Here is a 57352-nt window from a genome sequence, read left to right as displayed (position 1 = left end):
GCACCTTCACCGCGCGGGCCGGCGGTCCGGTGGACATCGTCACCGGCGACCGCGACCTCTACCAGCTGGTGGACGATGCGCGCGGGGTGCGGGTGCTGTACCCGCTGAAGGGTGTCGGGACGCTGCAGACGACCGACGAGGCGTGGCTGCGCGAGAAGTACGGGGTGGACGGAGGCGGGTACGCGGATCTGGCGCTGCTGCGCGGGGACCCGAGCGACGGTCTGCCGGGGGTGCCGGGCATCGGTGAGAAGACGGCCGCGAAGCTCCTCGCCGAGTTCGGCGACCTGGCCGGGATCATGGCCGCGGTCGACGATCCGAAGGCGAAGCTCACGCCGTCGCAGCGCAAGCGGCTGGACGAGGCCCGGCCGTACGTCGCCGTGGCGCCGAAGGTGGTCCGGGTCGCCGGTGACGTACCCCTGCCGGACGTCGACACCGCGCTGCCGAAGGCTCCCCGGGACCCGGCGCGGCTGAACACCCTGGCCGCCCGCTGGGGTCTGGGCGGCTCGCTGAACCGCCTGCTGGTGACGCTGGAAGCCTGACCCCCGAAGGAATGTTCCGGTAAAACACGCTCATCGAGTGTTCATGGAAGAGGTGTTAACTGGACGGAGATGCTAACTTAGGTAAACCTAACCAATGGAGCAGGGAGGCCGGTCATGGCGGAGCGCCCGGGACGTAAACCGCGTAAGCCCCATTCCGCCCAGGTGGTGCGCACCGAGCGGCTGAGCCCGCACATGCAGCGCGTGGTCCTCGGCGGTGACGGACTGGCCGGCTTCACCGCGGACACCTGCACCGATCATTACGTGAAACTCCTCTTCGGGCCGGCGGGCGTCACCTACCCGGAACCCTTCGACCTGGAACAGATCCGCGCCGAGTTCCCCCGCGAGCACTGGCCGGTGACCCGGACCTACACCGTGCGCTCCTGGAACGCCGAACACCGGGAGCTGACCCTGGACTTCGTGGTGCACGGCGACGAGGGCCTGGCCGGGCCGTGGGCCTGCCGGGTCCAGCCCGGCGAGACGGTGCGCTTCATGGGTCCCGGCGGCGCCTACGCCCCCGACACGGACGCCGACTGGCATCTGCTCGTCGGTGACGAGAGCGCGCTGCCCGCGATCGCCCGCGCCCTGGAGTCCCTGCCCTCCGGGGCGAAGGCGTTCGCCTTCGTCGAGGTCTCCGGCCCCGAGGAGGAGCAGAAGGTCGACTCCGACGTGGAGGTCGTCTGGCTGCACCGGGGCGAGCGGCCGGTCGGCGAGGCGCTGGTCGCGGCCGTACGGGAGCTGGAGTTCCCCGAAGGCCGGGTGCACGCCTTCGTGCACGGCGAGGCGAGCTTCGTGAAGGAGCTGCGGGCGCTGCTGCGCGTCGAGCGCCAGATCCCGCGCGAGGACCTCTCCATCTCCGGCTACTGGCGTCTTGGGCACAACGAGGACGGCTGGCAGGCCTCCAAGCGCGAGTGGAACGCCCGGATCGAGGCGGAGCAGGAGGCCGGCGGCGCGGCCGCGGCCTGAGCGGACCGGCGGCATCTCACGAGAGGATGCCGCCGCCCCGCGTCGGTCACACCGACCGCTGATACGACCTGAAGGTCCTGATCGAGAGCCACACGGCCGCGACCGCCAGCGCCAGCAGCGCCCCGCCGCGGCCGAGCACCGCACCCCAGTCGGGGTCCGCCGACATCGCCGAACGGCCCGCCACCATCGCCCAGTTGACCGGGTTGAAGTCGGCGATGTGCCGCATCCAGCCGGGCATCTGGGACGGCGCCATGAAGGCGCTGGACAGGAACGTCAGCGGCAGCAGCAGGAAGGTGTTGATCCCGATGATCGACTCCCGCTCCCGCACCAGCATGCCGAGGGCGTTGGACAGCGCGCCGAAGATCGTGCCGAGCAGTACGGCGGCCACCACCAGGATCGCTGTGCCGCCGATCCCGCCCGGGTAGTCGGCGCCGCCCAGCAGGCCGAGCAGCACGATGATCAGTGACTGGCCGGCGGTGACCAGGCCGTTGTTCACCACGTTGCCGTTCATCAGCGCGGCCCTGCTGACCGGAGTGGTCAGGAAGCGGTTGAGGGTGCCGCGCTGGATCTCCTCCAACGTGCCCATGCCCGCCCACATGTTGGAGCTGAGGGCGCTCATCACCACCACGCCCGGCACCAGGTAGTCGAGGTAGGAGGCGGTGCCGAAGCCGCCCAGCTCGACGACCTTCTTGAAGAGGTTGCCGAACAGGAACAGCCAGATCACCGGCTGGATCAGGGTGATGACGGCGAACGCGGGCTGGCGGGCGAACACCAGCAGCTGACGCTGGGTCATGTACCAGGTCTGGGAAACGGCGTTGCTCATCGCGCACCTCCGGCCAGGGCGAGGGAGTCGGCGGTGTCGGCCTCCGCGTAACGGCGGCCCGCGTAGCGCAGATAGACGTCGTCGAGGGAGGGCCGGGCGACGGTCGCGGCCGTCACGGTCACCCCGGCCCGCTCCAGGGCGGCGAGCAGCGCCGGCATCGCGGCGGCCCCGTCGTCGGCGCGGGCGCTGATCCGGCGCCCGTCGAACAGCGCCTCGTGCACGCCCGGCACTCCGGTCAGGGCGCCCGCGAGCAGGGTGCGGCCGGCTTCACCGGGCGCCTCGCGCAGCTCCACGTGGACGGCGTCGCCGCGCAGTTCGCCCTTGAGGGAGTCGGGGGTGCCCTCGACCACGACCCGGCCGCGGTCCACGATCGCGATCCGCTCGGCGAGCCGGTCGGCCTCCTCCAGGTAGTGCGTGGTGAGCAGGATGGTCAGGCCCTCCTCGCCGGCCAGCCGGCCGATCTCGTCCCACATCGCGGTGCGGGCCTCGGGGTCGAGACCGGTGGTGGGCTCGTCGAGGAAGAGCACCTCGGGGCAGTGGACCAGGCCGAGCGCCACGTCGAGGCGGCGCCGCATGCCGCCGGAGTACCCCTTGACCGGGCGGCCCGCGGCCTCGGTGAGGGTGAAGCGGTCCAGCAGTTCGTCGACCCGGCGGTTCAGCCCGGCCCCGCGCAGGCCGTAGAGCCTGCCCTGGAGTCGGAGGTTCTCCCGGCCGGTGGCGACCGGGTCGGCGCCGGAGTTCTGGGCGACCACGCCGATCGCGCGGCGCACCCGGTCGGGGTGGCGCAGCACGTCGTGGCCGGCCACGGTGGCGGTGCCCGAGTCGGGCCGGGCCAGGGTGGTGAGGATCTTGACGGTGGTGGACTTGCCGACGCCGTTGGGCCCGAGGAGCCCGAAGACGGTGCCGGGTGCGACGGTGACGTCCACGCCGTTCAGCGCGGTGACGTCACCGGGGTAGGTCTTGATCAGCTGGCGCGCCTGCACTGCGGGCGCACGGGTGCTCATGTCGGCTGCTCTCCTGAGGAAAACGCGAGTGATCGCGGATGATCGACGGTTGGTCGCGAATGATCCGCGCGATGAGCACCGGGCTATCCTGGGTGTGCCGCACCTCGATGGCCCGGAGCCGCCGCACGGCGGGTTCGGTTCGGGGTTCGAGACCCCGGCCGGGCTGCTGCAACAGCTCTGCCGGGGTCTGTTCGTCATTGCTTCTGCTCGAACTCGGCCTCCAGCTTCAGGTACTCCTCGGGTATCTCACCCGTCTCATGGAAGTGCCGCCAGTCCACGACGCCCGGGAAGCCGCCGTCCGTCAGCTCCGCCAGGAAGCCGCGGACCCACCCGGCCTGTGCCTCGACCATGTGCAACTGGTACTCGGCCTCGATCACGAAGAGCCGGGGCAGCGTCTCACGCAGCTTGTCCAGCCCCCCGCGCAGGCTCGCCGCCTGCACGTCGAGCGAGTTGAGCCGCTCCCCCAGCAGCCGGGCGACCTCGTCGGGATGGAGCGCCCCCAGCAGCGACAGCGCCGCCTCGAAGATGGGGTACTCCTTCACGGGCACGGCGACCAGGTCCGAGAGCCATTCGGTCGCCTCCTCGCGCCCGGCGTCGGTGATGCCGTACAGCGTGCGCTCCGGGCGGTTGCCCTGCCGCTCCACGTCGGTGACCTCGACGAAGCCGTGCTTCTCCAGGTTCTGCACGACGGTGTAGAGCGAGCCGTAGTTGATCTTCAGACTGGTGTCCTTGCCGCGCCTGCGCAGGGTCTGGGCGATCTCGTACGGGTGCATCGGGCGCTCGGCGAGCAGCACCATCACGGCGAGCGCCAGGGGGTTGCCCAGCTTGCGGCGCCTGGTCGCCATCGACACCCACCTCGCCCTCTCCAGCAGTCTCCTCGGCACCGAATATCCGTGACCGAACATATCGCGAGTCAAGTACGGACGTCAATACACACGATGTATCGCGTCTGAAGCCGCTCCGCAAGAACGTGAGGACTTGGGCCCGCACCGGACACGCCCACGTGACGCGTCCGAAACAGCGCGTCCCTAATTTCTGTCGCCCGACAGGAAATCCGCCCTGACAGGCAGGTACCGCCGTGACGACCACCGACGACCGCTCCCTGAAGGAGTCCGACGACCGCTCCCTGGAGGAGTTCGGCTACCGCCAGGAGCTGCATCGCAGCCTCGGCCGGTACGCCTCGTTCGCCGCCGGGTTCTCCTTCATCTCCGTACTGACGACCGTCTTCCAGTTCTTCGCCTTCGGGTACGCGTTCGGCGGCCCGGTCTTCTTCTGGGCCTGGCCGGCCGTGCTGATCGGCCAGCTGCTGGTGGCCGCGTGCTTCGCCGAGCTGGCCGGGCGCTACCCGATCTCCGGCGCCATCTACCAGTGGTCCTCACGCCTGTCGAACCCGTCCTTCGGCTGGTTCGCCGGCTGGATCATGGTGATCGGGCAGATCGTGGTGGTCGCGGCCGCCGCGCTCGCCCTCCAGATGGTGCTGCCCGCGCTGTGGTCCGGCTTCCAGCTGATCGGCACGGACACGGCGGTGACTTCGGCCGACGGGGCCGCCAACGCCGCTGTGCTGGGCGTCGTCCTGCTGGTGCTGACCACCCTCGTGAACGTCCTGGACAACCGGGTGATGTCCGTGATCAACCGGGTCGGGGTGACCGCCGAGATCATCGGCGCGGTACTGATCATCGTGCTGCTGCTCACCCACTCCAAGCGCTCCCCGGGCATCACGTTCCACACCGGTACGGCCGCCGAGGGCGGTCTGCTGGGCGCCCTGCTGGTCGGTTCGTTCACGGCCGCGTACGTGATGATCGGCTTCGACAGCGCGGGGGAGATGAGCGAGGAGACGCACCAGCCGCGGCGGACGGCCCCTCGCACGATCCTCACGGCGCTGTCCGCCGCGGGCCTGCTCGGCGGCCTGGTCATCCTGGGCGGCCTGCTGGCCGCGCCCAGCCTGACCGACGGGCACCTGGGGGTCGACGGGCTGAGCTACGTCCTGACCAGCAGCCTCGGGGACGGCGTGGGCCGGGCGCTGCTGGCGGACGTGGTGGTGGCCATCGCGGTGGCGACGCTCGCGATCCAGACCGCGGCCTCCCGGATGCTGTTCTCCATGGCGCGGGACGGGCAGCTGCCGTTCGCCGAGCGGCTGGCGCGGGTGAATCCCCGTACCGGCATGCCGGGTGCGCCGGCCGTGGTGGTGGGGGTGCTGGCCGGTGTGCTGCTGCTGCTCAACTTCGCCTCGCCGGACGCGTTCCTGGCGATCGGGACCACGTGCATCGTGATGCTGTATCTCGCCTACGCGATGGTGACCGGGCCGCTGCTGGTGCGGCGGCTGCGGGGCGAGTTCCGGGTCGAGGGGACGGACGAGACCGGGGCGCCGCTGTTCTCGCTGGGGCGGTGGGGGGTGCCGGTGAACGTGGTCGCGCTGCTGTACGGGCTGGTGATGACCGTGAATCTGGCGTGGCCTCGGGGGGCGGTGTACGACCCGGCGGGGGGTCACTGGTACTTCCGGTGGTTCACCGTGTTGTTCCTGGTCGGGACTGTTGTGGTGGGCGGGGTTTGGCGGCTTGCGCGGGCGGAGTCCAGGAGTGCGGTCGCTTTGCCGGAACCTGTGGCGTAGTCGGTCGGGTGCGGGTGCGTGGGGGGCTGGTCGCGCCCACGCGGCGGATCCGCATATCGATACAGCCCCGCGCCCCTAGAGGGGCGCATCCCCGTACCCTTGGCTGCAAATGAGACGTAAGACCTCTGTACCGCCCTCCCCCCTCCCCCAGCGGCAAGGGGTGGACCCCGTTCGGGTGCGGTTGCCCTTCTCCGAGGAGTGGGAGACCGTCGGCGAATACCTCGTGGCGCGGCTCTCCGGAGCCGCGCCCGGCGTCGTCGCCGAGATGCTGGACTCAGGGTCGGTCGTGGGCGTCGACGGACACCCCGTCGCCACCGACACGCCCTACACCCCCGGCCGCTACCTCTTCTTCCACCGCGACCTGCCCCCCGAGGTCCCCGTCCCCTTCCCCCTTGAAGTCGTCCACCGCGACGACCACCTCGTCGTCGCCGACAAGCCGCACTTCCTGGCCACCACCCCGCGCGGCAGTCACGTCACCGAGACCGTCCTCGCCCGGCTGCGGCGGGAGCTGGGGATTCCCGCGCTCGGGGCCGCGCACCGGCTGGACCGGCTCACGGCAGGGCTCGTGCTGTTCGTCGTGCGGCCCACGGAGCGGGGCGCGTATCAGAAGCTGTTCAGCGAGCGGCGGGTGCGCAAGGAGTACGAGGCGATCGCGCCGTACGACCCGTCGCTCGCCGTTTCCCGGACCGTACGCAGCCGGATCCTCAAGGAGCGTGGGGTGATGGCGGCTCGGGAGATCGAAGGGGAGCCCAACGCGGAGACCCGCGTCGAGCTGGTCGAACGCAGCGGAGACCTGGGCCGGTACCGGCTCACCCCGCACACCGGGCAGACCCATCAACTGCGCGTCCACATGAACGCGTTGGGCGTGCCGATTCTCGGCGATCCGCTGTATCCGGTCGTGACCGGCCCCGTGCCGGACGGTGACTTCCGGCGTCCGCTGCAACTGCTGGCGCGGCGGCTGGAGTTCACCGATCCGGTCACGGGGGTGGCGCACCGGCTGTGCAGCAGGCGGACGCTGCAGGCCTGGGAGTCGTACGAGGCGTGGGCCGGTCACCAGGTCCTTTAGCGGCCCAGCCACCAGCGGCGCAGCCTGGGCCAGATGCCACGCGGCCTGGCCGGTTCGGGGGCGGACACGGCCACAGGCGCGGCCGGCTGGGGCTCGGCGACCGGTGCGGGCGCCGCCGGGCCGGTCGTGCCGACCTGCCAGTCGGTGCGCTGCGGGGGGACGAGGGCCGGGCTCGGCATGAGGGTGACGTCCTGCTTCGGCTTGGGGTCGAAGCGCACCGGGAGATCCACCAGGTGCCGGGAGGCGATCGAGGCGCGCCAGCGCAGCTCCTCCTCGTCGCAGTCGAGCTGGATGTCGGACAGCCGGGTCAGCAGCTGGTCGACGCCGACGTCCGCGATGGCACGGCCGATGTCCTGGCCCGGGCACTCGTGCGGGCCGCCGCCGAAGGCGAGGTGGGAGCGGTTGCCCTGCATGTTGGCGCTGAGGTCGGGGCGGACGCGCGGGTCGACGTTGCCCGGCGCGGGCGCGTAGAGCAGTCCGTCGCCCTTGCGGATGCGCTGGCCGCCGAGTTCCGTGTCCTGCTTGGCGAAGTAGGCGAAGACGGTGCTGAACGGCGGCTCGTCCCACAGGGACTGCTCGATCGCCTCGGGCACGGTCATCTGGCCGCCGTTGAGCTGGGCGCGGAAGCCGGGCTCGGTGAGGACCATGCGCAGCGCGTTGGCGAGGAGGTTGGCGGTGGTCTCGTAGGCGGCGTAGAGAACGACCCGCAGGTGCTGGGCGACCTCGTCGTCGTTGAGACCGGCCGGGTGGTTGACGAGGTGGCTGGTGAAGTCGTCCTCGGGGCGGGCCCGGCGGCGGGCGGTGAGCCGGGTCAGGCAGCCCATGACGTACTCGTTGCTGGCGATCGCGGTCTCGGTGCCCTTGAGCGCGTCCCGGGTGGCCTCCACGATCCGGTCGTTGTACTCCTCGGGCATGCCGAGGAGTTCGCACATGACCGCCATCGGCAGGTGCTCGGAGTACTGGGAGACCAGTTCGGCGCGGCCCTTCTCGCAGAACTCGTTGACCAGCAGCTGGGTGTAGCGGCCGATGAGGCGGCGGATGCTGCGGTGGTCGATGGTGGTCATGGCGCCCTGGACCGCCGCCCGCAGCCGCAGGTGCTCGTCGCCCTCGGCGTGCGAGCAGATGGGCTGCCAGGCGATGTGCGGCATGAGGGGGTGGTCGGGCTTGACCATGCCCTCGCGCAGCGGGGTCCAGATGCGGCTGTCCCGGGTGTAGACGGCGGGGGTGCGGACCATCTGGAGGTTCTCGGTGAGCCCGAGGACCACCCAGACCGGTACGTCGTCGTGGAGCAGGACGGGTGCCACGGAGCCGTGTTCCTCGCGCAGTTTCTCGTACAGCTCGCCCAGGTGGTCCGCGTCGGCGCCGTAGAGCCGCTGGAGTCCGCCGGGGCCGCGGTCGTGCGCCGGACAGCCGGGCGGCGGAACGGGGTCCGTGCCGGTGCCGGCCGGGAAGGGGGATTCAGGCGTCACAGTGATCGCTCCGAAGAGATCCGAAAGATTCTTATACGAGTCCGGAAGAGTCCGAACGAGGTGTCAGGTGAGCGCGCCGGACATGGCGAGCGAGTGCAGGAAGCGCATCAGGGTCATCAGGACGTCACGGCTGGAGGCCCGGCGGCGGGCGTCGCACTCGATGATGGGGATCTCGGGCGACAGGTCCAGCGCGGTGCGCAGTTCCTCGATGGGGTAACGGGGCGCGTCCGGGAAGGAGTTGACGGCGACGACGAACGGCACCCCGCGCTCCTCCAGGCGTCCCATGACGTCGAAGCTGACCTCCAGGCGCCGGGTGTCGATGAGGACGACCGCACCGAGGGCGCCTTCGAACAGGCCGTTCCACAGGAACCAGAAGCGTTCCTGGCCGGGGGTGCCGAAGAGGTAGAGGACCAGTTGGTCGGTGATGCTGATGCGGCCGAAGTCCATGGCCACGGTGGTGGCGGTCTTCGATTCGGAGCCGTAGTTGTCGTCGACCCCGATGCCGGCCTGGGTCATGGTCTCCTCGGTGGTCAGCGGCCTGATCTCGCTGACGGAACCGACCATGGTGGTCTTGCCGACCCCGAAGCCGCCCACGATCACGATCTTCACCGCGGCCTGGGCGGTGTGCGGCAGATGGTCCTCGGTGCGGGGGCCGGGGATCGTGTCAGAGTTTTTGAAGTCCATGCATCACCGCTTCGAGAAGTGACCGGTCGGGGAGCGCCTGGCGGACGATCGGGGCGCGCGCCTGCACCAGTTCGGCCGTGATCAGCTCGGTGATCAGTGCCGTCATCGCGCTGAACGGCAGGTTGAGGTAGGCCGAGAGCTCAGCCACGGACAGGGGGGCGAGACAGAGCCGGAGCAGCGCCGCCTGCTCGGGGGTGACGGAGGGCGGTGGGGCGGCGCGCGCCACGATTAAGGTGACCAGGTCGAGTTCGGCCCGGGCCCCGTCGGCACCGCTGATGACGTAGAGCCGTTCGGGGTTCTTGTTGTCGCCGTCCTCGCCGCCGCTCTCGGGGGTCGGCGGCACGGACGGGAGCGGGGGCGGAGCGAGTTCCGGCCTGGGCCGGCGCCGTTTGCGTTGCGGAGGAGTCATACGGTCTGCCCGTTCCGCCGGGGCGGACTGGTGAGATGGGCACCGATGCGGACGACGAGGTCGCGCATCATCTCGCTCATCCGGCCCGGTTCGCAGGTCACGTCGGCGAGCACCGCGAGGTAGGCGTTGGCGCCGGCGGACATGAGGTAGAAGTACCCTCTGTCGATCTCGATCAGGACGAGGTTCATGTCGCCGTTGCTGATGGGGAGTTCCTGGGCGACGGCGCTGGCCAGGCTCTGCACGCCCGCGCAGGCCGCGGCGAGCCGGTCGGCGGCGTCGGGGTCGCCGCCGTGCCGGGCGATGCGCAGTCCGTCGGCGGAGAGCACGACGATCATCTCGACGCCCGGTACCCCGTCGGCGAGTTGCTTGAGCATCCAGTCGAAGTTGCCTCGCTGCTGGATCACTTGAGGTCCCCCTCGTCTTCGGCCTCGGTGCCGGCCGGATCGTTGATCAGATGCAGGTACTTGGTGGGGTTCCGGGTGAAGTCGGTGGGGTGGACACCCGGGTTGTTCTTCTTGAGCCCCTCCCAGAACGCCTCGACCCAGAGGCCGGGCTCGCGGCGCTCCGGCTCCGGCTCCGGCTCGGGCTCCTTGTGCTGCGACCAGATGGTCGGGTTGCCCTCGCGTTCGGCACGCTCGATGGCGGCCTGCTCGGCGATCCGCTGGCTGAGCGGCGTCTTCATCCGGCTGCGCCGCTGCGGCAGCCCGCCGGCGGTCCATTCGGTGACCTCGGGGACGTCGTCCTCCATGGAGATCCCGGCGGGGATGCGGGGGCTGGTGGGCCGGCGCTTCTTGGGCGGCCGCTTGGGGCCTTCGAGGGCGCCGAGTTCGGGCTTCGGGATGCCGGTGGCGCCGATGCCGTGGGCGATGCCGGGGGCGGGGTCGGTGGTCATCATGTCGCTGGGCACGATGAGGACGGCCCGGACGCCGCCGTAGGCGGAGGCGCGCAGCGAGACGTCCATGTTGTACGTCTTGCACAGGCGGCCCACGACCGAGAGGCCGAGGCGCGGGTTCTCGCCGAGAACCTGGATGTCCTTGCCCTGCTTGGCCTTCTCCAGCAGGCCCTCCAGGCGGGCGCGGGCCTCCTCGTTGAGGATGACTCCGGCGTCCTCGATCTCGATGCACACGCCGGACTGCACCTCGACGGCCGTGACGTGCACCTTGGTGGAGGGCGGCGAGTAGCGGGTGGCGTTGTCGAGGAGTTCGGCGGCCGCGTGGATGACCGGTTCGACGGAGGTGCCCTTGATGTTGACCTGGCAGATGGAGTGCAGCTCGATGCGCCGGTACTCCAGGATCCGGGACATGGCGCCGCGCAGCACGCTGTAGAGGGCGACGGGGTTGGGCCACTGGCGGCCCGGGCGGCCGCCGCCGAGCACGGAGACCGAGTCGGCGAGACGTCCGATCAGCGCGGTGCCGTGGTCGATGCGCAGCAGGTCGTCGAAGACCTCGGGGTTGCGGCCGTGGTCCTCCTCCATCTCCCGCAGTTCGTGGGCCTGCTGGTGGACGATGGCCTGGACGCGGCGGGCGACGCTGACGAACGAGCGCTCCAGGGAGTCGCGCTGGAGGTCTTCCTCGTCGACGATGTCGAGCATGATGCGGATCAGCCGGCGCTGCGACTCGGGGGCGTGGCGCATCCGCGGGTCGACGTCGAAGACCTGGCGAACCACCTCTTTGGGTGACTCGCCGGCCTTCAGCCGGTAGAGCGCGGTCGGGAAGACCTCCCTGCCGAGGCGGTCGATCTCCTCGTCGCTCGTGGTGAGGCGCCGTTCCAGATACGCGCTGTGACGGTCGTGCTCGGCCCGGGCGTCCCGGAGCCTGCGGCCGCGGCGCACCGCCTCCGCCGCCGTCGCGAGCACCAGCAGCATGCCGACGGCCCCGCACACGCCAACGGCGATCCGGGCGGATCCCGCCACCAGGACGACGGCGGCGGCGGTCACCGCGGCCATCAGTATGGCGGGCAGCAACAGCACGCGCGCCAGGGAAAGTTCACGGCCATCGGGAGGCGATTGCACACTCACCATGTATGCCTTCTGAGACGAATCGGCTGGGTGTCGGGGGAGCTCGTGGGGGGAAGGTTCATGGAACAGTCTGGATCTTCCGTATGTTTGGGAACAGGCGCACGAATTCACCTCAACTCGGTGCGCCGCGGGCGAGCTTAGTCCGACCGGATCAACGCCGTGTCATATTCGGCAAGCACCTGAAAACGCCCAAAGGACTGGAGTACCCTCGGTCGTTTTGTACGGAGGGCATTCGTTCGAACACGTCCCGTCACGACGTACGGACGTGCGGGGTCACTCACCGTGACGGGTGAAAGGAGCCTCCGGAGCGAAACCTCCGCCGCCCCGCGAGACCCCTCAGACTCCTACGATCCGCAGCGCGGCCTCGGCCGTGGCGCGGGCGAACTCGTGGGCGGGGCGCTCCGGTTCGGAGCGGTGGACGAGGATGACGCCCTCGATCAGCCCGAAGACGAGATCGGTCCGCAGCTCCAGCTCCCCCTTGGCCAGCGTCCCGCCGGCCGCCGTGGCGGCGATCAACTGCCGGTAGGCGTCCTTGAGTTCGGCCCGTACGGCATGGAAGCCGGCGAACCGCTCGGTGTGCACCTCGGGCAGCAGGTAGAGCGCGCCGAGATTGTGCGGCCCGGCGCACAGCAGCTCCACGTCGGCCCGGCACAGGACCCGCAGCCGCTCCTCGGCCGGGGTCACATCGTCGGCGAGCAGCTCCCGCGCACAGGCCAGGGACGGCGTGACGGTGGACTCAAGCAGCTCGGCGAGCAGCTCCTCCTTGCCGGAGACGTAGTGGTACATCGACGCCTGCCGCATGCCCGCGCGCTCGGCGACGGCCCGGGTGGTGGTGGCCGCGTAGCCGCGGGTGGTGAACAACTCGGCCGCGGCCGAGAGCAGTTCGGCCCGCGGCTCAAGGCCGCTGTCCGGTCGCTGCGCGGCCCGCGGCCGGCCGACCCGGCGGCCACTGCTCGTCCCCATGCGTTCGATCCTCGCACACCACGTCGCACGGCGATCACGCCGACGCACCGCCCGACGGGCACCCGGCCCCCGGTGAGCCCTCGGTAACCGGGCCGGAACGCCACGGCAACGCCGCCGACCCGGCCCACCCCTAATTTCTGTCGGGCGACAGAAATGTCCCCGAGTCCCACCCGAGTCCCACCCCAGTCCAAGGAGCCGGAGGTCAGCGATGGCGACAGCGACCACGTACGGAGCCCGGGCGCACGCCCGCGCCCAGGAGGGCACCCGCGCCGAGGCCATGCCCGTGGTACCGGCCGTGGACTGGCCCGACCCGCCCTGCGAGGCGGGCCACCTGGTGTGGGCCGAGACGGTGGCGGGCGGCAACTACACGCACCGCGTCCTGGCCCGCGGCACCGAGCTGCGGCTGACCGACCCGATCGGCGACGCCTGCGCCCACCTGCTGCTCTACGCCGACGGCCGCCCCTGGGAGCGGCTGAACGTCGCCGACACCGTCAAGGTCCAGTGGAACGCCTACCTCGGCGAGGGCGTGCTGCTCCTGTCCGACCAGGGCCGGGTCCTCGCCTCCGTGGTCGCCGACACCTCCGGCCGGCACGACGCCCTGTGCGGCACCTCCACCCTGGTCCGCAACACCGCCCGCTACGGCGACGGCACCCCGCAGTCGCCCTCCCCCGCCGGCCGCGAGCTCTTCAAGCTGGCGGCGGCCAAGAACGGCCTGGAACCGCGCGACCTGCCGCCGTCCCTGTCGTTCTTCCAGGGCGTGGAGGTACGCGACGACGGCACGCTGGACTTCACCGGCTCGGCCGGCCCCGGCGGCAGCGTCACGCTCCGCGCCGAGCAGGACGTGACCGTGCTGATCGCCAACGTCCCGCACCCGGTCGACCCCCGCCCCGACTACGTCAGCACCCCCCTGGAGGTGCTGGCCTGGCGCGCCGCCCCCACCCCGCCCGGCGACCCCCTCTGGGACGCCACCCCCGAAGGCCGCCGCGCCTTCCTCAACACCGCCGAATTCCTCGCCGCGAGGGGGCTCGCATGAGCACGAGCACGCAGACCGCCGTCGTCCCGGCCCGCGCCGCCTGGTCCGCCGTGATCCGCGAGGGCGGCACCCTCACCGTCACCGACCTGCACGGCAACCAGGCCGTCGACTTCCTCGTCTACGACGCCCACGACACGTCGGTCCGCTACAGCGCCCCCGACACCATCCACGCCCAGGGCTCGATCTTCCTCAGCACCGGCAGCGTGCTGCTCTCCAACGAGCACACCCCGCTGATGACCGTGACCGAGGACGAGGTCGGCCGCCACGACACGGTCGGCGGCGCCTGCTCCAAGGAGTCCAACACCCTGCGCTACGGCCACCACACCTGGTCCCAGCACGCCTGCGTGGACAACTTCCTCGCGGAGGGCGCCCGGCACGGCCTCGGCAAACGCGACCTGGTCTCCAACATCAACTGGTACATGAACGTGCCCGTCGAGAAGGACGGCACCCTCGGCATCGTCGACGGCCTCTCGGCACCCGGCCGCAAGCTCGCCCTGCGCGCCGAACGCGACGTCCTCGTCCTGGTCTCCAACTGCCCCCAGATCAACAACCCCTGCAACGGCTTCGACCCGACGGCCGCGCAGATGACGATCACCGGAGCCGCGGGATGACCTTCGACACCCTGCTGATCGCCAACCGCGGCGAGATAGCCGTCCGCATCATCCGCACCGCCCGCGAACTGGGCCTGCGCACCGTCGCCGTCTACTCCGACCCCGACCGCTCGGCCCCGCACGTACGCCTGGCCGACGAGGCGGTCCGCCTCGGCCCGGCGCCCGCGAAGGAGTCGTACCTCGACGCCGACCTGGTCCTGAAGGCCGCCAAGGACACCGGCGCGGGCGCGATCCACCCCGGCTACGGCTTCCTGTCCGAGGACGCCGCCTTCGCCCGGCGCTGCGAGGAGGCCGGGATCGTCTTCGTCGGCCCGGCCCCCGAGCACCTGGAGCTGTTCGGCGCCAAGCACACCGCACGGGCGGCGGCCGAGGCGGCCGGTGTACCCCTGGCACCGGGCACCGGACTGCTGGCCGACCTGGCCGAGGCCCGCCGCGAGGCGTCCGCCATCGGCTATCCCGTCATGCTCAAGGCCACCGGCGGTGGCGGCGGTATCGGCATGTCGGCTTGTCGATCAGCCGACGAGCTGACCGACGCCTGGGACCGCGTCCAGCGGGTCGCCGCCGCCTCCTTCTCCTCCGCCGGGGTCTTCCTGGAACGCCTGGTCGAGCACGCCCGCCATGTCGAGGTGCAGGTCTTCGGCGACGGCGACGGCCGGGTCGTCACCTTCGGCGACCGGGACTGCTCCCTCCAGCGCCGCAACCAGAAGGTGGTCGAGGAGGCCCCGGCCCCCGGCCTGCCCGACCACGTACGCGCCCGACTCGCCGACGCCGCCCGCGACCTGTGCGCCTCGGTCGGCTACCGCTCCGCGGGCACGGTCGAGTTCGTGTACGACGCCGCCCGCGAGGAGGCCTACTTCCTGGAGGTCAACACCCGCCTCCAGGTGGAACATCCGGTCACCGAGGAGATCTACGGCGTCGACCTGGTCGCCTGGATGCTGCGCCTCGCCCGGGGCGAGACCGGTGTCGTCCGCGACCCTGGCACATCGCGCGGCCACGCCGTCGAGGCCCGCGTCTACGCCGAGGACCCGACCCGCGAACACCGGCCCAGCGCGGGCCTGCTGACCCGGGTCGAGTTCCCCGAGGGCGTACGCGTCGACGGCTGGGTGGAGACCGGCACCGAGGTGACGACGTCGTACGACCCGATGCTCGCCAAGGTCATCGCGTACGGTCCCGACCGAGCCCAGGCGCTGCGCCGGCTGGACGAGGCGCTGGCCGGCACCCGCGTCGACGGCATCGAGACCAACCTCGGGCTGGTGCGCGCGGCGCTCGCCGACCCCGCGTTCCGCGCCGCCGCCCACTCCACGGCGACCCTCGCCACGGTCACCGATCCCACCCCCCGGATCGAGGTCGCCGCCGCCGGCACCCTCACCACGGTCCAGGACCGGCCGGGCCGCACCGGCTACTGGCAGGTCGGCGTCCCCCCGAGCGGCCCGATGGACGACCGCTCCTTCCGCCTCGGCAACCTCGCCCTGGGCAACCCGGAGGGCGCACCCGGCCTCGAATGCACCCTCCAGGGCCCGTCCCTGCGCTTCACCCACCCCACCACCGTCTGCGTGACCGGCGCCCCGGCCCCGGTGACGGTCGACGGCACCCCGGTCGCCCAGTGGGAGCCGGTGACGGTCCCGGCCGGCGGCCTCCTGGAGGTCGGCGCCCCGGCCGAGCACGGCCTGCGCACCTACGTCCTGTTCGCCGGCGGCGGCCTGGACGTCCCCGCCTTCCTCGGCAGCGCGAGCACCTTCACCCTGGGCCGGTTCGGCGGCCACGGCGGCCGGGCCCTGCGCACCGGCGACGTCCTGCACGGCGGAGCGGTGACGAACGGCGAGCCGGTCACCGACCGCCCGCGCTTCACCGCCGTCTGGCACCTCGCGGCCGTCGAAGGCCCGCACGCCGCTCCGGAGTTCTTCACCGAGGACGACATCCGGGACTTCTACGCGGCCGAGTGGAAGGTGCACTTCAACTCGGCGCGCACCGGCGTCCGCCTGGTCGGCCCCAAGCCGCGCTGGGCACGCACCGACGGCGGTGAGGCGGGCCTGCACCCGTCCAACATCCACGACACCCCGTACTCGGTCGGCGCCGTCGACTACACCGGCGACATGCCGGTCCTGCTCGGCCCCGACGGCCCCTCCCTCGGCGGCTTCGTGTGCCCGGCGACCGTGCTGAGCGGCGAACGCTGGAAACTCGGCCAGCTCCGGCCCGGCGACACGGTCCGCTTCACCCCGGTCGACGTGACGGGCGCGCCCCGCCCCGAGATCGTCGACGGCGGTGTCCTCGCCCGGGACGGTGACGTGACCTACCGGCGCAGCGGCGATGACAACCTGCTGGTCGAGTTCGGCCCCATGCACCTGGACCTCGCCCTGCGGATGCGCGTCCACGCCCTGATGGAGGCGGTGACGGCGGCGGACCTGCCCGGGGTCACGGACCTCACGCCGGGCATCCGCTCGCTCCAGATCCAGACCGACCCGCATCTCCTCGCCCAGGCCGAACTCCTGCCCGCCGTACGGGAGATCGTCCTCGGTCTGCCGCCCACCGACGAACTGGTGGTCCCCTCCCGCACGGTCCACCTGCCCCTCTCCTGGGACGACCCGGCGACCCGCGAGGCGATCGCCCGCTACATGGCGGGCGTCCGGGACGACGCCCCCTGGTGCCCCTGGAACATCGAGTTCATCCGCCGGATCAACGGCCTGGACTCGGTCGACGACGTCTACCGCACGGTCTTCGACGCGGAGTACCTGGTCCTGGGCCTCGGCGACGTCTACCTGGGCGCCCCGGTCGCCACCCCCCTCGACCCGCGCCACCGCCTGGTCACCACGAAGTACAATCCGGCCCGCACCTGGACCGCCGAGAACTCCGTCGGCATCGGGGGCGCCTACCTGTGCATCTACGGCATGGAGGGCCCGGGCGGCTACCAGTTCGTGGGCCGTACGACCCAGGTGTGGTCGGGCTGGCAGCAGCGCGGCGCGTTCGAACCGGGCATGCCGTGGCTGCTGCGCTTCTTCGACCGCATCAAGTGGTACCCGGTGTCGGCCGAGGAACTCCTCGACCTGCGCGCCGACATCACCTCCGGCCGCTTCGTCCCGCGCATCGAGGAGGGCACCTTCTCGCTCTCCGCGTACGAGGCGTTTCTCGCCGAACACGCCGGTTCCGTCGCGGAGTTCAGGTCACGGCAGCAGACGGCCTTCGGCGCGGAGCGGGACGCGTGGGAAGCGGCGGGCGAGTTCGCGAGGGCGGAGGCCTCGGCCACCCCGGCCGCCGCCCCGGCCGAGGTGGCCGTCCCGCCGGGCGGCCGCCTGATAGAGGCCGAGTTCGCGGCCTCGGTATGGCAGTTGAACGTTGCTCCGGGCGACGAGGTGACGGCCGGCCAGCCGCTCCTCGCCCTGGAGGCGATGAAGATGGAGTCCAGGGTGCACGCGCCGATGCCCGGTGTGGTGACGGAGATCCTGGCCCGGCCCGGCGACCAGGTGGAGGCGGGGACGGCACTGCTCGTCCTGGCGCCGGCCGCGAACTGAGCGACAGGAGCAAGAAGCATGTCCAGCACCGTCTCCCGTGTCCGTGCCGCCTACGCGCGCATCGAAGCGGTCGACCGCCCCGAGATCTGGATCGACCTGCGCCCGCGGGCGGAGGTGGAGGCGGAGGCCCGCGCGATCGACGAGCGGGTGGCCGCGGGGGAACACCTCCCCCTCGCGGGCCGCCTGTTCGCCGCCAAGGGCAACATCGACGTGCACGGCCTGCCCACGACGGCGGGCTGCCCGGCCTACGCGTACGAACCCCGGGCCGACGCTCCCGCGGTGGCCCGTCTGCGCGCGGCCGGCGCGGTCGCCCTCGGCACCACCAACCTCGACCAGTTCGCGACCGGCCTGGTCGGCACCCGCTCCCCGCACGGCGCGGTCCGCAACGCGATCGACCCCACCCGGATCAGCGGCGGCTCCAGTTCCGGCTCGGCCGTCGCCGTGGCCCTCGGCATCGTCGACCTCGCCCTCGGCACCGACACGGCCGGCTCCGGCCGGATCCCGGCGGCCTTCAACGGCATCGTCGGCCTGAAGCCGACCCGTGGCCTGGTGCCGACGGCGGGGGTGGTCCCGGCCTGCGCGTCCATCGACTGCGTGACGGTGTTCGCCCGCACCCTCCCGGAGGCGGAGCAGGCACTGTCGTACCTGGCGGCCCCGCCGGACCGCCCCCGCCCGCCCCTCCCCCAGCGGACCCCGGGCCCCTGGCGCATCGCCGTCCCGCCACTCGACCAGCTCGGCGAGCTGGACGAGGGCTGGGCGGAGGCGTACCAGGAGGCGGTGGACCGGCTGGCCGCCGCCGGTGCCTCGATCCGCCCCCTCGACCTGACCCCCTTCACCGAGGCGGCCGCGATGCTCTACGAGGGCGCGTTCGTGGCGGAGCGCTACACGGCGGTGGGCCCGTTCATCGACAAGCTGATCTCGTCCGGCGGCGAGGGCCTCGACCCCACGGTCGCCGGCATCATCACCCGGGCCCGGGACATCCCGGCCCACCGGCTCTTCACCGACCAGGAACGGCTTACGGCGCTGCGCACCCGCGCCCTGGCCGAACTCGCCGACGCCGACGCCCTGCTGCTCCCCACGGCTCCGGGCCACCCGACCCTCGCCGAGGTGGCGGCCGATCCCCTGGGCGCCAACGCCCGCCTGGGCCGCTTCACCAACTCCACGAACCTCTTCGACCTGGCGGCGGTGGCGGTACCGGCGGGCGAGGTGAACGGCCTGCCGTTCGGCGTGATGCTGATCGGCCCGGCCTTCACCGACGACCGCCTGGCCACCATCGCCCGCACCCTGGAACCGCGGGTGAGCCTGGCGGTGGTCGGCGCCCACCTGACGGGCCAGCCGCTCAATCCCCAGCTCCTGGCGCTGGGAGCGGTGCTGCACCGTACGACGACGACAGCTGCGGCGTACCGCTTCTACGCGCTACCGACGACCCCGCCGAAGCCGGGCCTGGTCCACGTGGACGAGGGCGGGGCAGCGATCGAGACGGAGGTGTGGAGCCTGCCGCCCGAGGGCCTGGGCCGCCTTCTTGCCATGCTCCCCCGCCCGATGGCACTGGGCAGCGTGGAGTTGGCGGACGGCACAAACGTGCCCGGCTTCCTGTGCGAGCCGAGCGCTCTGACGGGCGCCGAGGACATCACACGGTACGGAGGCTGGCGAGCCTTCTTGAAAGAGGCCTGAGACCGGCGCCCCTTCTTTAGGGGCGCGGGGCTGTATCAATTTGCGGCTACCGCCGCGTGGGCGCGACAAGCCACAACCCACCCGCGCCCGCCGTACAGCGGTCACCCCACCGACGAGTAGGCCACAACCCCCCGCAGCACCAGATCAACCGCCTTCCGCGCGGCCTTCCCCACGGTCGAGCCCTCCGCAGGAGAAGCCGCCGAGATCTGGCCCAGTACGTCGATGACCTGCTTGCACCACCGGACGAAGTCACCGGCAGGCATCTCCGCCTCCCGCAGCACCTCGTCCAGGCCCAGGCCCGTGGCCCACATGTAGACGGCCCAGGCGAAGCCGAGGTCCGGTTCGCGCTGTCCGACGCCCTCGGTCTGGTTGATCCGGAACTCCTCCTCAAGGGCGTCGAGGCGCCCCCAGATCCGCACCATCTCGCCGAGCGCGGCCTTGGCCTTCCCGGAGGGCAGCTTCGGCGCCATCGCGTCGTCGCCGACCCGGGCCTCGTAGACCAGCGCCGAGACGCACGCGGCGAGTTCGGCGGGGCCGAGGCCCTCCCAGACGCCGGCCCGCAGGCACTCGCTGGCGAGCAGATCGAGTTCGCCGTACAGCCGCGCCAGCCGCTTGCCGTGTTCGGTGACCTCGTCGCCGCGCAGGTAGTCCAGCTCGGTCAGCAGCGCCACGATCCGGTCGAAGGTCCGGGCGATGGTGTTGGTCCGCCCCTCGATCCGCCGCTCCAGCTGTGAGGTGTCCCGGATCAGCCGGTGGTAGCGCTCGGCCCACCGGGCGTGGTCCTCACGGTCGTTGCAGCCGTGGCAGGGGTGCGCCCGGATCGCCGTGCGCAGCCGGGCGATCTCCCGGTCGTCGGCCGCCTGCGACCGCTTCTTGCGGGCGCGCTCCGGCGGGATGTGCCCGGCCTTGGTGCGCAGCGCGGAGGCGAGGTCCCGACGGGACTGCGGGGAGCGGGGGTTGAAGGACTTGGGAATCCGCATCCGCTCCAGTGCCTCGACCGGCACCGGGAAGTCGATGGAGGCGAGCCGCTTGACCTGCCGCTCGGCGGTCAGCACCAGCGGCCGGGGCCCGTCGTGCTGTTCGAAGCCGCGGTGGCCGTTGGACCGCCCGGCGGGCAGCCCGGGGTCAAGGACCAGCGCAAGGCCGGCGTACTTGCCGGTCGGCACATGGATGACATCGCCCGGCTTGAGCTTCTCCAGCGCCACGGCGGCCTCGGCGCGCCGCTGGGAGGCGCCCTGCCGGGCCAGTTCGGTCTCCCGGTCCTTCAACTCCCGCCGCAGCTGCGCGTACTCCTCGAAGTCGCCGAGGTGGCAGGTCATGGACTCCTTGTAGCCGGCGAGCCCTTCCTCGTTGCGCTGCACCTGGCGGGAGATCCCGACGACCGACTTGTCGGCCTGGAACTGCGCGAAAGACGTCTCCAGCAGCTCCCGCGAGCGGTGCCGCCCGAACTGGTCGACCAGGTTGACCGCCATGTTGTACGACGGCTTGAAGCTGGACCGCAGCGGATAGGTGCGGGTGCCGGCGAGCCCGGCGAGGTGCTCGGGGCTCATGCCGCGCTGCCACAGCACCACCGCGTGGCCCTCGATGTCGATGCCGCGCCGGCCCGCACGGCCGGTCAGCTGGGTGTACTCGCCCGGGGTGATGTCGGCGTGCTGCTCGCCGTTCCACTTGACGAGCTTCTCCAACACCACCGAGCGGGCGGGCATGTTGATGCCGAGCGCGAGGGTCTCGGTGGCGAACACGGCCTTCACCAGGCCGCGTACGAAGAGTTCCTCGACGACCTCCTTGAAGGTCGGGAGCATGCCGGCGTGGTGGGCGGCGATGCCGCGCTCCAGGCCCTCCAGCCACTCGTAGTAGCCGAGGACGTGCAGGTCCTCCGGCGGAATCGACGAGGTGCGCTCCTCGACGAGCGCGCGCACCTTCTCCCGTGCCTCGTCGTCGTTGAGCCTGAGTCCCGCGTACAGGCACTGCTGGACGGCGGCCTCGCAGGCGGCGCGGCTGAAGATGAAGGTGATGGCGGGCAGCAGGCCCTCGTTGTCGAGCCGTTCGATGACCTCGGGGCGGCCCGGCGTCCACACCCGGGACCGCTGCCGGCGCTCCCGCTCCCGGTCGGCCTCGCGCATGGCGCGGCCGCGTCTGCGGTCCTGGAACGACGGACGCTGTGCCTCCATGCGGGCCAGCCGGGCGAGGTCGGGGTTGACGGCCTTCTTGTGGCCCTCGCCCTCCTCGAACAGGTCGTACATCCGGCGTCCGGCGAGCACGTGCTGGAACAGCGGGACGGGCCGGTGCTCGGAGACGATGACCTCGGTGTCGCCGCGGACGGTGTCGAGCCAGTCGCCGAACTCCTCGGCGTTGGAGACGGTGGCCGACAGGGAGACCAGGGTCACGGACTCCGGGAGGTGGATGATCACCTCTTCCCAGACGGCGCCGCGGAAGCGGTCGGAGAGGTAGTGGACCTCGTCCATGACCACGTAGCCGAGGCCGATGAGGGTCTGGGAGCCCGCGTACAGCATGTTCCGCAGGACCTCGGTGGTCATGACGACCACGGCGGCGTCCGGGTTGATGCTGTTGTCACCGGTGAGCAGGCCGACCATGCCGTCGCCGTAGCGGCGGCAGAGGTCGGCGTACTTCTGGTTCGACAGTGCCTTGATGGGTGTCGTGTAGAAGCACTTCTTGCCCTGCCTGAGGGCGAGGTGGACGGCGAACTCGCCCACGATCGTCTTGCCGGAGCCGGTGGGGGCGGCCACCAGTACGCCCTTTCCGGCTTCGAGTGCCTGGCAGGCCTCGATCTGGAAGGGGTCGAGGCCGAAGTCGTACATCTCGCGGAAAGACGCGAGCGCGGTGGCCTGCTCGGCGGCCCGCCTGCGGGCCGCCGCATACCGCTCGGCCGGTGAGAGGTCCTCTGTCATCGTGCTTTCGAGCGTACCGGTCCCCACTGACAACAGGACGATCATTATCCGGAACATGGGACAACGGACGACGAAGAGGTGCCCGCGTCGTGGGACGCGGGCACCTCTGTGCGGCTGTGGTCGCCCTGTCAGGTCACGTCGTCGTATCCGTTGACCCGGTCCGGGCCCTCGGGCAGCGCGCGGCTGGCGGAGACGGCCTCGATCTCGCCGATGTCGTCGGGGGTGAGGTCGAGGTCGGAGGCCTCGTCGTCGTCGAGGCCGTCGTCGTCGCGGCGGCGCTTGCGCCGGTCGTTGAGGAGGGAGAACGCGACCGCGCCGAAGTACAGCACCCAGATCGGTCCGGCGAGCGCCAGCATGGAGAGCGGGTCGGTGCTCGGGGTGGCCACGGCCGCGAAGACCGTGATGCCGAGGATCATCGCCCGCCACCAGCCGAGCATCCGCCTGCCGGTGATGATTCCGGTGAGATTGAGCATCACCAGCAGCAGCGGCAGCTCGAAGGAGAGACCGAAGACGATCACCATGCGGGTGACCAGCTGGAGCAGGTCGTCCAGCGGCAGCAGGTTGGCGATGCTGCCGCTCGGAGTGAAGTCGATCAGCACCTTCGCGGTGGTGGGCAGCACCGCGTACGCGAAGTACGCGCCGGCGAGGAACAGCGGGGCGCCGGTGAAGACGAACGCGTAGGCGTACTTCTTCTCGTTCCTGTGCAGACCCGGGGCGACGAAGGCCCACAGCTGGTACAACCAGATCGGCGACGCGAAGACCACGCCGGCGGTCAGGGAGACCTGGAGGGCGAGCGTGAAGGGAGCGAGCAGGCCGTCGATGGTGATCGTGGCGCACTTCTCGCTGCCACCGTGGCTGTTGATCTCCGAGAAGGTCTGGTGGCAACCGATCGAGTCGAGGATCGGTTTGGTCAGGAAGTTGATGATGTCGTTGTAGAAGAAGGCGGCGACCACCGTCACGATGACGATGGCCAGCATGGCCTTCGCGAGCCGGTTGCGGAGCTCACGAAGGTGATCCGCGAGAGGCATCCGCCCCTCGGGATCCTTCTCCTGCTTGCGGGCAGACTTTGGCAACCCACGTCCTCATCTCGTGCGGCAGGCCGGGGGCTACCGGCCTTGCGTCAGCGCTGGGTGGTGTCCGACGGCTCGTTGACCGGGCGGGAGCTGGTCACGTCGCCGGGGGCCGCCTGGATGGTGCGCTGGGCCTGGGACTGCTCGCCGGAGGCGGGCGCCTGAGCGGAGGTGGTGGTGTTGCCGTCTTCCTTCATCGCCTTCGCCTCGCTCTTGAGGATGCGAGCGGACTTGCCGAGCGAGCGCGCCATGTCCGGAAGCTTCTTCGCGCCGAACAGCAGGATGACGACGACAAGGATGAGAATGATCTCGGGGGCTCCGAGCCTTCCGAACATAAGTCTTTACCTTCTCACCGAGGCGGCTGGGTGGGGTGCTGTGCGATCCGTCGGACATGCGTCCGATTGATCGTGCTGTCAGCGATCGTAACGCTCAGGGGTAAACGTGAGGCAATCCCTGCGCGTACTCCCGGTCCGCGGAACGGGCCTCGTTCTCCGTGCCGCGTGCAGCAGCGTACCTGCCTCTGCGGGCACCGTGACAGGGCGAAGTGACGCAAACCGCTTACGGCCCACTACTCACACCGCTTCCACAGCGGCAGTCACAGTGTGTCCACAGTACGGGCGGCGGTGGCGGCCGCCCGCTCCAGGTCCTCGGCGGCCCGGTTGATCCGCCGTGCCGAGTCCGCGACCTGCGCTCCCAGCCGGCGCGCCTCCAGGAAGACCCGGACGGCGAGCACGCCGAGCACGGCGAGCCCCACGAAACCCACAGCTACCGCGACCATCGCCCAGAACATGGGCCGAGCCTAGACGGTGGGGTGCAGCCGCAGTGTCCTGACCCCGCCGCCGGTGAGCAGCTCCACGATGCGCTCGCCGGCGGGCTTGCGGACGGCGGCCCCGCAGTCGGGGCAGGTGAACGAGTAGAACGTCGTCTTGCTGGTGGCTCCGATGGCCAGCCGCAGGGCGCCGGCGGTGAGCTCGAAACTGCCCCGGCAGTCCGGGCAGCCGGCCCTGAACACCACGGGGACCACTCTTCTCATCCCGGCGAAGGCGGCCGCGACCGTCATCTCCCGCGCGCCTGCGCCGGCGGAACCCGAAGACTCGTTCAGAACCCCCGAAGACTCGTTCAAAACGCCTGCCCCTGCCCTTCCTCATCGCCGTGCACAACGTGGTCGTACGCCGCCAGTGCCTCGCGGGCCGCCCGGCGGGCCGCGTCGGCCAGCTCGGGCGGTGACACGATCCGGCCGTCGCCGCCGAGCCTGAGCGCCAGCCGGCGCAGGGAGGCCGGATCGGGGGTGCGCAGGGTAATACGCAGTCCGCCGTCGGGAAGCTCATCCGCGCTGTCGTGCGGGTAGTACTCGGCGACCCAGCGGCCGGCCGGGCCGACCTCGACGACCACCTCGGGGTCCTCGGCGGCCGGCTGCACCAGGGCCTCGGACAGGTCGCGCAGCTCGATCTCGGGGGGTGCGGACGGCTCGTCGAGGATCTTGATCTCGGCGACCCGGTCGAGCCGGAAGGTGCGCCGCGCCTCGGAGCGGTGACACCAGGCCTCGACGTAGGTGTGGCCGACGCTGACCAGGCGGATGGGGTCGATCTCGCGCTCGGTGAGCTCGTCGCGGGCCGGTGAGTAGTAGCGGATCCACAGCCGGCGGCGCTCGGCGATCGCCCGGTCGACGTCGGCGAAGACGCCGCCCTCGGACTCGAAGGTCACCGACAGCCGGGCACTGGCGTCGCCCGCCTCGCCGGCCGCGGTCTCCACCTTGGCGGTGGCCCGCAGCAGCGCCTGCCGGTCGCCCTCGCGCAACCCGGGCAATGTGGCCACAGCGCGGGCGGCGACCAGGAGCGCGGTCGCCTCGTCGGCGGCGAGCCTCAGCGGCTCGGCGGCCTCCTCACCGAGGGCGGCCGCGTTGTGCCACCAGATCCGCTCGCCGTCGGTGTCGATGTCCAGCAGGTCGCCGCCCCGGAAGCTGGTGCCGCACATGGGCAGCACGTCCAGGTCGGAGACCAGCTCGTCCTCGGTGATGCCGAAGGCGCGCGCCACGTCCGCGATCCGGGCGCCGGGGCGCTCGCGCAGATAGGTCACCAGGGAGAGCATCCGCCGGGTCTGATCGATGGCGTTCACGGGCCTGACCGGTTTGCCTGCCACTGCCTTGCTCCGCTCCCCCATCAGTCCTTGGCCACGGCACGCAGCCGGTCCACGACGTCCGCCCGCAGCTCGGCCGGCTCCAGAACCACCACGTCCGGCCCGAACTCCACCAGCCAGGCGTCCAGCCCGTGCCCGTACGGAATCTCCAACTCGTCCCACCCGTCACCGAGTTCCCGCACCGCGGTGGCCTTCGCCCGAAGGGGGTACCCGGACCCCGGGCGCAGCCGGATCAGCGCGGAGCGGTCGGCGACCTCCCCGGCCCAGCTCGCCACGGTCTCGCGGACGGTGACGACGTCCGGGACGGGCGCGGTGAAGGCGGTGCCCCGGGAGCGGACCTTCCCGGTGATCCTGGAGAGCCGGAACACCCGCTCGGCACCCCGGTCGCGGTCCCAGCCGGCCAGGTACCAGTGGCCGCGCCAGCACTCCAGGGCCCAGGGCTCCACGTTCCGGGTCCCGGGGTGGGCGGCGGTGGCCTTGCGGTAGTCGAAGACGACCGGGCGGCGGTCCCGGCAGGCCAGCATCAGCGGCTCGAACGCGGCCTCGTGCACGGGGATCCGCGGCTCCAGGGCGCTGTGGGCCTCGTACGGGTCGACGTCCTCGGGGAGGCCGGCCGCGCGCAGCTTCTGCAGGGCGCCGCTGGCGGCGCCGGCGAGCCGGGCCTGCTGCCAGACCTTGGCGGCGAGACCGAGGGCGGCGGCCTCCTCGGCGTCCAGGGTGATGGGCGGCAGGCGGTTGCTGTCGCGGCGCGCGAGGTAACCGACCTCGCCGTCCAGGTTCTCCACGGTCTCGATCACCAGTCCGAGCTCGCGGAGATCGTCCTTGTCCCGCTCGAACATCCGGCTGAAGGAGTCGTCATTCCCCGCTTCGAGGTAGGCCTCGATGGATTCCCGCAGCTCACGCTTGCTGAGCGGCCGCCGCGTCCCCAGCAGGCACAGCGCCAGGTTCATCAGCCGCTCGGCCTTGGCAATGGCCATCGACGCCCTTCGCCTTCCCTATGGTGCTCCTGACCGATGACCGTACCGCTCCGGAGTGTCACGGCAAAAGCCAGTCCAAACAATGAGGACCGAAACGGACACGACACGACAAACGACGAGGGCCCGCGCACGCGGCACGGGCCCTCGTCCAGCCGGTTTCCGACCAGGACCGGTCAGCGCCCGAACGGCGCCGACCAGGTACGGAGATCAGACCGCGATCAGGTCCACGACGAAGATCAGCGTCTCGCCGGGCTTGATCGCCGGCGTCGGGCTCTGGTCGCCGTAGGCGAGGTGGGCCGGGATGGTCAGCCGGCGGCGGCCACCGACCTTCATGCCCTGCACACCCTGGTCCCAGCCCTTGATGACCCGGCCCCCGCCCAGCGGGAAGCGGAAGGGCGCGCCGCGGTTCCAGCTGGCGTCGAACTCCTCGCCGGTGCTGAACGCGACGCCCACGTAGTGCACGGTGACGGTCTGGCCGGCCTGGGCCACCTCGCCCTCGCCCTCCCAGATGTCCTTGATCTCCAGCTCGGCCGGGGCCTCGCCCTCGGGGAAGTCGATCTCGGGCTTGTCGATGCTCACGTCTCTGGCTCCTGCTTGTGTACGACACGGAACCGGGACAGTCTTTCATCCCCGCCCCCGTAACGCCCGCGCGACTACATCGCCGCAAGAATGTCCACCGCGAACACCAGCGTCGAACCCTTCTTCACCACGCCACCGCTCGGCGGGTTGTTCCCGTAGGCCAGGTCCGGCGGGATGACGACCATGATCCGGCTGCCCACCTTCTTGCCGGTGATCCCCTGCGCCAGCCCCTTGACGACGCTCTGCATCTGCTCGATCGAGAACTGGGCGAGCCGCCCGCTCTCGTACGTCTGCTCGAAGACCTTGCCGCTGTCCCAGACCTCGCCCTTGAACTGGCACAGGACGGTCTGCGCCGACTGCACCGCCGCGCCGTCGCCCTCCAGCACGTAGTTCGACACCAGCTTCTTCGGCGGGTCCACCTTGGGAATGTCGATCGACGGGGCCTTGCCGTCCGTGTTCGTGCCGACCTTGGGCAGCGCGGCGTCGCTCTGCGCGACCTCCTTGCCGGTGCTGGAACTCTTCGAGTTGAACGAGTTCAGCACGTCGACCACGAACACCAGCGTGTCCGTGCCCTTGATCCCCGCCTGCGAGTTGCCCGAGGTGCCGTAGCCCCAGGTCGGGGGCACGGCCATCAGCACCCGGCTGCCGACCTTCCTCCCGGCCAGCCCGTACCGCCAGCCGTCGATGATGCTGCCCGCGGCGAGCTGCATGAGCAGCGGCGTACGGTCGTACGACTGGTCGAAGACCTTCGCCGAGGACCAGATCTGCCCCAGGTAGTTGGCCTGGATGAAGTCGTTCTCCGCGACCGTCTTGCCGCTGCCCGCGATCACCGTCTTGACCGCCAGGTTCTTCGACGGGTCCCCGCTGCCCTTGGCGACCGTCGGCTTCTCGTCGAACTTCGTGCCCGCCGTGATCGCCGGCAGCGGCCCGTCCACGATCTTCGGCGGCGGCACCGAGGCGGAGGCCGACGGCGAGGCACTGGCCTTGCTGGAGGAGGACGAGTTGTCGCCACACCCGGCGAGTGTGACCAGTCCCGCAGGAACAGCGGCAAGGAGAAGAGAGCGTCGGCGCACGGAAGAGCCTCGTAATCGGTCGATCTTGCGGATGGCGTGCGCGCAACTCTACGACGTGAGAAGGGCGCCGTACGGAAAACGTACGGCGCCCGTGTGGCGTTCTGTGCCGATCTCTCACATACCGGCGATGAGCTTCTCCACCCGGTCGTCGACCGAACGGAACGGGTCCTTGCACAACACCGTGCGCTGCGCCTGGTCGTTGAGCTTCAGATGCACCCAGTCGACCGTGAAGTCCCGGCGCTGCTCCTGGGCCCGCCGGATGAAGTCACCGCGCAACCGCGCCCGAGTCGTCTGCGGCGGCACCGACTTGCCCTCGAAGATCTTCAAGTCATTGCAGATCCGCGTGGCTTGACCCTTCTTCTCCAGCAGGTAATACAGACCCCGACGACGGTGGATGTCGTGATAAGCGAGGTCTATCTGCGCCACGCGCGGATGAGACATGGTCATGTTGTGCTTGGCCCGGTACCGCTCGATGAGCTTGTACTTCATCACCCAGTCGATCTCGGTGCCGATCCGGTCCAGGTCCTCGGCCTCGATGGCGTCCAGCGTCCGGCCCCACAGCTCCAGCACCTGCTCGACCGTGCCGGTACGGATACCGCGGCGCTCGCAGAAGTCCACGGCCTTCTCGTAGTACTCCCGCTGCACCTCCAGTGCGGAGGCCTCCCGGCCGCTGGCCAGGCGCACCTTGCGCCGGCCCGTGATGTCGTGGCTGACCTCGCGGATCGCCCGGATCGGGTTCTCCAGGGTCAGGTCCCGCATCACCGTGCCCGCCTCGATCATGCGCAGCACCAGGTCGGTGGCGCCGACCTTGAGCAGCATCGTCGTCTCGGACATGTTCGAGTCGCCGACGATGACGTGCAGCCGGCGGTAGCGCTCGGCGTCGGCGTGCGGCTCGTCGCGCGTGTTGATGATCGGCCGGGAACGCGTCGTCGCCGAGGAGACGCCCTCCCAGATGTGCTCCGCCCGCTGGCTCACGCAGTACACCGCACCGCGCGGCGTCTGCAGCACCTTCCCGGCGCCGCACAGCAGCTGCCGGGTCACCAGGAACGGAATGAGAATGTCCGCGAGCCGGGAGAACTCCCCGTGCCTCGCCACCAGATAGTTCTCGTGGCAACCGTAGGAGTTGCCCGCCGAGTCCGTGTTGTTCTTGAAAAGGTAGACGTCGCCCGCGATTCCTTCCTCATGCAGGCGTCGTTCGGCGTCCACCAACAGCCCTTCGAGAATGCGCTCGCCGGCCTTGTCGTGGGTGACCAGTTCGGTCACATTGTCACACTCGGGTGTCGCGTATTCCGGATGTGAGCCCACGTCGAGATAGAGCCGGGCGCCGTTCCGCAGAAAGACATTGCTGCTACGGCCCCATGACACGACACGGCGGAAGAGGTACCGCGCCACCTCGTCAGGCGACAGGCGGCGCTGTCCCCTGAACGTGCACGTGACGCCGTACTCGTTCTCCAGCCCGAAAATGCGGCGGTCCATGACTGAACATTACGCCCGATCCCCTGAGCTGAAACGGGGTTCGACAGCACGATTTGGATCATTTTCCGAACCGGTGGCAACCACCGCACCCCCACCGGGAGCTGCGAGGACCCGCCCGGTGACCGCCAGGACCAGCAACGACACGGCCCCCGCCGCACCCGGCACGGCGAACCCCCACAGGGCCCCGCCCGCCTCGACCACCGGGCCCGCCAGGCCCGTTCCCACCGACGCCCCCACTGTGAACGTCGTCACAAGCCAGGAGAACGCCTCGGTGACCGTACCCCTCGGCGCATGCCGGTCCACCAGCACGAACGCACATGCGATCGCCGGCGCGAGGAACACCCCGGCCAGCACGGTGAGCAACACCATGGCCACCGCATCCGGCATCAGCATCAGTGGCAGGTAACACACCGCCAGAAGGGCCACCAGCACCCGCAGTCGCCGCGCCGGCTCCCCCGCCCACTGCCGCATCCCGTAGACGGTGCCTCCCAGCAGCGCGCCGATCCCCAGGGCGGCCATCATCCAGCCGTACACCGCGTCACCGCCGTGGCCGTCCGCGTACGGCACCGACGCGACCGTGATGGAACCCAGCGCGATCCCGACGAACAGGAACGCGGCCAGCAGGGCCAGCAGCCCGGACGAGCGCAGCGCGCCCAGCCAGTGCGCCTCGCGCGGCGCCGAACGCCACGCGCGTGACGGCGGCGAGACCACGACCGAGAGCGCCCCGAGGACACCCACCGCGTTCACGACGAGCAGCGCCGCCTGCGCCGACCACAGCGACACGCACAACGTGACCAGCAACGGCCCCACGGTGAACATGACTTCCTGCGCCACCGCGTCCATCGCGTACGCCGTGTGCACCCGGTCCTCCTTCCCGAGGACACTCGGCCACAGGGCGCGCAGACCGCCCTCCAGAGGCGGCGCGAAGAGCCCGGCCGCCGCCACGGCCGCACAGGCGACCGGCAGCGGTGCGATGCCCGTGAAGGCGAAGACGGCCATCGCGAGGGCCGACGCGAGCGCGGCGGGCAACTGGACCCGGGGCTGCCCGCACAGGTCGACCAGCCGCCCGAGCACCGGCTGGCCGACGGCGTTGGCCACGCCGTACACCGCGGCGAGCGCACCCGCGAGGCTGTACGTGCCGCCCTGCGCCCGGACGAACAGCACGATCGCGATGGCGGCGGTCGCGTTCGGCAGCCGGCCCACCAGCGTCCCCGTCAGCAGCCGGGCCGCGTGCCTCGCCCTGAGGATCTCCAGGTATCCCGCGGCCATGTCCCACCTCCACGTTTTACGTATAACCCCGTCTCCCATACGTACCATGTGCGCTGTTCACACGTCCAGGCGAAGGAGCCCACCCCCGGTGCCACGCAGCAGCACGCGCCCGACGAGCCGCGACGTCGCCCAGGCCGCCGGCGTCTCCCAGGCGGCCGTGTCGCTGGTGCTGGGCGACAAGTGGCGCGGCCGCGTCTCCGAAGCCACCGCCGAACGCGTCCGGGAAGCCGCCCGCGACCTGGGCTACCGGCCGAACCTCGCCGCGCGCAACCTCCGCCTCGGCCGCACCCGCACCGTCCTCCTGGTCGTGCCCGCCCTGACGACGGAGTTCTTCGCGGGCGTCTACACGGGCGCAGCCCGCGTCGCCTCCGCACACGGCTTCGGCGTGGTCCTCTACCCCTCCCCCGAGGGCATCGGCCCCTCCCGCCCGTCGCCCACCACCACCCTCAAAGGAAGGCCCTTGCGGGCCGCCCCCATTCCTGACCCCTTCGCCTCCGCCCAGGCCGCCCTCGACGGCGTCATCGCCTCCTCCATGGCGGCCGACGCCCTCTCCGCCATCCGCGGCGACCAGCTCCCCCTGGTCATGCTCGACAGCGACCCGAGCGGCAGCCTGGGCGCCGCCACGGTCAACCTGGACATCGCCGACGGGGTACGCCAGGTCGCCGACCACCTGCTGGGCCTCGGCCACCGCCGCTTCCTGCACCTGGCCGCGGACATCGCGTCCTGGACCTTCGAGGTACGCGCGCGCGAACTGGCGGCCCGCACAGCAAGCGTGCCGGGCACCTCGGTACGCACGGTCCGCGCCCCGATCTCGATCGAAGGCGCCCGCACCGCCACCGAAGCCGCCCTCGCCGCCCCCGGCCCCCGGCCCACCGCCCTCGTCTGCGACGACGACAAACTCGCCGCCGGCGCCTACAAGGCCCTGCGCCGCCGGGGCCTGCGCGTCCCCGACGACATCTCCGTCACCGGTCTCGACGACCTCGCCCTGGCCACCGCCCTCGACCCCGAGCTGACGACCGTGCGGCTGGACGCGGAGCTCTTCGGCGAACGCGGTATGCAGGCCCTCCTCGCCGTCCTGGACGGCCGGGAACCCGAAAGCCGGGACATCCCCGTGGAGCTGGTCGTACGCGGCTCCACGGCACCGCCACGGGCGTCATAGCCGGGCAGACGCCCGCGCCCCGTCCGGTGGGGTCACCGGACGGGGCGCGCAGAGCGGGGCGGACAGCGCGCAGGAGCGCTGCCGGGCGTTACTCGACGTCCCCGCCGGACTCCTCGGACTCCTCGGCCTCGGCGGCCGTGGCCGCACCGTCCGCATCCAGCAGCCGGCCCAGCTGCGGGCCGACGATCCGCTTGAACTTGCGCTGCTGGGGCCGCGTACGGTCCAGCACCGCGACCTCCAGACGCTCGGCGGGAATCTCCCGCTGTGTGCCGTTCGACTCCCGCGACAGAGCCGTCACGGCCAGCTTCAGAGCCTCCGCGAGGGTCATGCCCTCCTGGTGCTCACGGTCCAGATAGGTGCTGATCTGCTCCGCATTGCCACCGACGGCGACCGAACCGTGCTCGTCCACGATCGAACCGTCGTGGGGCAACCGGTAGATCTGGTCCCCCTCCGGGGTCTCCCCCACCTCGGCGACGACCAGCTCCACCTCGTACGGCTTCTCCGCGGCCGACGAGAAGATCGTGCCCAGCGTCTGTGCGTACACGTTGGCAAGACCACGAGCGGTCACGTCGTCACGGTCGTAGGTGTAACCACGCAGGTCGGCGTAGCGCACGCCGCCGATCCGCAGATTCTCGTACTCGTTGTACTTGCCGGCGGCCGCGAAACCGATCCGGTCGTAGATCTCGCTGAACTTGTGCAGCGCGCGGGACGGGTTCTCACCGACGAACACGATGCCGTCGGCGTACTGGAGCACGACCAGACTGCGGCCGCGCGCGATGCCCTTGCGGGCGTACTCGGCACGGTCCGCCATGGCCTGCTGAGGTGAGACATAGAACGGCGTCGACACCGGTATCCGTCCCCTTCCTTAGGGTTCCGTCGAAGTCACTGGGATCACCTTGATAAGAACGCCGACGCGCTAGAGCAGCGCCGCGCGCGGGCCGTCGGGCTCCTCCAGGCGGCGCGCCAGCACCGCACGGGCGAGCCCGGAGGACTCGTCGTCGGTGAGCCTGCGGAACCCGTTCTCGGTGATCACGGTGATGATCGGGTAGATCCGGCGGGCGACATCGGGACCGCCCGTCGCCGAGTCGTCGTCGGCCGCGTCGTACAGAGCCTGCACCACCAGTGTGGTCGCCTGCTCCTCGGTCAGGTCCTCACGGAACAGCTTCTTCATCGCGCCGCGCGCGAAGACCGAGCCGGAGCCGGTGGCGGAGAAGTGGTGCTCCTCGGAACGGCCGCCGGTCACGTCGTACGAGAAGATCCGCCCCTTGCCCCGGTCCACGTCGAACCCGGCGAACAGCGGCACGACGGCCAGCCCCTGCATGGCCATGCCGAGGTTGGAACGGATCATCGTCGACAGCCGGTTCGCCTTGCCCTCCAGCGACAGCTGGGCACCCTCGACCTTCTCGAAGTGCTCCAGCTCCAGCTGGAAGAGCTTCACCATCTCCACGGCCAGACCGGCGGTGCCTGCGATACCGACGGCCGAGTACTCGTCGGCCGGGAACACCTTCTCGATGTCCCGCTGGGCGATCACGTTCCCCATGGTGGCCCTGCGGTCACCGGCGAGCACGACGCCCCCGGGGAAGGTCACCGCCACGATCGTCGTCCCGTGCGGCGCCTCGATCACGCCCTGTGTGGGCGGCAACTGCCGCTTGCCGGGCAGCATCTCCGGCTGGTGGTCGGCAAGAAAGTCCATGAACGAAGAGGACCCAGGCGTCAGGAAGGCAGCTGGTAGACGCCCGGTGCTACGAGTGTTGGCTTCCACGGAGTTCCTTCCAGGTAAGCGGCTGCCCGACGAACAGCGTCGGGATCATCTCCCAACTTGCCGATGGCCGAATTGCAGTTGAAGCACAGTACGCCCGGACCCTACCCGTCTTGTGGCGGTGATCCACATGCGTGGGCCGGGCAGTCGGACAGATCTGGCGGAGTCAGCGGCGGTACCGGAACCCGTCAGGGTTCGACCTCTTTGCGGCGAAGGCCGCGCGCGGCTTGGTCTGCCCGCACCGCGCGCAACACTTCACGGCCGACGCCCCCGGCACTCCCGAACTCCACCCACCTTCGATTAGAAGGGAAAACGGGCTTACTGCCCGCCCTTTTGCACGAAGGACCGCACGAAGTCCTCTGCGTTCTCCTCCAGGACGTCGTCAATCTCGTCCAGGACGGAGTCCACGTCGTCCGACAGCTTCTCGTGCCGCTCCTTGAGGTCCTCCGAAGCCTGCGACTCCGCCGCCTGCTCCTCGGCCTCCTCGGTGGTCCGCGTGGCCTTCTGCTGTCCGCCGCCGGTGTCCTTGGTTGCCATAACCCTCACCCCGCTCAGTTCGCCCGACATGGGTCGACAGGTCGGCTTTCCTGCCGATCGGTGATGATCAGACCCTACAAGCCGGGTCCGACATCGGCCCCGCAGTTTCTCCAACCTACGGGGGCCACCTCGATGATTCCCGGGCGCCGGGGTTTTGACCCCGGTCGCCCGGTGTGGTCCGGGTAGCCGTTCAGCCGCCGGAAAGGACCCTGACCAGGTCTTCTGCGGTGCGACAGCGGTCCAGGAGCTCCTTGACGTGATTTCGCGTTCCGCGTAGCGGTTCCAGGGTTGGGACGCGCTGGAGGCTGTCGCGGCCCGGGAGATCGAAGATGACCGAGTCCCAGCTCGCCGCGGCGACGTCGTCGGCGTACTGCTCCAGGCAGCGGCCCCGGAAGTAGGCCCGGGTGTCCTCGGGCGGGCTGGTGCGGGCCCGTTCCACGTCGGCCTCGTCCAGGAGCCGCTTCAGGCGCCCGCGGGCCGCGAGACGGTTGTAGAGGCCCTTCTCGGCCCGTACATCGGCGTACTGGAGGTCCAGGAGGTGCAGCTTGGCGGCGTCCCAGTCGAGACCGTCGCGGCGCCGGTAGCCCTCCATGAGCTCCAGCTTGGCGACCCAGTCGAGCTCTCCGGAGAGGCTCATGGGGTCGCGTTCCAGACGGTTGAGGGTGTCCTCCCAGCGGGCGAGGACGTCCTTGGTCTGGTCGTCGGCGTCGGCGCCGTAGCGCTCCTCCACGTATTTGCGCGACAGCTCGAAGTACTCCATCTGGAGCTGGACCGCGGTGAGTGTGCGTCCGCTGCGAAGGGTGACCAGCCTCTTCAGCGTCGGGTCGTGGGAGACCTGGTGGAGGGTGCGTACGGGCTGGTCGACGGCCAGGTCGACGGCGATGAAGCCGTCCTCGATCATGGACAGGACCAGCGCCGTCGTACCCAGCTTCAGGTAGGTCGAGATCTCCGACAGGTTCGCGTCGCCGATGATCACGTGGAGGCGGCGGTACTTCTCGGCGTCGGCGTGGGGTTCGTCGCGGGTGTTGATGATGGGCCGCTTGAGGGTCGTCTCCAGGCCGACCTCGACCTCGAAGTAGTCCGCGCGCTGGCTGAGCTGGAAGCCGTGCTCGTGGCCGTCCTGGCCGATGCCGACGCGGCCGGCGCCCGTGACGACCTGGCGGGAGACGAAGAAGGGCGTGAGGTGGCGCACGATGTCCGAGAAGGGGGTTTCCCGCTTCATCAGGTAGTTCTCGTGCGTGCCGTAGGAGGCGCCCTTGTTGTCGGTGTTGTTCTTGTAGAGGTGGATGGGCTGGGCGCCGGGGAGCTGGGCGGCCCGTTCGGCGGCCTCGGCCATGATGCGTTCGCCGGCCTTGTCCCAGAGGACGGCGTCGCGGGGGTTGGTGACCTCGGGAGCGCTGTATTCGGGGTGCGCGTGGTCGACGTAGAGGCGTGCGCCGTTCGTGAGGATCACGTTGGCCAGGCCGATGTCCTCGTCGGTGAGCTGGCTTGCGTCGGCGGCCTCGCGTGCGAGGTCGAAGCCCCGGGCGTCCCGCAGCGGGTTCTCCTCCTCGAAGTCCCAGCGGGCCCGGCGGGCCCGGTGCATCGCCGCCGCGTAGGCGTTGACGATCTGGGACGAGGTGAGCATGGCATTGGCGTTGGGGTGGCCGGGGACGGAGATCCCGTACTCCGTCTCGATGCCCATTACTCGCCGTACGGTCATGCGGCCCTCCTTGCCCGGCGGAGCCCTCGGTCGTGGGCTCCGCTCGCGTACCGCTGGCGCTCCGGTGCGTGTGCGGTGCCCGTCCCCGCACTGCGCGACTCGGCGGCAGGAAAGAGCCTAGAACGCCTCTGCGCTGGTGGGGAGATCATTTGCGTCATTGCCTTGCTCGCCTCGGTTCCGGTTTTGGCCGGAAAAACAGTCGGCTGCGGGTACCCGGTGAGGGCACCCGCAGCCGCCCTGTGTTTTACAGGTACTGTCCGGTGTTCGCCACCGTGTCGATGGAGCGTCCGGTGTCCGCGCCCTGCTTTCCGGTGATGAGGGTACGGATGTACACGATCCGTTCGCCCTTCTTTCCGGAGATCCGGGCCCAGTCGTCGGGGTTGGTGGTGTTGGGCAGGTCCTCGTTCTCCTTGAACTCGTCCACGCAGGCCTGGAGGAGGTGGGAGACGCGCAGACCCTTCGAGTTGTGGTCGAGGAAGTCCTTGATCGCCATTTTCTTTGCACGGCCGACGATGTTTTCGATCATCGCGCCGGAGTTGAAGTCCTTGAAGTAGAGGACTTCCTTGTCGCCGTTGGCGTAGGTGACTTCCAGGAAGCGGTTTTCCTCGGATTCGGCGTACATGTGTTCCACGGCCGTCTGGATCATGCTCTCGACCGTGACCGACCTGCTGCCGCCGTGCTCGCCGAGGTCGTCGGCGTGCAGCGGGAGGCGTTCGGTGAGGTACTTGCCGAAGATGTCCTTGGCCGCCTCGGCGTCGGGACGCTCGATCTTGATCTTCACGTCGAGACGGCCGGGGCGCAGGATCGCGGGGTCGATCATGTCCTCGCGGTTGGAGGCGCCGATGACGACCACGTTCTGGAGGCCTTCGACACCGTCGATCTCGGCGAGCAGCTGCGGGACGATGGTGTTCTCCACGTCCGAGCTGACACCGGAGCCGCGGGTCCGGAACAGGGACTCCATCTCGTCGAAGAAGACGATGACGGGGGTGCCCTCGCTGGCCTTCTCCCTCGCACGCTGGAAGACCAGGCGGATCTGCCGCTCGGTCTCGCCGACGTACTTGTTCAGGAGCTCGGGGCCCTTGATGTTGAGGAAGAAGCTCTTGCCGGCGGCCTGGCCGGTCACCTCGGCGACCTTCTTGGCCAGCGAGTTGGCGACGGCCTTGGCGATGAGCGTCTTGCCGCATCCGGGGGGTCCGTAGAGCAGGACGCCCTTGGGCGGCCGCAGTTCGTGCTCCTTGAACAGGTCCGGGTAGAGGTACGGCAGCTCGACCGCGTCCCGGATGGCCTCGATCTGGCCGCCGAGACCACCGATCTGCTCGTAGCCGATGTCGGGGACCTCTTCGAGGACGAGCTCCTCGACCTCGCTCTTCGGAACGATCTCGTAGACGTAGCCGGAACGGGGTTCGAGCAGCAGGGCGTCACCGGGCCGGATGTTCACGTCCAGCAGCGGCTCGGCGAGCCGTACCACCCGCTCCTCGTCGGTGTGCCCCAGCACGAGGGCCCGCTCGCCGTCCTCAAGGATCTCCTTGAGGGTGACGATGTCGCCGACGCGCTCGTACTCCATGGCCTCGACCACGTTGAGCGCCTCGTTGAGCATGACTTCCTGGCCGCGCCTGAGGTCGTCCAGGTCAACGCTTGGGCTGACGTTCACCCGCAGTTTGCGGCCGCCGGTGAAGATGTCGGCGGTGCCGTCCTCGTTCGCCGTGAGGAAGACACCGAAGCCGGCCGGCGGCTGCGCGAGCCGGTCGACCTCCTCCTTGAGGGCCACGATCTGGTCGCGGGCCTCGCGCAGGGTGTTCGCGAGTCGCTCGTTCTGGGCGGACACGCCGGCCAGGTTCGTCTGCAGCTCGACGATCCGCTCTTCGAGAATCCTCGTGTGTCGCGGAGAGTCGGCGAGCTTGCGTCGCAGGACGGCGATCTCCTGCTCAAGATAGGCGATCTGCTCGGACGGGTCGTCGGACCCTCGTCCCGGGCGGATGCCGCGGTTCATGTCGTCGTCGTGGGCTGCCACGGTCCTCACCTCCTCCAAGGGGAGCTGGACGCTTCCAGACCCTACCTGGGTGGGTGTCGATTGAAACCCCTAGATCACAAAGACTGTCAAGGTGTGTCGTCGGTCACCCATTGCGTTCTCCCTCGTGCCGGGTGGATACCCACTCAACGCGATTCAGAAGCGGCGTGTTCCAGGCCCGGAGTGGTCAAAACCCGTCGTGACTGACCGGAGTTGTCCGCTCCAGTGCCGGTTCAGGGGTTGTGCCCCGGTGGCGCATTTCTTACACAGAGCGACCGGTCGGATGTGGCGTGTGATGAACGGGGCGGGTCGCGGGTTGGCTCAAGTCGATCGATCCGGTGGCCGGGCGCCGCCGTCCCGCGCGGCGCGAGGCGCCGCGCGCGGGCAGAGGGCGCACCGGAGGGCGCACGAGGAGGGTGCGCGGGCCGTTGCGGGCCGGAGGTAGGGTCGAAGGCGTTCAACACCCGCCGGGGCGGGACCGGGTGACCCCCGGGTCCTGCCGTCCGGCGCTTTCGACGGCAGGAGAGATGACCGTGCAGCAGGAGGCCCTGGCCGGCGGTGAGGCACTTGAGGTCTGGATCGACCAGGATCTGTGTACGGGGGACGGGATCTGCGCCCAGTACGCCCCGGAGGTGTTCGAGCTGGACATCGACGGCCTGGCCTATGTGAAGGGCTCGGACGACGAGCTGCTGCAGGCGAAGGGCGCGACGGTACCGGTGCCGCTGCCGCTGCTCACCGATGTGGTGGACTCGGCGCGGGAGTGTCCGGGCGAGTGCATCCACGTGCGCCGGGTCGCGGACCGTGTCGAGGTGTACGGGCCGGACACGGAGTGACTTTCCGGCCACCCCGCGTGGCGTCTGGCCCCCCGGACCCGCACGGCCGTCAGACGCTGTGGGCGGCCGCCGGGGTGGAGCGGACGAACGCGTGGCCGTTCCACTGCCACTTGGCGCTGGACTTCAGGTCCGGGCAGCAACTGGGCACATTGTCCGAGGAATAGCCGAGCAGGGTCGCGGTGACCGCTTTGCCGGAGACGGCGAAGTCGGTCACGGTGAACCGGTCCTTGGGGTCGACCAGGGTGGCGACGACGCGGGGGCTGGTGGCGCCGGCGGCCTGGGTGAGGACGTAGACGCCGTCGGGCGGGGTGCCCATGGCCGAGTCGCAGTGGACCACCGCCACGGTCTCCGGCCTGCCGTCGCCGTCGAGGTCACCGGTGGCCTTCTTGACGACCAGCTCCTTCACGGGGCCGCAGTCGAGAGGGAAGTCCACGCCGGTGGTGCTGGGCGGCGCGGCGGCCGCGAGGGCGGGCTTCGTCTCGGTCCCGGCGGCGGGCTGCGCGGCTTTGGCCGAGCCCGGCTGGAAGAGGGACGACAGAGCGACGACCCCGGCCACGGCAGCGGCGGTGGCCAGCCAGTGCATGGGGCGGGTGTCGGTGTGAGCGAGCTCCGGGACCACGGATTGCTGCACTAGGAGTGTCTCCTGTGAGGCCTGTGCCGGTGGGGGTGGCCTGCATCGTGCCACACGTCACAGCGGGGAGGGAACGGCGGGGTGGGCTTTCGCGGATGGCGGGGTTCCGCGGCCCTGCGGTGCCGTCAACGAGTGAGCGCCGCGGCCGAGTTCCGGTGGGGTCCGGGGAACTCGGCCGCGGCGCTCATACGTTGACGCGGCAGCGGGGACGGGCTCAGCGGCCGGCGCCGCCGTCGGCGTTGGGGCCGTCGTAGTCCTCGCCGTAGGCGCCCTTGGCGGGGCGGCGGCGGCGCATGGGCGGCTCGACGCCGTCGGCGAGGCGGCGGGCGGTGAGCAGGAAGCCGGTGTGGCCGATCATCCGGTGGTCCGGGCGGACGGCGAGGCCTTCCACGTGCCAGTTGCGGATCATCGTCTCCCAGGAGGTCGGCTCGTTGAAGCAGCCGATCTCGCGGATGGACTCGACGGTCCGGGCGAGCTGGGTGGTGGTGGCGACGTAGCAGCACAGGATGCCGCCGGGGACGAGGGCCTTGGAGACGGCCTCCAGGCACTCCCAGGGGGCGAGCATGTCGAGGATGACACGGTCGACGTCGGTGTCCGAGAGGTTGTCCTGGAGGTCGCCCACGGTGAGCTGCCAGGCCGGGTGCGGACCGCCGAAGTAGCGCTCGACGTTCTGCTGGGCGATCTCGGCGAAGTCCGCGCGGCGCTCGTAGCTGTGCAGCATGCCCTGGTCGCCGATGGCGCGCAGCAGGAAGCTGCTGAGCGAGCCGGAGCCGACGCCGGCCTCGACGACGCGGGCGCCGGGGAAGATGTCGGCGAAGGACAGGATCTGCCCCGCGTCCTTGGGGTAGACGACTGCTGCCCCGCGGGGCATGGACAGGACGTAGTCGGGGAGCAGGGGGCGCAGCGCGAGGTAGGCGACGTTGCCGGTGGTGCGGACAACGCTGCCCTCGGGAGCGCCGATCAGTTCGTCGTGCGGGAAGGAGCCCTTGTGGGTGTGGAAGTTCTTCCCGGCTTCGAGCGTGAACGTGTAGTGGCGGCCCTTGGGGTCGGTCAGCTGTACCTGGTCCCCGACCTTGAAGGGCCCGCGCCTGCGGGCGGCACCGGTCGGTTCGGACATGTGAACAGCCTACCGGGGTTTGCGAAGGGCACCGACCACGGCGAAGGGGGCCTGGAACCGCCTCGTGGAGTCGCGGCGTCCATGCCGGGTGACGCCTGACGGGCCGACGGGACGGTCCTCCGGACGGGCCGGCGGACGGGGAGGGGCGGATCATGGCGGACGGGTCCGGAGACGGATCGGACAGAGGCCGGTCACGTGTCTCGGGCAGCGCACTGCTGATCGGGGCCGTGGTCGCTGCGTTCGCCTGCTTCTACCTGTTCACCGTGATGCTGCCGACCACCGTGCGGGAGTACCGGGAGTACCGGGCGGCCGAGGTCTGTCCGGGCTCCGTGCCGGCCGGGCCCGCGGAGGACTGCCTGCGCACCGTCACCTTCACGGTGCGGGACACGGTGGTCGACGGGCAGGGGGGCTTCGTCCCGCGGCGGCACATGCGCTTCGAGGCGACCCTGTCCGGCACTCCGTACTGGAACGGCGTGGTCGCGTTCGGCGATCCGGGACCGGTGCTGCGGCAGCTCAGGACCGGGGACCGCGTCGACGCCGTGGTCTGGCGCGGCGCGGTGATGCGGCTCGTCCGGTACGACGACGAGCAGGCCACCGCCGACGAGCCGCGCGACGAGCCGCAGATGTTCGCCGGGCTCGGCGTGACGGCGGGCCTCCTGGCGGCGCTGGCGGCGTGGTTCGGCCTGGTGCGGCTGGTCCGGCCGGACGACCCGGAGCCCTGGACCTGGCGCCCGCTGGGGCGCTGGCTGCTGGGCATCGTGCTGGTCGCCGGACTCGGCTGGGCCTACGGTGCGCTCCTGCTCCATGTCCCGTGGCAGGCCGTGGCCCCGGTCGCCGTGGCGCTCACGGCGGTCATGTCGGCGGTGCTGATCGCCGTCCGGCGGCGGCAGCGGCGGGCGCCGGCCGTGGCCGGGAGCGGCTGAGCCGCGCCTCGGGGAGCGGTTCTCAGCTGGGCCGGGCCATGGCCCTGACGAAGGCCCGTTCGACGTCCGCCGCCGACAGGACGCCGTAGATCTCGCCGGTCTCCTCGACCACCAGGTACTCGGTGGCGGGGGTGGCGCGCAGGACGTCGAGGAGGTCCTCGCCCGCGAGTTCCGCGGAGACGCGCATGCCGTCGGTGAGGTCCTGGGCGAGGCCGCTGACGGCGACCCAGGGGCGGCGGTGTTCGGGTACGCCGACGATCGCGGCCTCGCGGACGAGGGAGAGGGGGTTGCCGTCGGCGTCGACGACGACCAGGGCGCGGGCGCCGGCGGCGTTGGCACGGCGCAGGGCCTCGGAGAGCGGGGTGTCGGTCTCGACCGGGACGGCGCGGCGGGTCAGGGTGCGGGCGCGCAGCTCCGGGAGGTGTTCGCGGAGCCGGGCCATGCGCAGGCTGTTCCCGGCGCCGGTCCAGATGATCGCGGCGAGGATGGCGGCGAGCAGGGCGTCGGTGACGGCGTCCATGCCGTTGCTGTTCTCGGTGCCGCCGCCGAAGGCGCCCCAGTGGTTGAGCAGCGGGAGGCCGATGAGGACGGAGACGGCGAGGGCGCGGCCGACCCAGGCGGCGGCGACGGTGCCGCTCATGGGCCTGCCGGTGATCTTCCAGACGACGGCGCGCAGCATCCGGCCGCCGTCGAGGGGCAGGCCGGGCAGGAGGTTGAACGCGGCGACGATGAGGTTGGAGACCATCAGGCCGGCCAGCAGGACGCCGGCGACCGTGCCGGGTTCGACGGGCTGCATGGCGAGGTAGAAGAGGCCGGACAGGACGAGGGAGAGCAGCGGGCCGACGAAGGCCAGCACGAACTCCCGGCCGGGGGTCTCGGCCTCCTTCTCGATCTCGGAGACGCCGCCGAAGAACTGGAGCTGGATGCGGCGGACGGGGAGCTTGAAGCGGAGCGCGGCGACCGTGTGGGCGAGTTCGTGGACCAGGACGGAGGCGTAGAAGGCGATGGCGAAGAAGAGGGAGACGAGGTAGCGGGCGGCGCCGAGTTCGGGCAGCACGCGGTCGAGCTGGCCGCCGAAGACCCAGGTGATCAGCGCCGCGACGACGAACCAGCTGGGGGCGACGTACACCGGGACGCCGAAGGGCCGCCCCATGAGCAGCCCGCCGCCGGGTTCCTTGGGCCGCTGCGGCGGCTGCCCCTTGGCCATACCGGACTGCGCCCGGGCCGGCCCGTCGCCGTCACCGGGTGCACCGGCGGGCGCGTCCCTGCGGGCCTCGGGGGCGCCGGGGGCCTCGGGGGCGTCGGGGGCCTCGGGGGCGTCGGGGGCCTCACGGGGGTCCCGGGCCGCGGCGGTGCCCGGTACGGACGTCGGCTCCGACGCCTCCGCAGTCTCCGGCGCCTCCGCAGTCCGAGGCGATTCCGTGGTCTCCGGCGTATCCGGCGTTGCCTTCGTCTCCGGTGATTCCGGCGTTGCCGTCGTCTCAGACGATTCCGGGGCTTGCGAGGCTTCCGGGGCTTGCGGAGCAGGCTCGTCGCCGGGTGTTTCCCGGGTCGGTTCGGCCCGGTCGGCGGGGGTGGTGGCGCGTGGGTCGGCCGGGTCCGGGCCTCCGTCGGTGGGCGGGGCCGTAGGACCTGCGCGGTGCTCGGTCGGTTCGGCGTTGTCCGACCGGGGCTGCCCGCTGCCGCCGCTCACGTCCACGGTGTCCCCTCGTTAGATACGTCTTCTCCGGTCGATGGTATGCGGCCGTCGTGGCGTGTTTCGCCCCGGCACCCCCTGTGTTGGCCGGGCCGCCCTGCGGGTTGGGTGACTGTCAGTGGCGGGCCGTATGGTCTGTGGTCATGGACAGCAGCATCGAGGACGCCGCGCAGGCCCGGGGCGCGGTCGTCCCGCAGGGAGAAGGGCCGGTCACAGCGGTGGCCGGGAAGGCGGCCGGGCCGCCGGCCTCGCTGTCGCCCTCGCGGGCCAGTGACTTCATGCAGTGTCCGCTGCTGTACCGGTTCCGGGTGATCGACCGGCTGCCGGAGAAGCCGAGCGAGGCGGCGACGCGCGGGACTCTGGTGCACGCGGTCCTTGAGCGGCTCTTCGACGCGCCCGCGGCGGAGCGGACGGCGCCGCGGGCCAAGTCGCTGATCCCGGGGCAGTGGGACCGGCTGCGGGAGTCCAGGCCCGAGCTCGGGGAGCTGTTCGCCGAGGATCCGGAGGGCGAGCGGCTGGCCCGCTGGCTGGGTGAGGCGGAGCAGCTCGTCGAGCGCTGGTTCACGCTGGAGGATCCGGTCCGTCTCGAACCCGTGGAGCGGGAGCTGTTCGTGGAGACCGAGCTGGAGTCGGGGCTGCGGCTGCGCGGGATCATCGACCGGGTCGACGTGGCGCCGACGGGCGAGGTGCGGATCGTCGACTACAAGACGGGCAAGGCGCCGAGGCCGGAGTACGCCGAGGGCGCGCTGTTCCAGATGAAGTTCTACGCCCTGGTGGTGTGGCGGCTGAAGAACGTGGTGCCGAGGCGGCTGCAGCTGGTCTATCTCGGCAGCGGTGACGTGCTGACGTACGACCCGGTCCCCGCCGATCTGCAGCGGGTCGAGCGCAAGTTGCTCGCGTTGTGGGAGGCGATCCGGCAGGCGACGGAGTCGGGCGAGTGGCGGCCGCGTCCGACGAAGCTGTGCGGCTGGTGCGACCACCAGGCGCACTGCCCGGAGTTCGGCGGCACTCCCCCGCCGTACCCGCTGCCGGTGAGGTCGGCCGGGTCCGGGGACGTGGCGCAGGGCAGAATGGGCGCGGACTAGCAGAAGGAGACTCACCGTGGCCATCCGCGTCCTACTGGTCGACGACCAGCCGCTGCTGCGTACCGGGTTCCGGATGATTCTGGAGGCCGAGCAGGACATCGCGGTCGTGGGCGAGGCCGGAGACGGCCTTCAGGCCCTCGACCAGGTACGCGCCCTCCAGCCCGATGTCGTGCTGATGGACATCCGGATGCCGCGGATGGACGGCGTGGAGGCGACCCGGCAGATCACCGGTCCCGGCCGGGACGGCCCGGCGAAGGTGCTGGTGCTGACCACGTTCGATCTCGACGAGTACGTGGTGGAGGCGCTGCGCGCGGGCGCCAGCGGCTTCCTGCTGAAGGACGCCCCGGCCAACGAGCTGGTGCAGGCGATCCGGGTGGTGGCGAACGGCGAGGCGATGCTGGCGCCGAGCATCACGCGCCGCCTGCTGGACAAGTACGCGACGCATCTGCCGTCCGGCGAGGAGCCGGTGCCGGACACCCTGCACACCCTCACCGACCGTGAGGTGGAGGTGCTGAAGCTGGTCGCGCGCGGGCTGTCGAACGCGGAGATCGCCGCCGACCTGTTCGTCAGCGAGACGACCGTGAAGACCCATGTGGGGCATGTGCTGACCAAGCTGGGGCTGCGGGACCGGGTGCAGGCGGCGGTGTACGCGTACGAGAGCGGCCTGGTGCGCCCCGGCGCGCAGTAGGCCGCGGGTACGACAGGAAGGGCGCCCTCTCCGCGGAGAGGGCGCCCTTCCTGTCGTATGACCGGACGTCAGCTGCTGGAGCCGCGGCCGAGCTCCCACAGCTGGAGGCTGGCGGAGGAGTTGAGGGCGTAGGCGACGCCCGTGATGTCGTCGCGGGCGGCGACGAACTGCTTGCCCTGCCACAGCGGGAGCACCGGGACGTCGTCGGCGACGTCGTTCTGGATCTCGGTCAGGCTGCTGGTGGCGCTCGCGCGGTCGGCCTCGCGGCGGGACTCCGGGATCAGCGTGTTGATGATCCGGTTGTTGACGTAGGGCGACTTCAGGAAGTTGTCCTTGTCGAGGAACGGCGCGAGGAAGTTGTCCGCGTCCGGGAAGTCGGGGAACCAGCCCATGCCGTAGACGTCGTAGTCGCCCTTGCGCTCGTTGGTCTGGTAGGCCGACCAGGGGGTGCCCTCGATGCTGACGTCGAACAGGCCGCTGCCGTTGAGCTGCTGCTTGAGGACCTCGAACTCCTGCTTGGTGGCCGGACCGTAGTGGTCGGTCGTGTAGTGCATGGTGAGCTTCACCGGGGTGGTGATGTTCGCCGCGGCGAGCAGGTTCCTGGCCTTGGAGACGCTGGGGTCGCCGTACTTGTTGAAGAACGAGTTGGAGTGGCCGGTGATGGAGGCCGGGACCAGCGAGTACAGCGGGTCGGCCTGGGAGCCGTACACCTTGGCGACGAGTTCGTCGCGGTTGATGACCTGGGCCATGGCCTGGCGGACGGCCTTGGACTTGACGGTCGGCGCGTCGGTGTTGAAGCCGAGGTAGCGGATCTCCAGGCCGGACATCTCGACGAGGTCGACGTTGGAGTCGTCGCCGGCGTCGAGCTTCTTGATCTGGGACGGCGACATGGTGCGGGTCATGACGTCGATGTCGCCCTTGTCGATCGCCTCGCCCATGGCGGTGGCGTCCTTGTACGAGCGCATGACGACCTGCTCGTTGTTCACCTTCACGCTGCCCTTGTAGTTCGGGTTCTTGGTGAAGGTGGCGGAGACGATCGCGTCGTTCTTGACGTCGGCCTTGAAGGTGTAGGGGCCGGAGCCGTCGATGTCGAAGCCGTCGCGGAGCTTGCCCTTCTCGTAGTCCTTCGGGTTCACGATGCCCGCGACCGGAGTGGACAGCTTGTACGGGAAGGTGGCGTCGGCCGTCTTCAGGTGGAAGATGACCTCGCGGTCGCCCTGGGTCTCGATGGTGTCGATGTTCGAGAGGAGGGCGTAGACGCCGGTGTCGGACTTGATCCGCAGGGCGCGCTGGATGGACCACTTGACGTCGTCGGCGGTGACCGCGTTGCCGTCGGAGAACTTCAGGCCCTCACGCAGCTTGCAGGCGTAGCGCTCACTGCCGCTGTCGGTGAAGGAGCAGCTCTCGGCCGCGTCGGGGACCGGGTCGCCCTCGCCCTTGGGCTGGGACATGAGGGTCTGCACCGTCTGGCGCAGGATGTTCCAGCCGCCGACGTCGTAGGAGTACGCGGGGTCGACCGGCGCCGGAGCGTCCTTCGTGGCGGTGAACTGGTCAGTGGTGCCCACGACGATCGCGTCGCTACTGCTGCTCCCGCTGCCGGATCCACCGCACGCGGCGAGCACGGGAGTGAGCAGGCCGACCACGGCCGGCAGCACCAAAGTCTTGCGGTTCATGCTCGAAGTTCTCCAGAGCTGTTCGTGTCCGTGTATCCCGCATACATGGGGTGTCGAAGCGGATCACGGGGGTTACGGCGATGTTCTCGCGACGAGATTAGTCCGCGCCCGCAGGAGGGTTGGCAGCGGCGTGAGTTGAGGTCCCATCACGCAGGGGAACCGGTTGCGGACAGACCGAAAACCCTTCAGCGGCAGGATTAGTGCAGCGTCTCCCCAATCGGGACACAAGGTCACCCCGTTTCCCCCCTAACGGGGGTGGGCTGCACAATCGGGCAACGTTGTCGAGCTGCGTGACGCGTGGGGAACGTCACACGCGCATTTCTGTGATGGGGTATCGGAATTCAGCCGGTTGAACAGTTGCGAATTCCGTTGAATGACCAGTGCCGGGATTTCGACCAATGAACTTTGCACGCTGGGTGAACGGCTGGCGCATTTCCGTCATCAGACCGCCATCAGGCCGCGCAGAAAAGCCAGGTCGACCTCTTCCAGGGAGGTCACCACGGTGCGCCGCTCGGCCGGGGCGATCGGCGCGACCGACGGGACGGCGACCACCTGGCAGCCGGCCGCCTCGGCGGCGGCCACGCCGGTCGCGGTGTCCTCGACGACCGCGCACCTGGCCGGATCCACCCCCAGCCCGGCGGCGGCGAGCAGATACGGGTCCGGGTACGGCTTGGTGCGCGAGACCTCGTCGCCGGCGACGGACAGGGCGAAGTGCCGGGGGCCGAGCGAGGTCAGGACCCGGTCGATGATGCGCCGGTGCGAGGCGGAGACCAGGGCGGTGGGGATCTGCTGCTCGTACAGCTCGGCCAGCAGCCGCTGTGCGCCCGGCATCAGCGGCAGGGCGGTGCCGATGCGTTCCTCGAAGCCGTCGTTGAGCAGCACGCTGAGCTCGGCGAGCGTGATGGCGGCGCCGGTGGCCTCGATGAGGAACCCGGCGCTGCGGGTCATGGGGCCGCCGACCACGACATGGCGCCAGGACTCGTCGAGGGTGTGGCCGAGGCGGGCGAAGATCTCGACCTCGACGTCCCACCAGAAGCCCTCGGTGTCCACCAGGGTGCCGTCCATGTCGAGGAGCACCGCTTGGAGAGCGGAGCCTTCCGCCGTACGGGTTCCGAGCGCGGGGACCGTACTGGTCATCCGGGCGCACCTCCTTGAGGGACGACCAGGCCGGTTCCCGCACGGGGAACCGGCCTGCTGTGGACCGACCAGTGTACGACTTATCCGATCAGTGTGCTCTGTGGGACACGTCTCGGTGCCGGGGTACCGCTCAGCGCGCGTTGAAGTACTTCGCCTCCGGGTGGTGGATCACGATCGCGTCCGTGGACTGCTCGGGGTGCAGCTGGAACTCCTCGGACAGGTGGACGCCGATACGCTCGGGCCGGAGCAGTTCGGCGATCTTGGCGCGGTCCTCCAGGTTCGGGCAGGCGCCGTAGCCGAGCGAGAAGCGGGCACCCCGGTACTTCAGGGCGAACATGTCCTCGATGTCGCCGGGGTCCTCGCCGGCGAAGCCGAGTTCGGAGCGCACGCGCGCGTGCCAGTACTCGGCGAGGGCCTCGGCCAGCTGGACGGACAGGCCGTGCAGTTCGAGGTAGTCGCGGTAGGAGTTGGACTCGAAGAGCCTGGCGGTCTGCTCGCCGATGCGGGAGCCGACGGTGACGACCTGGAGGCCGACCACGTCCGTCTCCCCCGACTCCTCCGGGCGGAAGAAGTCGGCGAGACACAGCCGGCGGCCGCGGCGCTGGCGGGGGAAGGTGAACCGGGTGCGCTCGTTGCCCTGTTCGTCCAGGATGATCAGGTCGTCGTCCTTGGAGACGCACGGGAAGTAGCCGTAGACCACGGCCGCTTCGAGCAGGTTCTCGGTCTGGAGCTGGTCGAGGAGGCCGCGCAGCCGGGGGCGGCCCTCGGTCTCGACGAGTTCCTCGTACGACGGTCCCTCGCCGGTGCGGGCCTGCTTGAGGCCCCACTGGCCCTTGAAGAGGGCGCCCTCGTCGAGCCAGCTCGCGTACTCCTTGAGCTGGATGCCCTTGATGACGCGGGTGTCCCAGAACGGCGGGGCGGGCACCGGGTTGTCGACGGCGACGTCGGAGCGGACATGGCCCTCCTCGGGCCGCTCCTCGACCTCGACGGCGGCGGTCTGGCGGACCCGGCGCTGCTTCAGCTCCGGGAGGCCGGCGCCGGGCAGACCGCGCTTGACGCCGATGAGCGCGTCCATCAGGCGCAGGCCCTCGAAGGCGTCGCGGGCGTAGCGGACCTCGCCCTCGTAAAGATCGTGCAGGTCCTGCTCGACGTAGGCGCGGGTGAGGGCGGCGCCGCCGAGGATGACCGGGTAGGTGGCCGCGAGGCCGCGCTGGTTGAGCTCCTCCAGGTTCTCCTTCATGATCACCGTGGACTTGACCAGCAGGCCGGACATGCCGATGACGTCGGCCCGGTGCTCGTCGGCGGCCTCCAGGATCGCGGAGACGGGCTGCTTGATGCCGAGGTTGACGACGTTGTAGCCGTTGTTCGACAGGATGATGTCGACGAGGTTCTTGCCGATGTCATGGACGTCGCCGCGCACGGTGGCAAGGACGATGGTGCCCTTGCCCTCCGCGTCCGACTTCTCCATGTGCGGTTCGAGGTGGGCGACGGCCGCCTTCATGACCTCGGCGGACTGCAGGACGAACGGCAGCTGCATCTGGCCGGAGCCGAACAGCTCGCCCACGACCTTCATGCCGTCCAGCAGGGTCTCGTTGACGATGTCGAGGGCGGGGCGCTCGGCCAGCGCGAGGTCGAGGTCGGCCTCCAGGCCGTTGCGCTCGCCGTCGATGATCCGGCGCTTGAGGCGCTCCTCCAGCGGCAGGGCGGCCAGTTCCTCGGCCCGGCCGGCCTTCAGCGACTTGGCGGTGGCACCCTCGAAGAGCTGCATGAGCTTCTGGAGCGGGTCGTAGCCCTCGGCGCGGCGGTCGTGGATCAGGTCGAGGGCGGTCTGCACCTCTTCCTCGCTGAAACGGGCGATCGGCAGGATCTTGCTCGCGTGCACGATCGCCGAGTCCAGGCCCGCCTTGACGCACTCGTCGAGGAAGACGGAGTTCAGCAGGATGCGGGCGGCCGGGTTGAGGCCGAAGGAGATGTTGGACAGACCGAGGGTGGTCTGGACGTCCGGGTGACGGCGCTTGAGCTCGCGGATCGCCTCGATGGTGGCGACACCGTCCCCGCGGGACTCCTCCTGACCGGTGCAGATGGTGAAGGTCAGGGTGTCGATGAGGATGTCCGACTCGTGGATGCCCCAGTTCCCGGTCAGGTCGTCGATCAGCCGTTCGGCGATCTCGACCTTCTTCTCGGGGGTGCGGGCCTGGCCCTCCTCGTCGATGGTCAGCGCGATCAGCGCGGCGCCGTGCTCGCGGGCGAGCGTGGTGACCTTCGCGAAGCGGGACTCCGGGCCGTCGCCGTCCTCGTAGTTGACGGAGTTGATGACCGCCCGGCCGCCGAGCTTCTCCAGGCCGGCCCGGATGACGGGGACCTCGGTGGAGTCGAGGACGATCGGCAGGGTGGAGGCGGTGGCGAAGCGGCCGGCCAGCTCCTCCATGTCGGCGACGCCGTCCCGGCCCACGTAGTCCACGCACAGGTCCAGCATGTGGGCGCCCTCGCGGATCTGCTCGCGGGCCATCTCCACGCAGTCGTCCCAGCGGGCCGCCAGCATGGCCTCGCGGAACTTCTTGGACCCGTTGGCGTTGGTGCGCTCGCCGATGGCCAGGTAGGAGGTGTCCTGGCGGAACGGGACGGTCTGGTAGAGGGAGGCGGCGCCGGGCTCGGGACGCGGGCTGCGCTCGGGCGGGGTCACGCCGTGGACCCGCTCGACGACCTGGCGCAGGTGCTCGGGGGTGGTGCCGCAGCAGCCGCCGATGAGAGAGAGACCGTAGTCGCGGACGAAGGTCTCGTGGGCGTCGGCCAGCTCCGCGGGACCGAGCGGGTAGCTGGCACCGTTCTTGCCCAGGACGGGCAGGCCCGCGTTCGGCATGCAGGACAGCGCGATGCGGGAGTGCCGGGAGAGGTAGCGCAGATGCTCGCTCATCTCGGCGGGGCCCGTGGCGCAGTTCATGCCGATCATGTCGATGCCGAGCGGCTCCAGCGCGGTGAGCGCGGCGCCGATCTCCGAGCCCAGCAGCATGGTGCCGGTGGTCTCCACGGTGACGGAGACGATGACCGGGACGTCCAGACCGGCGATCTCCCGGGCACGGTGGGCGCCGATCACGGCCGCCTTGGTCTGGAGCAGGTCCTGGGTGGTCTCCACGATCAGCGCGTCCGCGCCGCCCGCGATCAGGCCCTCGGCGTTCTGCTGGAAGGCGTCGCGGATCGTGGTGTACCCGACGTGGCCGAGGGTGGGCAGCTTGGTGCCGGGGCCGATGGAGCCCAGGACCCAGCGCTGGCGGCCGTCGCGGGCGAGATAGCCGTCGGCGGTCTCCCGGGCGATGCGGGCACCCGCCTCGGACAGTTCGAAGACCCGCTCGGGGATGTCGTACTCGGCCATCGCCGCGTAGTTGGCCCCGAAGGTGTTGGTCTCGACACAGTCCACACCGGCGTCGAAGTACGCCTCGTGGACGGAGCGGACGATGTCGGGGCGGGTGACGTTGAGGATCTCGTTGCAGCCTTCGAGATTCTCGAAGTCCTCCAGAGTGGGGTCCTGCGCCTGGAGCATGGTGCCCATGGCTCCGTCGGCGACCACCACACGTGTGGCGAGCGCCTCCCGGAGCGCGGACACACGGGTCCGGCTGTCGACGGAAGGGGACGGCGGCAACGAGGCCATGAAGGGCTCCCTTGGATGCGACGGCTGTCGGCTATGCGGTTTCCCCGAGCGGGCCCGGGCATGGACGCACGGCGCCAGCGTAACCGGGAGTGGGCTTGGATGGGCAGGGCGTCCATGTGGCGGACGAGTGACCCGGCGGGCGGGCAGTATGACGCCGGCCATGGCGTTTCGGCCGCTCACCGGTCATGGTGCGGGGCGGACGAGTGTGGCCGGCTGCCCAAGCGCGGGCCACGCGTGAAGTAACGGATGTCGACCGACCATTAGCGGGGAGTCGGCATGGACCGGTAGTGTTCGGCATTGCCGAACGACGGTTACGGCGGCGTGACGGTGAAGGTCACAGGGGACGGAGGCAGAACGGCGATGGCACGGAACATCCAGTCGCTCGAACGGGCGGCCGCGATGCTGCGGCTGCTCGCGGGCGGCGAGCGACGGCTCGGCCTGTCGGACATCGCCTCGTCACTGGGTCTCGCCAAGGGCACCGCCCACGGCATACTGCGCACCCTCCAGCAGGAGGGATTCGTCGAGCAGGACGAGATCTCGGGGCGCTACCAGCTGGGCGCCGAGCTGCTCCGGCTCGGCACCACCTACCTGGACATCCACGAGCTGCGGGCGCGGGCGCTGGTGTGGACGGACGACCTGGCCCGCTCCAGCGGGGAGAGCGTCTACCTGGGCGTGCTCCACCAGCAGGGCGTGCTGATCGTGCACCACGTCTTCCGGCCCGACGACAGCCGGCAGGTGCTGGAGATCGGCGCCATGCAGCCGCTGCACTCCACGGCCCTCGGCAAGGTGCTGTCGGCCTACGACCCGGTGGCGCACAGCGAGGCCCTGGAGGCCGACCGCAAACCCTTCACCGACCGCACCACCTGCGACCTGGACGCTTTCGAGCACATCCTCGACATCACGCGTGCGCGCGGGTACGCGGCGGATGTGGAGGAGACCTGGGAGGGCGTGGCCTCGGTCGCGGCCCCGATCCACGACCGCCGCCGGATGCCGGTCGGCGCGGTGGGCATCACGGGTGCGGTGGAGCGGCTCTGCAAGGACGGGGAGTTGCGGCCCGACCTGATAGCGGCGGTGCGGGACTGCGCCCGTGCGGTGTCGCGGGACCTGGGCGCGGGCAGGTTCTGACGGCGCGCCACTGATCGACGGCCGAGGCCGGTCCGCATGTCGGCGGACCGGCCTCAGTCGTACCCTGAGATGGACAAAACAGGGTAAAAGTGCAGATCAGCGGAGCTACCGCAGGACACCCGGCGGACAACCCGACTCATCGACAACCCACAGCAATCAATAACGATCGCGCTTTCGATAACAGAACTCTTGACGCACACGTAACGCCGGGGCAAGACTCCCGTCCATCGGTCGGCATTGTCGAACACCTACCGGCAATACGCGCTAGAGTGTGACAACGCCATAGGCCGGCATCGCTCTCACCCCCGAGGGCGCCAACACCCCGAAGGGACTCGGGGTTCGGCTTCCCTGGACGAAGGACAAAGGAGTCGCGGGTGTCCAGCTCCGACATCTTCATCGGCGAGACCATCGGTACCGCCATACTCATCCTGCTCGGCGGCGGCGTCTGCGCCGCCGTGACCCTCAAGGCCTCCAAGGCCCGCAACGCCGGCTGGCTCGCCATCGCCTTCGGTTGGGGCTTCGCCGTCATGACGGCCGTCTACATCTCCGGACCGCTGTCCGGTGCCCACCTCAACCCGGCCGTCACCGTCGCTCTCGCCATCAAGAACAGCGACTGGAGCAACGTCCCGGTCTACTTCGCCGGACAGCTGCTCGGCGCGATGATCGGCGCGGCCCTGGTGTGGGTCGCCTACTACGGCCAGTTCCACGCGCACCTCACCGACAAGGAGATCGTCGGCGGTCCGGGCGCGCAGGCCACCGCGGCGAAGGCCGTCGAGGCGCAGGAGAAGGGGGCCGGCCCGGTCCTCGGCATCTTCTCCACGGGTCCGGAGATCCGGAACGCCGTGCAGAACCTCGCCACGGAGATCATCGGCACCGTCGTGCTGATCCTCGCGGTCCTCACCCAGGGCCTCAACGACAAGGGCAACGGCCTCGGCGTGCTGGGCGGCCTGATCACCGCCCTGGTGGTCGTCTCGATCGGCCTCTCCCTCGGCGGCCCGACGGGCTACGCCATCAACCCGGCCCGTGACCTCGGCCCGCGCATCGTGCACGCGCTCCTCCCCCTGCCCAACAAGGGTGGTTCCGACTGGAGCTACGCCTGGATCCCGGTGGTCGGCCCGCTCATCGGCGGAGCCATAGCCGCAGGCATCTACAACGTCGCCTTCGCTTAAAGCAGCAGGTAAAGCAGCAGGCCTCGCCGAAGCAGCAGACGTACCGCCACACACCACGGATCTTTGAGGAGCACACAGTGACCGACGCCCACACCGCAGGTCCCTTCATCGCCGCGATCGACCAGGGCACGACCTCCAGCCGCTGCATCGTCTTCGACAAGGACGGCCGTATCGTCTCGGTCGACCAGAAGGAGCACGAGCAGATCTTCCCGAAGCCGGGCTGGGTCGAGCACAACGCCAACGAGATCTGGACCAACGTCCAGGAAGTCGTCGCCGGGGCCATCCAGAAGGCCGGCATCACCCGCGACGACATCAAGGCCATCGGCATCACCAACCAGCGCGAGACCACCGTGCTGTGGGACAAGAACACCGGTGAGCCCGTCCACAACGCCATCGTCTGGCAGGACACCCGCACCGACGCCCTCTGCAAGGAGCTCGGCCGCAACGTCGGCCAGGACCGCTTCCGCCGCGAGACCGGCCTCCCGCTGGCCTCCTACTTCGCCGGCCCCAAGGCCCGCTGGCTGCTCGACAACGTCGACGGCCTCAAGGAGCGCGCCGAGGCGGGCGACATCCTCTTCGGCACCATGGACACCTGGGTCATCTGGAACCTGACCGGCGGTGCCAACGGCGGCAAGCACGTCACCGACGTGACCAACGCCTCCCGCACCCTGCTGATGAACCTGCACACCATGCAGTGGGACGACAAGATCGCCGAGTCGATCGGCGTGCCGCTGCAGATCCTGCCCGAGATCCGTTCCTCCGCCGAGGTCTACGGCGAGGTCACCGGCGGCAAGCTGGGGGACCTGCTCGGCGGCATCCCGGTGGCGTCCGCGCTCGGCGACCAGCAGGCGGCCCTGTTCGGCCAGTGCTGCTTCGCCGAGGGCGAGGTCAAGTCCACCTACGGCACCGGCACCTTCATGGTGATGAACACCGGTGACAAGATCATCAACTCCTACGCGGGCCTGCTGACCACGGTCGGCTACAAGATCGGCGAGCAGCCGACCCAGTACGCGCTGGAGGGCTCGATCGCCGTCACCGGCTCGCTGGTGCAGTGGATGCGCGACCAGATGGGCCTGATCTCCACCGCGGCCGAGATCGAGACGCTCGCGCTCTCGGTCGAGGACAACGGCGGCGCCTACTTCGTGCCGGCCTTCTCCGGCCTGTTCGCCCCGCACTGGCGCTCCGACGCCCGCGGTGTCATCGCCGGCCTGACCCGGTACGTCACCAAGGCGCACCTGGCCCGCGCCGTCCTGGAGGCCACCGCCTGGCAGACCCGCGAGATCGCGGACGCCATGGTGAAGGACTCCGGCGACGAGCTGGTGGCCCTCAAGGTCGACGGTGGCATGACCGCCAACAACCTGCTGATGCAGCAGCTCGCCGACGTCCTCGACGCCCCCGTGGTGCGCCCGATGGTCGCCGAGACCACCTGCCTCGGCGCCGCCTACGCCGCCGGCCTCGCCGTCGGCTTCTGGTCCAGCACCGACGAACTGCGCGCCAACTGGCGCCGGGCCGCCGAGTGGACCCCCCGCATGGACGCGGAGACCCGCGACCGTGAGTACAAGAACTGGCTCAAGGCCGTCGACCGGACCATGGGCTGGATCGACGACGAGAGCTGACGAGAGCGCGCACGCTCTCACGATCGAGCTCTGACGAGGAGTAAGAACCCGACATGACCAGTCAGTCCACCCTGCAGTCCGTACCTGCCCTGGGGACGCACCCGGCCTCCGGCTCGCTTCCGAGCCGCGCCGAGACCAGGGAGCAGCTCTCCAAGGCGTCGTACGACCTTCTCGTGATCGGCGGCGGCATCCTGGGCATCTCCACCGCCTGGCACGCCGCGCAGTCCGGGCTCAGGGTGGCACTGGTCGACGCCGGCGACTTCGCCGGCGCCACCTCCTCCGCCTCCTCCAAGCTTCTCCACGGCGGTCTGCGCTACCTGCAGACCGGCGCGGTGAAGCTGGTGGCGGAGAACCACTTCGAGCGCCGTGCGGTCTCCCGCCAGGTGGCCCCCCACCTGGCGAACCCGCTCACCTTCTACCTCCCCGTGTACAAGGGCGGTCCGCACGGCGCCGCGAAGCTCGGGGCGGGCGTCTTCGCCTACTCCGCGCTCTCCGCGTTCGGTGACGGCGTCGGCCACCTGCTCTCCCCCGCGCGGGCCCAGCGGGACGTGCCGGAGCTGCGCACCGAGAACCTCAAGGCCGTCGCGGTCTACGGCGACGACCAGATGAACGACGCGCGCATGGCGCTGATGACGGTCCGCGCGGCCGTCGAGGCGGGCGCGGTCGTCCTCAACCACGCCCAGGTCACCGGGCTGCGCTTCACCCGGGGCCGGGTGACCGGCGCCGACCTGAAGGACGCGGTCTCCGGCGACGAGTTCGGCGTCAACGCCCGCCTGGTGCTCAACGCGACCGGCCCCTGGGTCGACCACCTGCGCCGGATGGAGGACCCGAACGCGGCCCCGTCCATCCGCCTCTCCAAGGGCGCCCACCTGGTCCTGAAGCGGACCTCGCCGTGGAAGGCAGCGCTGGCCACCCCCATCGACAAGTACCGGATCACCTTCGCCCTCCCCTGGGAGGACATGCTCCTGCTCGGCACCACCGACGAGGAGTACGAGGGCGACCCGGCGGACGTCTCCGTCACCGAGAAGGACATAGCCCAGATCCTGGACGAGGCCGCGTTCTCCGTCCGGGACCAGCAGCTCAAGCGCGACCTGATCACCTACTCCTTCGCCGGCCTGCGGGTGCTGCCGGGCGGCCCCGGCAACACCGCCAAGGCCAAGCGGGAGACCGTGGTCACCGAGGGCAGGGGCGGCATGCTGTCCGTCGCGGGCGGCAAGTGGACCACCTTCCGGCACATCGGCCGCACCGTGATGGAGAAGCTGGAGGCGCTGCCGGGCCACCCGCTCGGCGACGACTTCGAGCCGATCGCCTCGCTGCCGAAGAAGCTGCCGCTGCCCGGCGTCGCCAACCCCCGTGCCGTCGCCCACCGCCTGCTGGTGGACAACCCCGCCCCGGGTCCGCGCATGGCCGCCGACACGGCGAAGCACCTGGCCACCCACTACGGTTCGCTGGCCTTCGACATCGCCCGGATCGCCAACGAGGACCCGCAGCTCGCCGAGCGCGTCCACCCGGACGCCCCGGAGATCTGGGCGCAGGTCGTCTGGGCCCGTGACCACGAGTGGGCCGAGACCACGGACGACGTGCTGCGCCGCCGTACCACCCTGACGATCCGCGGCCTGGCCACGGACGACGTCCGGGCCAGGGTCCAGCAGCTGCTCGACGAGAAGTGAGCCGAAAGGGCTCGGCAAGAGGTGAGTGACGACCGGCCCCACCCCTGACCGGGGCCGGACATGAGAGGGGCGGCTCCCCCTCCCCTTGGGAGCCGCCCCTTTCGCATGCCACCAGCCGCCCCCCGAACACTCCCGCACGCTCCCTCACACGTGTTTCGAACAGCGGGTTTGCCAAAGGTCCTGCGGCTAGAACGGGTCGTCACGGCACGACGGCAGACGGTGCCGGCACGGCACGACCCGGGAGCGGCGTATGCACGGCGGACGGCACAGTGCCCGGGTGCGGCGGCGCCTGGGGTTATCGGCGTGCGCGGCGGCGCTCG

General features: G+C 70.4%; 49 protein-coding genes and 1 pseudogene (2 of these 50 running past the window's edge). 18 read left to right on the top strand and 32 right to left on the bottom strand.

Features of this window, described 5'->3' with window-relative positions:
- Together SSP29_RS25355 and SSP29_RS25350 are read left to right on the top strand one after the other, a co-directional pair.
- Window positions 1-539, top strand: partial view of a 5'-3' exonuclease gene (locus SSP29_RS25355; RefSeq protein WP_245883217.1) — the 3' portion only. The gene continues 391 nt to the left of window position 1, outside the view; the window shows 539 of its 930 coding nt (coding positions 392-930); the start codon falls outside the window, past its left edge; the stop codon is at window positions 537-539.
- A gap of 114 nt (window positions 540-653) precedes the next feature.
- Window positions 654-1502, top strand: coding sequence for a siderophore-interacting protein (locus tag SSP29_RS25350; protein ID WP_089103105.1), 849 nt, complete (start codon window positions 654-656; stop codon window positions 1500-1502).
- A 46-nt stretch (window positions 1503-1548) separates the two neighbouring features.
- Here the strand turns inward: SSP29_RS25350 and SSP29_RS25345 are convergent, their stop codons facing one another.
- From SSP29_RS25345 to SSP29_RS25335, 3 genes are all read right to left on the bottom strand, one after another.
- Entirely contained in the window at window positions 1549-2325 is a 777-nt protein-coding gene (locus SSP29_RS25345) for an ABC transporter permease (protein ID WP_089103104.1), read from the bottom strand.
- Window positions 2322-3329, bottom strand: a complete 1008-nt coding sequence (locus tag SSP29_RS25340) for an ATP-binding cassette domain-containing protein (protein WP_089103103.1) — start codon at window positions 3327-3329, stop codon at window positions 2322-2324. Before SSP29_RS25340 ends, SSP29_RS25345 begins: the two co-directional genes overlap by 4 nt.
- A gap of 194 nt (window positions 3330-3523) precedes the next feature.
- Window positions 3524-4174 carry a PadR family transcriptional regulator gene (locus SSP29_RS25335; protein WP_089103102.1) on the bottom strand — a complete coding sequence of 217 codons (651 nt, stop codon included), beginning with the start codon at window positions 4172-4174 and terminating at the stop codon, window positions 3524-3526.
- Window positions 4175-4407: 233 nt separating this feature from the next.
- Between SSP29_RS25335 and SSP29_RS25330 the strand changes: the two genes are divergently transcribed.
- Both SSP29_RS25330 and SSP29_RS25325 read left to right on the top strand, forming a co-directional pair.
- Complete coding sequence (locus tag SSP29_RS25330; protein ID WP_089103101.1) at window positions 4408-5937, top strand: amino acid permease; 1530 nt, start codon at window positions 4408-4410, stop codon at window positions 5935-5937.
- 109 nt (window positions 5938-6046) lie between these two features.
- Window positions 6047-7003, top strand: a complete 957-nt coding sequence (locus SSP29_RS25325; RefSeq protein ID WP_089103100.1) for an RluA family pseudouridine synthase — start codon at window positions 6047-6049, stop codon at window positions 7001-7003.
- Here the strand turns inward: SSP29_RS25325 and SSP29_RS25320 are convergent.
- From SSP29_RS25320 to SSP29_RS25295, 6 genes are all read right to left on the bottom strand, one after another.
- Complete coding sequence (locus SSP29_RS25320; protein WP_089103099.1) at window positions 7000-8472, bottom strand: cytochrome P450; 1473 nt, start codon at window positions 8470-8472, stop codon at window positions 7000-7002. The genes SSP29_RS25325 and SSP29_RS25320 overlap by 4 nt on opposite strands.
- 63 nt (window positions 8473-8535) lie before the next feature.
- Window positions 8536-9156 carry a GTP-binding protein gene (locus SSP29_RS25315; protein WP_089103098.1) on the bottom strand — a complete coding sequence of 207 codons (621 nt, stop codon included), beginning with the start codon at window positions 9154-9156 and terminating at the stop codon, window positions 8536-8538.
- A complete protein-coding gene (locus SSP29_RS25310; RefSeq protein WP_089103097.1) occupies window positions 9137-9565 on the bottom strand; it encodes a DUF742 domain-containing protein in 429 nt (142 codons plus the stop codon). Before SSP29_RS25310 ends, SSP29_RS25315 begins: the two co-directional genes overlap by 20 nt.
- Window positions 9562-9969 carry a roadblock/LC7 domain-containing protein gene (locus tag SSP29_RS56300; protein ID WP_089103096.1) on the bottom strand — a complete coding sequence of 136 codons (408 nt, stop codon included), beginning with the start codon at window positions 9967-9969 and terminating at the stop codon, window positions 9562-9564. The genes SSP29_RS25310 and SSP29_RS56300 overlap by 4 nt, the downstream gene beginning before the upstream one ends.
- Window positions 9966-11585 carry a sensor histidine kinase gene (locus SSP29_RS25300; RefSeq protein WP_107436258.1) on the bottom strand — a complete coding sequence of 540 codons (1620 nt, stop codon included), beginning with the start codon at window positions 11583-11585 and terminating at the stop codon, window positions 9966-9968. Before SSP29_RS25300 ends, SSP29_RS56300 begins: the two co-directional genes overlap by 4 nt.
- A 333-nt stretch (window positions 11586-11918) precedes the next feature.
- Entirely contained in the window at window positions 11919-12545 is a 627-nt protein-coding gene (locus SSP29_RS25295) for a TetR/AcrR family transcriptional regulator (protein ID WP_089103095.1), read from the bottom strand.
- A gap of 208 nt (window positions 12546-12753) precedes the next feature.
- On the opposite strand from SSP29_RS25295, the gene SSP29_RS25290 reads away from it, so the two are divergent.
- Genes SSP29_RS25290 through atzF form a run of 4 tightly spaced genes read left to right on the top strand, consistent with a single transcriptional unit; the run spans window position 12754 to window position 19369 of the window.
- Window positions 12754-13578: an urea amidolyase associated protein UAAP1 gene (locus SSP29_RS25290; protein ID WP_089103094.1), complete on the top strand. Its 825-nt coding sequence runs from the start codon at window positions 12754-12756 to the stop codon at window positions 13576-13578.
- The gene (locus SSP29_RS25285; protein ID WP_089103093.1) at window positions 13575-14189 is read left to right on the top strand and encodes an urea amidolyase associated protein UAAP2; all 615 of its coding nucleotides are present in this window, start codon (window positions 13575-13577) and stop codon (window positions 14187-14189) included. Before SSP29_RS25290 ends, SSP29_RS25285 begins: the two co-directional genes overlap by 4 nt.
- Entirely contained in the window at window positions 14186-17695 is a 3510-nt protein-coding gene (locus tag SSP29_RS25280; RefSeq protein WP_089103092.1) for a 5-oxoprolinase/urea amidolyase family protein, read from the top strand. The genes SSP29_RS25285 and SSP29_RS25280 overlap by 4 nt, the downstream gene beginning before the upstream one ends.
- An 18-nt stretch (window positions 17696-17713) precedes the next feature.
- Entirely contained in the window at window positions 17714-19369 is a 1656-nt protein-coding gene (atzF, locus tag SSP29_RS25275) for an allophanate hydrolase (RefSeq protein WP_089103091.1), read from the top strand.
- 101 nt (window positions 19370-19470) lie between these two features.
- Here the strand turns inward: atzF and SSP29_RS25270 are convergent, their stop codons facing one another.
- The 11 genes from SSP29_RS25270 to SSP29_RS25220 form a co-directional block, all read right to left on the bottom strand.
- Window positions 19471-22323 carry a DEAD/DEAH box helicase gene (locus tag SSP29_RS25270; RefSeq protein WP_089103090.1) on the bottom strand — a complete coding sequence of 951 codons (2853 nt, stop codon included), beginning with the start codon at window positions 22321-22323 and terminating at the stop codon, window positions 19471-19473.
- Window positions 22324-22406: 83 nt separating this feature from the next.
- On the bottom strand, window positions 22407-23351 hold the full coding sequence (tatC, locus tag SSP29_RS25265; protein WP_089103089.1) for a twin-arginine translocase subunit TatC: 945 nt from the start codon (window positions 23349-23351) through the stop codon (window positions 22407-22409).
- Between the two features lie 47 nt (window positions 23352-23398).
- A complete protein-coding gene (gene tatA, locus SSP29_RS25260; protein WP_089103088.1) occupies window positions 23399-23683 on the bottom strand; it encodes a Sec-independent protein translocase subunit TatA in 285 nt (94 codons plus the stop codon).
- A 260-nt stretch (window positions 23684-23943) separates the two neighbouring features.
- Window positions 23944-24138, bottom strand: a complete 195-nt coding sequence (locus SSP29_RS25255; RefSeq protein WP_089103087.1) for a hypothetical protein — start codon at window positions 24136-24138, stop codon at window positions 23944-23946.
- Between the two features lie 9 nt (window positions 24139-24147).
- A complete protein-coding gene (locus SSP29_RS25250; RefSeq protein ID WP_089103086.1) occupies window positions 24148-24408 on the bottom strand; it encodes a hypothetical protein in 261 nt (86 codons plus the stop codon).
- 59 nt (window positions 24409-24467) lie between these two features.
- Entirely contained in the window at window positions 24468-25487 is a 1020-nt protein-coding gene (locus SSP29_RS25245) for a helix-turn-helix transcriptional regulator (protein WP_089103365.1), read from the bottom strand.
- 20 nt (window positions 25488-25507) lie between these two features.
- Complete coding sequence (locus SSP29_RS25240; RefSeq protein ID WP_089103085.1) at window positions 25508-26461, bottom strand: helix-turn-helix transcriptional regulator; 954 nt, start codon at window positions 26459-26461, stop codon at window positions 25508-25510.
- Window positions 26462-26668: 207 nt separating this feature from the next.
- Entirely contained in the window at window positions 26669-27040 is a 372-nt protein-coding gene (locus tag SSP29_RS25235) for an FKBP-type peptidyl-prolyl cis-trans isomerase (protein WP_089103084.1), read from the bottom strand.
- A 74-nt stretch (window positions 27041-27114) separates the two neighbouring features.
- Entirely contained in the window at window positions 27115-28113 is a 999-nt protein-coding gene (locus SSP29_RS25230; RefSeq protein ID WP_089103083.1) for an FKBP-type peptidyl-prolyl cis-trans isomerase, read from the bottom strand.
- A gap of 114 nt (window positions 28114-28227) precedes the next feature.
- A complete protein-coding gene (gene pafA / locus SSP29_RS25225) occupies window positions 28228-29589 on the bottom strand; it encodes a Pup--protein ligase (RefSeq protein WP_062672158.1) in 1362 nt (453 codons plus the stop codon).
- 9 nt (window positions 29590-29598) lie between these two features.
- Window positions 29599-30858, bottom strand: a complete 1260-nt coding sequence (locus SSP29_RS25220) for an MFS transporter (protein ID WP_089103082.1) — start codon at window positions 30856-30858, stop codon at window positions 29599-29601.
- Window positions 30859-30946: 88 nt separating this feature from the next.
- Here SSP29_RS25220 and SSP29_RS25215 point away from each other — a divergent pair, with 88 nt between their 5' ends.
- On the top strand, window positions 30947-32017 hold the full coding sequence (locus tag SSP29_RS25215; RefSeq protein ID WP_167450000.1) for a LacI family DNA-binding transcriptional regulator: 1071 nt from the start codon (window positions 30947-30949) through the stop codon (window positions 32015-32017).
- A gap of 88 nt (window positions 32018-32105) precedes the next feature.
- Here SSP29_RS25215 and prcA read toward each other — a convergent pair whose 3' ends face one another.
- The 6 genes and pseudogenes from prcA to arc form a co-directional block, all read right to left on the bottom strand.
- Window positions 32106-32864, bottom strand: a complete 759-nt coding sequence (gene prcA, locus SSP29_RS25210; RefSeq protein WP_089103080.1) for a proteasome subunit alpha — start codon at window positions 32862-32864, stop codon at window positions 32106-32108.
- 69 nt (window positions 32865-32933) lie between these two features.
- Window positions 32934-33779 carry a proteasome subunit beta gene (prcB, locus tag SSP29_RS25205; RefSeq protein ID WP_089103079.1) on the bottom strand — a complete coding sequence of 282 codons (846 nt, stop codon included), beginning with the start codon at window positions 33777-33779 and terminating at the stop codon, window positions 32934-32936.
- Window positions 33731-33915: pseudogene (locus tag SSP29_RS59950) on the bottom strand (endonuclease domain-containing protein); the annotation flags it as partial. The pseudogene SSP29_RS59950 and the gene prcB, both read right to left, overlap by 49 nt.
- A 179-nt stretch (window positions 33916-34094) precedes the next feature.
- Window positions 34095-34313, bottom strand: coding sequence for a ubiquitin-like protein Pup (locus SSP29_RS25195; protein ID WP_089103364.1), 219 nt, complete (start codon window positions 34311-34313; stop codon window positions 34095-34097).
- A gap of 190 nt (window positions 34314-34503) precedes the next feature.
- Window positions 34504-36015, bottom strand: a complete 1512-nt coding sequence (gene dop / locus SSP29_RS25190; protein ID WP_150134875.1) for a depupylase/deamidase Dop — start codon at window positions 36013-36015, stop codon at window positions 34504-34506.
- A 244-nt stretch (window positions 36016-36259) separates the two neighbouring features.
- Entirely contained in the window at window positions 36260-38026 is a 1767-nt protein-coding gene (gene arc / locus SSP29_RS25185; RefSeq protein ID WP_089103077.1) for a proteasome ATPase, read from the bottom strand.
- A gap of 524 nt (window positions 38027-38550) precedes the next feature.
- Between arc and SSP29_RS25175 the strand changes: the two genes are divergently transcribed.
- Entirely contained in the window at window positions 38551-38856 is a 306-nt protein-coding gene (locus SSP29_RS25175) for a ferredoxin (protein WP_089103075.1), read from the top strand.
- Between the two features lie 49 nt (window positions 38857-38905).
- Here SSP29_RS25175 and SSP29_RS25170 read toward each other — a convergent pair whose 3' ends face one another.
- Together SSP29_RS25170 and SSP29_RS25165 are read right to left on the bottom strand one after the other, a co-directional pair.
- Window positions 38906-39487, bottom strand: coding sequence for a hypothetical protein (locus SSP29_RS25170; RefSeq protein ID WP_089103074.1), 582 nt, complete (start codon window positions 39485-39487; stop codon window positions 38906-38908).
- Between the two features lie 214 nt (window positions 39488-39701).
- Window positions 39702-40604, bottom strand: a complete 903-nt coding sequence (locus tag SSP29_RS25165; RefSeq protein WP_089103073.1) for a tRNA (adenine-N1)-methyltransferase — start codon at window positions 40602-40604, stop codon at window positions 39702-39704.
- Window positions 40605-40756: 152 nt separating this feature from the next.
- Here SSP29_RS25165 and SSP29_RS25160 point away from each other — a divergent pair, with 152 nt between their 5' ends.
- Window positions 40757-41527: a hypothetical protein gene (locus SSP29_RS25160; RefSeq protein ID WP_089103072.1), complete on the top strand. Its 771-nt coding sequence runs from the start codon at window positions 40757-40759 to the stop codon at window positions 41525-41527.
- 22 nt (window positions 41528-41549) lie between these two features.
- Here SSP29_RS25160 and SSP29_RS25155 read toward each other — a convergent pair whose 3' ends face one another.
- The gene (locus tag SSP29_RS25155; RefSeq protein WP_089103071.1) at window positions 41550-43226 is read right to left on the bottom strand and encodes a site-2 protease family protein; all 1677 of its coding nucleotides are present in this window, start codon (window positions 43224-43226) and stop codon (window positions 41550-41552) included.
- 140 nt (window positions 43227-43366) lie between these two features.
- Between SSP29_RS25155 and SSP29_RS25145 the strand changes: the two genes are divergently transcribed.
- Both SSP29_RS25145 and SSP29_RS25140 read left to right on the top strand, forming a co-directional pair.
- Window positions 43367-44308, top strand: a complete 942-nt coding sequence (locus SSP29_RS25145; protein ID WP_089103070.1) for a RecB family exonuclease — start codon at window positions 43367-43369, stop codon at window positions 44306-44308.
- 16 nt (window positions 44309-44324) lie between these two features.
- Complete coding sequence (locus SSP29_RS25140; protein ID WP_030608351.1) at window positions 44325-44996, top strand: response regulator; 672 nt, start codon at window positions 44325-44327, stop codon at window positions 44994-44996.
- 68 nt (window positions 44997-45064) lie between these two features.
- On the opposite strand, the gene SSP29_RS25135 is transcribed toward SSP29_RS25140, so the two are convergent.
- From SSP29_RS25135 to metH, 3 genes are all read right to left on the bottom strand, one after another.
- Entirely contained in the window at window positions 45065-46669 is a 1605-nt protein-coding gene (locus tag SSP29_RS25135) for an ABC transporter substrate-binding protein (protein ID WP_089103069.1), read from the bottom strand.
- A 441-nt stretch (window positions 46670-47110) separates the two neighbouring features.
- A complete protein-coding gene (locus SSP29_RS25130) occupies window positions 47111-47806 on the bottom strand; it encodes an HAD family hydrolase (protein WP_089103068.1) in 696 nt (231 codons plus the stop codon).
- A gap of 130 nt (window positions 47807-47936) precedes the next feature.
- Window positions 47937-51452 (bottom strand): methionine synthase, encoded by a 3516-nt coding sequence (metH, locus tag SSP29_RS25125; protein WP_089103067.1) that lies wholly within the window; start codon window positions 51450-51452, stop codon window positions 47937-47939.
- 360 nt (window positions 51453-51812) lie between these two features.
- Here metH and SSP29_RS25120 point away from each other — a divergent pair, with 360 nt between their 5' ends.
- The 5 genes from SSP29_RS25120 to SSP29_RS25100 form a co-directional block, all read left to right on the top strand.
- Window positions 51813-52577: an IclR family transcriptional regulator gene (locus SSP29_RS25120; RefSeq protein WP_089103066.1), complete on the top strand. Its 765-nt coding sequence runs from the start codon at window positions 51813-51815 to the stop codon at window positions 52575-52577.
- Between the two features lie 374 nt (window positions 52578-52951).
- A complete protein-coding gene (locus SSP29_RS25115; RefSeq protein ID WP_089103065.1) occupies window positions 52952-53746 on the top strand; it encodes an MIP/aquaporin family protein in 795 nt (264 codons plus the stop codon).
- A 77-nt stretch (window positions 53747-53823) separates the two neighbouring features.
- Window positions 53824-55362, top strand: a complete 1539-nt coding sequence (gene glpK, locus SSP29_RS25110; protein WP_089103064.1) for a glycerol kinase GlpK — start codon at window positions 53824-53826, stop codon at window positions 55360-55362.
- A gap of 53 nt (window positions 55363-55415) precedes the next feature.
- On the top strand, window positions 55416-57032 hold the full coding sequence (locus SSP29_RS25105; RefSeq protein ID WP_089103063.1) for a glycerol-3-phosphate dehydrogenase/oxidase: 1617 nt from the start codon (window positions 55416-55418) through the stop codon (window positions 57030-57032).
- 250 nt (window positions 57033-57282) lie between these two features.
- Window positions 57283-57352 carry the beginning of an NACHT domain-containing protein gene (locus SSP29_RS25100; RefSeq protein WP_089103062.1) on the top strand. The gene runs 2975 nt beyond the window's last position, so only the first 70 of its 3045 coding nucleotides appear in the window; its start codon is at window positions 57283-57285; the stop codon falls past the right edge of the window.

This window comes from Streptomyces hyaluromycini (assembly GCF_002217755.1).
Taxonomy (GTDB): domain Bacteria; phylum Actinomycetota; class Actinomycetes; order Streptomycetales; family Streptomycetaceae; genus Streptomyces; species Streptomyces hyaluromycini.
Note: the sequence above shows the minus strand (reverse complement) of the source record. Positions and strands in the feature narration are given on the sequence as shown.

Coding starts and splice junctions, on each gene's coding strand:
- SSP29_RS25350 (WP_089103105.1), top strand. CDS start 654: ATGGCGGAGCGCCCGGGACGTAAACCGCGTAAGCCCCATTCCGCCCAG.
- SSP29_RS25345 (WP_089103104.1), bottom strand. CDS start 2,325: ATGAGCAACGCCGTTTCCCAGACCTGGTACATGACCCAGCGTCAGCTG.
- SSP29_RS25340 (WP_089103103.1), bottom strand. CDS start 3,329: ATGAGCACCCGTGCGCCCGCAGTGCAGGCGCGCCAGCTGATCAAGACC.
- SSP29_RS25335 (WP_089103102.1), bottom strand. CDS start 4,174: ATGGCGACCAGGCGCCGCAAGCTGGGCAACCCCCTGGCGCTCGCCGTG.
- SSP29_RS25325 (WP_089103100.1), top strand. CDS start 6,047: ATGAGACGTAAGACCTCTGTACCGCCCTCCCCCCTCCCCCAGCGGCAA.
- SSP29_RS25315 (WP_089103098.1), bottom strand. CDS start 9,156: ATGGACTTCAAAAACTCTGACACGATCCCCGGCCCCCGCACCGAGGAC.
- SSP29_RS25310 (WP_089103097.1), bottom strand. CDS start 9,565: ATGACTCCTCCGCAACGCAAACGGCGCCGGCCCAGGCCGGAACTCGCT.
- SSP29_RS25300 (WP_107436258.1), bottom strand. CDS start 11,585: ATGGTGAGTGTGCAATCGCCTCCCGATGGCCGTGAACTTTCCCTGGCG.
- SSP29_RS25295 (WP_089103095.1), bottom strand. CDS start 12,545: ATGGGGACGAGCAGTGGCCGCCGGGTCGGCCGGCCGCGGGCCGCGCAG.
- SSP29_RS25290 (WP_089103094.1), top strand. CDS start 12,754: ATGGCGACAGCGACCACGTACGGAGCCCGGGCGCACGCCCGCGCCCAG.
- SSP29_RS25285 (WP_089103093.1), top strand. CDS start 13,575: ATGAGCACGAGCACGCAGACCGCCGTCGTCCCGGCCCGCGCCGCCTGG.
- SSP29_RS25280 (WP_089103092.1), top strand. CDS start 14,186: ATGACCTTCGACACCCTGCTGATCGCCAACCGCGGCGAGATAGCCGTC.
- atzF (WP_089103091.1), top strand. CDS start 17,714: ATGTCCAGCACCGTCTCCCGTGTCCGTGCCGCCTACGCGCGCATCGAA.
- SSP29_RS25270 (WP_089103090.1), bottom strand. CDS start 22,323: ATGATCGTCCTGTTGTCAGTGGGGACCGGTACGCTCGAAAGCACGATG.
- tatA (WP_089103088.1), bottom strand. CDS start 23,683: ATGTTCGGAAGGCTCGGAGCCCCCGAGATCATTCTCATCCTTGTCGTC.
- SSP29_RS25255 (WP_089103087.1), bottom strand. CDS start 24,138: ATGTTCTGGGCGATGGTCGCGGTAGCTGTGGGTTTCGTGGGGCTCGCC.
- SSP29_RS25250 (WP_089103086.1), bottom strand. CDS start 24,408: ATGACGGTCGCGGCCGCCTTCGCCGGGATGAGAAGAGTGGTCCCCGTG.
- SSP29_RS25240 (WP_089103085.1), bottom strand. CDS start 26,461: ATGGCCATTGCCAAGGCCGAGCGGCTGATGAACCTGGCGCTGTGCCTG.
- pafA (WP_062672158.1), bottom strand. CDS start 29,589: ATGGACCGCCGCATTTTCGGGCTGGAGAACGAGTACGGCGTCACGTGC.
- SSP29_RS25220 (WP_089103082.1), bottom strand. CDS start 30,858: ATGGCCGCGGGATACCTGGAGATCCTCAGGGCGAGGCACGCGGCCCGG.
- SSP29_RS25195 (WP_089103364.1), bottom strand. CDS start 34,313: ATGGCAACCAAGGACACCGGCGGCGGACAGCAGAAGGCCACGCGGACC.
- dop (WP_150134875.1), bottom strand. CDS start 36,015: ATGACCGTACGGCGAGTAATGGGCATCGAGACGGAGTACGGGATCTCC.
- SSP29_RS25175 (WP_089103075.1), top strand. CDS start 38,551: ATGACCGTGCAGCAGGAGGCCCTGGCCGGCGGTGAGGCACTTGAGGTC.
- SSP29_RS25165 (WP_089103073.1), bottom strand. CDS start 40,604: ATGTCCGAACCGACCGGTGCCGCCCGCAGGCGCGGGCCCTTCAAGGTC.
- SSP29_RS25160 (WP_089103072.1), top strand. CDS start 40,757: ATGGCGGACGGGTCCGGAGACGGATCGGACAGAGGCCGGTCACGTGTC.
- SSP29_RS25145 (WP_089103070.1), top strand. CDS start 43,367: ATGGACAGCAGCATCGAGGACGCCGCGCAGGCCCGGGGCGCGGTCGTC.
- SSP29_RS25135 (WP_089103069.1), bottom strand. CDS start 46,669: ATGAACCGCAAGACTTTGGTGCTGCCGGCCGTGGTCGGCCTGCTCACT.
- SSP29_RS25130 (WP_089103068.1), bottom strand. CDS start 47,806: ATGACCAGTACGGTCCCCGCGCTCGGAACCCGTACGGCGGAAGGCTCC.
- metH (WP_089103067.1), bottom strand. CDS start 51,452: ATGGCCTCGTTGCCGCCGTCCCCTTCCGTCGACAGCCGGACCCGTGTG.
- SSP29_RS25120 (WP_089103066.1), top strand. CDS start 51,813: ATGGCACGGAACATCCAGTCGCTCGAACGGGCGGCCGCGATGCTGCGG.
- SSP29_RS25105 (WP_089103063.1), top strand. CDS start 55,416: ATGACCAGTCAGTCCACCCTGCAGTCCGTACCTGCCCTGGGGACGCAC.